Raw genomic sequence first — 56458 nt, forward strand, 5'->3', positions numbered from 1 at the left:
ACGAGAAGAACCTCGCCCAGGAGTCGGCGGGCGGCGAGCTGCGCACCATCGTCAAGGACCACTGGCGGCCGCTGCTGATCTGCATGGGCCTCGTGCTGCTCTACAACGTGACCAACTACATGGTCACCGGGTTCCTGCCCACCTATCAGACGGAGACGCTGCACCGCTCCAGCGGCTCCGCCGACGTCCTGGTGCTGATCGGCATGGTGTGGATCGTGCTGCTGATCACCTTCATCGGGCGGTTCAGCGACCGCGTCGGCCGACGGCCCGTCTACGCCGTCGCGGCCGCCGCGATGATCGTCCTCGCCGTCCCGTCCTTCCTCCTCATCAAGGCGGACGGAACCTGGCCGCCGATCCTCGGCGTACTGATCCTCTCCACCCTGCTGGCCTGCTTCGCCGCTCCGAGCGCCGCCACCCTGCCCGCCCTGTTCCCGACCGCCGTCCGCTACGCCGCCATGGGCATCGGCTTCAACTTCGCCGTCGCCGCCTTCGGCGGAACCACCCCGCTGGTGACCGAGGCGCTGGTCAGCGTCACCGGCAATGACCTCGTCCCGGCCTACTACCTGATGGTGGCCGGTGTCATCGGCCTGGTGACGGTGAAGTTCCTGCCGGAGAGCGCCCAGGTCCCCCTCAACGGCTCACAGCCGATGGTCGGTTCGCGGGAGGAGCAGCGGGAACTGATCAGCACCTCCACGGACCTGTACCGCGTCGAAGGCCGGCACACCGGGGTCCGCTGACGACACGGTGGGTGCGGGGCCGGTCGCGGCGGGCATGATGTGCACTGCATTTGAGACAACCTGACGTGAGAAGAGATGCAGACTTCTTCCGGGTCGGTCGCAGAATGCGAACACCGGACATTTACGAAGACTTCGAGGTCCGCACCCTCGTCGGAGCGGACCAGAGGTTTTCGAGACGTTCGGACCGAGAAGTCGTGGAAGAGTGGGCCGACTTGCGGTCGGCTCATTCCCTTCCGTTTCTTTGCAGCCTGATGGTGAATGTGTGGAGTTTTCGTTCGCCGGACATGCCGAGAAGGTGCGCAGATGGTGCGGTAAGGCTCCGAAAAGCTCCGGCGCCCGATGCGGGCTTGCGACAACATCCCTTGTGCAGTACTTAGGTGAATCATGAATTTGTTCAGCCGTGGCACCTCGTTCCGCCGCCCGGAGTCCGCTGCGGCTCCCCAGCACTCCACCGCGTCACAGGCCGCCGCCTCCGCGGTTCTTCCGGATCCCGCCCTGGCGCATCTCACCGGGGAATGGGTCATCGACCCCGCGCACAGCAGGATCGGCTTCTCCGTCCGGCATGCGATGGTGACCACGGTGCGCGGAGCCTTCACGGAATACCAGAGCCGCCTGTACTTCGACGGCCGTGACCCGGCCCGCTCGCAGGCCGAAATCATCCTGAACACCGCCAGCGTCGACACGGGTGTGGAACAACGGGACGCCCACCTGGTCGGTCGCGACTTCCTGGACGCCAGGAACCATCCGCGCATGCGCTTCACCAGTACCGCCGTGCACCTCGCGCGCCCCGACGTCTACCGCATGACCGGCGACCTCACCATCAAGAACAGCACCCGCCCCGTCGTCCTGGAACTCACCTACATAGGCCACGTCATCGACCCCTTCGGATACGAGCGGGTCGGCTTCGACGGCACCACCACCATCAACCGCTCCGAATGGGGCCTGACCTACAGCACGAAACTGGCCGAAGGCGGGGCCATGGTGAGTGAGAAGGTGCGTCTCCAGTTCGACATCGCCGCGATCCGTACGCCACCTGTCGGCTGACGCACCGTTGCGCCGTCCGGTCACCAGCGCAGCGGGAGGCCGGCGAGGTGGTCGTCGAGCAGACCGGAGACGATCCGGTGGTCCGCGACGGAGGGGTGCCAGTCGCAGCCGAGGAAGTCCAGGCCGGGATCGTCGTAGTACCAGTGGCGGACCCGGCCGTCGCCCCGCCGGTTGCGTTCCTGGACGATGTGCCGGGTGGCCTGCGCGAACGCGGTGGTGCGGGAGAGGCGGGTGGCGCTGACCACGATGAAGGTCCTGGGGCCGTACCGGGCGCGCAGCTTGTCGAGGAAGCCCTGGTAGGCGGCCTTGTAGGCGGCGACCAGACCGTCCTCCGTGGTCCAGCGCTCGCCTGGATTGAGGGGCGTGGAGAAGTCGTTGATGCCCAGACCGACCACCACGACCTGGGGCCGCCAGGTGCCGGGAGGCGACCAGACGTCGCCCTCGACGTTCAGCAGGGCCCGGTCGTAGTACGTGCGGAAGTCGGAGTCGGGGCTGCTGCCGTTGTAGTTGCGGACCATGCCTCGGCCGGAGAACGCGTTGATCTGGTAGTCGGCGTCGAGGCCCCGGGCGGTGAGGGCGCCGAAGGCGAGGTCGGCGTTGCTGTTCCGGTTCACTCCTCCGTTGCTCGAACAGTCGCGCGTGCCCGAGACGTTGCCGTAGCCGACGGTGAAGGAGTCACCGATGAACTCGATCTGTCGGCTGCGCGCCCGGGGTCTGGGGAGGATCGCGCCGCCGGAAGCGGCGATGAACCCGCCGAACCGGCCCACGGCCCACGGGCTTTCGGTGCGCTTGACGAGCCGCACCCGGTGCTCGGTGTCCAAGAGGCCGTCGACCCAGGAGACGGTCCGGCCCGGGGTCACCAGCGTGCCGTGGGTGCGTCCGTCGATCTGGACGTCGTAGTCGTTGTCCGAGTCGTCGAGGACGATGCCGACACCGGTGCCGCGGAACCGGCCCTCGAAGGAGATGCCGGGCCAGGTGTACTGCACGAATCCGTCGGCGGCGCTCTTGACCCGGCCCGCAGTGTGGTATCGGGTCCGCGCGCCGGTTGCCCGCGCGGGAGCCGCGACGGCGGTGACGACGCCCGCGGCGGCGGCCGTGACCAACGTCCTCCGGGATAAGCGACCAGGCGTGTGCATGGGGCCTCCTTGACCGAGTCGAGACGATCCGCGCTTCATGGGAGCGCTCCCACTTTTCGGGTGCTATCGAAGGTGGCCGTCACACACGCCACCGTCAACCCCTCGCGAACACATCTTCACCGTCCCGGACGAGCGGCCCGGAGCCCGGCGGCCGGCGGCCTCCGTGAGATCGTTGGCCCGCCGACCGAGGAGATGCCGGCTCACCCGCTCGCGCGGACGCCGGTGTCGCTGTGCCGGGATGCGGCGCTGGTCGGCCGTGACGACCATGGAGGGAGAGTCAGGGCAGGGCACCGAAGCAGGCAGGGAGACCGATGACACCGCGCACGCGGGAGACGGGAACCCGAGGGCCCGCCCGACGCATCATGAACGCGACCCGAACGACGAGCGAGGCGGAGCCGGACGGCTCCGACAGACACGAGGGGCCGGCGCGAGCCCTGGCCCGGCTCGCCCTGCTGTGCGTTGCCGGTGCCGTCGCGGCCGTGGTGGCCGGCGCCGGCCAGTGGTTGATCCTGCTGGTCGGCCTGGCCGGACTCGCCCTGGCCGGCGCCGGCGTGTGGTGGGCCCTCGCACACCGGGGAGTCGCGCGCCTGCTCGGCGCCCTGCTGGCCCTGGCCGCTCCGCTGGGCGTCCTGGCCCTGTACGCCGTGTCCGGCCTGTGGGTGGTGGCGGTGGCCGCGCTCGGCTCGTGGGTGGCGGCGCTGGCCTGCGCGAGGAGCGCGCTGCGCCGCCTGCGGACGCCGCACGGCATGCGCTCCCGTTCGGCCCGGCCGCCCCGGCGACCCGTACTGATCATGAACCCGCGGTCCGGGGGCGGGAAGGTCGGACAGCACGGGCTGGTGGAGCGTGCCGAGGCACTGGGCGCCCGGGTGATACTGCTCGACCTCGACGCCGACCCGGATCCGGTGGCTGTGGCCCGACGGGCCGTGGCCGAGGGCGCGGATCTGCTCGGCGTGGCCGGCGGTGACGGTACGCAGGCCCTGGTGGCGGGAGTGGCGGCCGAGCACGGGCTGCCGTTCGTGGTCCTGGCCGCCGGGACCCGCAACCACCTCGCCATGGACCTGGGCCTGGACCGCGAGGATCCGGCGAGCGGGCTGTACGCCCTCTCGGACGGCGTGGAACTCAGCGTCGACCTGGGTGACGTGGCCGGACGGCCGTTCGTCAACACGGTCTCGTTCGGCGCGTACGCGGAGATCGTGCAGAGCCCCGACTACCGGGACGCCAAGGCGGCCACCGCGCTCGAACAGTTGCCGGACCTGCTGGTCGGCGACGCCGGCACGACCCTGGACGTCCAGGCCGACGACGCCCGTCTGCACGCCCCGCAGACCCTGCTGGTGAGCAACAACCCCTATGGACGGGCCGATCCCCTCGGCGGCGGACGAAGACCGCGGCTCGACGGCGGCATGCTGGGTGTGATCGCGATCCGGGTGGACAGCGCCGCGCAGGCCGCCGAACTGGCGCTGCGCGGCGAACGGGCCAGCAGCATCACAGCGCTGACGTCGTGTCGCGTGGTCGTCGAGGCCGACGAGGACCTCATCCCCGTGGCCGTCGACGGCGAAGCGCTCACCCTGCGCCCTCCGGTGGTCTGCACGGTGCGTCCCGGCGCACTGCGCGTCCGCGTGCCCAGGCAGCGTCCCGGCGCCGCGTACGTCGCCCCGTCCGTCGACTGGCGGCGCGTGGTCCACCTCGCGCTCGGCCACACCCCCCTTCCGTCCCGCAAGAACCAGGAGCAGAGCGATGCTTGACCGCCCGCTGCCGGAACATCGCGCCCAGCGAGGCCTGATGCGTGATCTCGCCGCCCTCGACCAGGCGCTCTACGAGGCCGTGACGGTCACCCAGACGCCCACGCTCGACTCCGCCCTGCGGCGGCTGTCCGCGGCGGCGGACCACTCCAAGATCTCCTTCGTGGTCGCCGGGTTCCTCGCGCTGCGTCCCGGCCGGTCGCGCCGCGCCGCTGCCCTCGGCGTCGCCGCCGTCGGCGTCGCCTCGACGACCGCCAACCTGCTCGGCAAGCGTCTGGTCCGTCGGCCACGGCCCCACCGCGCCGAGGACTCGCCGTTTCCCGGCAGGCACGTGCCCATGCCGGAGTCCGCGTCCTTCCCCTCGGGCCACACGGCCTCGGCCGTCGCCTTCGCGGCGGCCGTCGGGCCCGCGTTCCCGGCCGCCACGGTTCCCCTCGGCCTGCTGGCCTGCGCGGTCGGCTACTCGCGGATCCACACCGGCGTGCACTACCCGGGCGACGTCGTCGCCGGCGCCGTCCTGGGAACCGGGGCGGCGGCCGCGGTCCTCGCCGCCGCCCGCTGGGACGACTGAGCGAAGACGCGCCGCGGGCCACTGTGCCGAGGGGCGGACCGCTCGACGGCCCGAGGGCGAGGCAGTGAGCGCGCCGTTCGCGTGGAGGCACGGATGCCTAGTGTGCGGAGCGCAACCTCCGGGCGGTTCGTGAGTCTTCCTTTCCGGGGGTTGCCATGCCGGCTGAGCACCAGATCGCTTATTTTCTCCGTGAGTTGGCGGCGGCGGAAGCGGACCCGCAGCGGCGCGCCGCGGCGGCCAAGGGGTTGGGCAGGCTCGGCCGGACCGAGCACGCCGTCCACCTCGCCCGGGCCGCCGGGGATGGGGAGCCCGCGGTGCGGGCCGCCGCGGCCCAGGCACTCGGTCGGCTCGGGGCGGGGGAGACCGGCGCCGAGGTGCTGCCGGGGCTGCTGGCCGACGAGGACCCGGACGTACGGCGCAGGGCATCGCTCGCGGCGATCCGGCTGGGGCTGCGCGGCCCCGCCGTGACCGAGGCGTTCACACGGCTGTTGCGGGACCCGGACCGCCATGTGCGGATCAACGCCCTGGTAGGGCTGGATGCGTTGGACGCCCCGCACGACGTTCCGGCTCTGGTCGAACTGCTCGGTGATCCCGACGAGGCGGTGTGGAAACGCGCCCGAACCCTGGTGTACCGCTGGGCCGGTGATCCCGCTGTCAGGGCGCAGGTGGTCCGCATGGCCAGGGAGGGCGTGGGCGCCGCCCGTGCCCGGGCCCTGGACATGCTGCCGGCGCGCTGCACCGAACCGCTTCTCGACTCCCTCCTCGCGGGGCTGCGCGACACGTCCCCGCAGGTACGGACCGCGGTGGCGAGGCGGCTGGTGCACACCGAATCGGGCACGTCGGGCGACGCGCTGGCCGCCGCCGTCGAGGACGAGCGGGAGCCGGAGGTGGCGGCGCTGCTGCTCGAAGGCCTCGCACAGAGGGGCGACGAGCGGGCGACCGGCCCGGCGGTGCGATGGCTGCGCGATCCGCTGGCGGGCCCGGCTGCCGCGCGCACCCTGGGCGACCTCGACACCCCGGACGCCGCCGAACACCTGCGCACGGCCCTCGACGACCCGGCCCTGCCCGGCGCAAGCCGAGCGGCAGCCGCCGTGGCCATCGGGAAATCGGGGGCGTGGGACGCCGTTTGGCAGCTGCTCCCGCTCCTGGACGATCCCGACGCCACCCTGCGCGCCGGTGTCGTCGACGGCCTGGGCGCGTCGGTCGACGGCGGGCTGCGGCTGTGGGAGCGCCACCCGGTGGCCTGGGCGCTCGCCGATCACCTGACGTCCGACGGGGCCGACGTCTGGCGGACACGCAATGCGCTCGACGGCCTGGCCCAGGCCCTGCCCTCGCTACGGCGCCTGGCCGACGACGCCCCCTCCGGCGAGGTCCGGGCCGCCGCGCTGTCGCTCCTGGACCCGGACGACGCCACCGACGCCAACTCCCGCAAGGACGTACGCCGCTTCGTGCGGGGTCTCGACGACCCGCACGAAGCCGTCCGCTACCACGCCGCGCTCGGCCTCACGCGCTGGACGGCGGCCACGGGGACGCCGCCACCGGACACCGGCAGGCTGCGCGAGCGCCTGCACGCCCTCACCGCGGACACCTCCCCTCGGCTCCGCCGGGCCGCCGCCGACGCGCTCGCGGCCCTGGCCCCCGACCCGGGCGAGTGACCCGCCACGAGAGCCGACGCGCCGACGCTGACGGCCAGGGGCGGGCCTGTCCCGGGCGGTCATGAGCAACCGGGGCGTGGCCGGAACGACGGGACAGCCCGTACGGCTGTCCCTGTCGTCCGGGAGCGCCTGCCGACGGCCCCGCGACCCGTGGCTGCCGGTGGCGCTAGCTCCGCGTGACGTCCTTGACGAACACGATGCCGTCGCTGTCCGCCAGGTGGGCCGGGTCCATCGGGGCGTAGCCGAACCAGGGGGACACGCGGGGCGCGGGCCGCGTGTCGCCGAGGGCGGTGGCCAGCCGCTGGGCGTCGATGATGTGGCGGTCGTCCGGGAGCGCGTACAGGAGTCCTTCGACGGTGTCCGGCGGCGGCGTGTCCACTCCCCGGTGCCGGATCGTGCCGAGCGCCGTGGCCACGAAGGCGTACTGCTCGCCGAGCCGGGCGCTCACCAGCGCACCGGCGCTCCACCACTCCAGCGGCATCCCGCCCATCCGCATCGTGCTCTTCTCCCTTTGGAGATGGCCGTTGTGGGCGTGGACCAGTGCCGGGCCCCGTTCGGCGAGGGCGAGGAGGTTGTGGGCCATCATCTGGTCCCGCACGCCCACCAGCCGGGTCAGGCGGGCCGGTGAGGCGTCGGCCATCCAGTGGTGGTAGCGCAGCAGGCCGGTGACGGTACGTCCGTACAGGCGCGCCCGGTCCCAGTCGTCCCGCGAGGTCGCCGTGATCAGGTGCGGCGTCTGCGCGTCGAGCAGCGCCACCAAGTCGTCGGCGAGCAGCCTGAGTTCCCGGGCCTCGCCCGACTGCCCCACGGATTCGGCCGGGTCCGTCATCGCGGCGGGATTCGTCCACCGGTCGTCGGCGCCGAGCAGGCGGTCGAGGGTGTCCGAGCCGCAGGGGAGGAGGTCCGCGTCCACGTGGGCCGCGAGGTGGCCGTGCAGTGCGGTGAGGGCCTGGCGCGGGCTCGCGGCGCCGGTGATCTCCAGCGGGCCGTCGACACCGGCGAAGCGGAGCCGCTCGGAGGCGGGCCGGCCGTCGTTGAATTCCCGCATCCCGCGCACGAGTTCGCGATTGGCCGCGGACGCCCCCCACCCGTGGCTGAATCCGCGCTCCATGACCTCGTCGAGGGTGCCCGTGCCCGAGGTGACGTAGTCGTCGACGACCAGGCCCATCATGCAGTCGCTCTCGATCGCGATCGTCCGGTAGCCCTCGTGCTCTACGAGCTGCCGGAAGAGGCCGTTGCGCAGGTCGAGCAGAGTGTCCTCGCCGTGGGTGGGCTCGCCCAGGGCGAGCAGCCGTGGCCGGGCCCGAAGCAGCTTCATGACGGCGGCGGCCTCGACGGCATGAGCGGTGTCCCTGATGTCAGTAGGCATACCTTGAACGCTATCGTTGAACCTTCGGTGGAGACCTGGCCGCGATATCGTCGTGGCCGTGGGACGAAACCTTCAAAGCAGCGGGCAGCTCAGGCCGATCGATCTGGCACGCGGGCACGGACTGTCCACACAGGCGATCAGGAACTACGAGGCTGCCGGCATCCTTCCAGCAGCCGATCGCACACCCCACGGCTACCGCACCTACACCCGGCTCCACGGGCGGGCCCTGAGCGCGTTCCTCGCCCTGGTGCCCGGCCACGGGCACCAGACGGCGACGTCGATCATGCGGGCCGTGAACCAGGGCGCGGTCGACGAGGCGTTCCGCCTCATCGACTGCAGCCACGCCCAGCTGCTCGACGACCGGCACACGCTCCGGGCCGTGGAGAGCGCCCTGCGTGACCTGGCGCCCACCGCGGCGTCCGAACCCGGCACCGTGTCCCGGCCGGCCGCGGTGCCGGGGCCCGGCGGTACGTTCATCGGGCCGCTGGCGAGGCAGCTGGGTATCCGGCCCGCGACGCTGCGCAAATGGGAGCGCGCCGGGCTGGTGCGCCCGCGCCGCGACCCGCTGACCGGGTACCGCGTCTACGACGAGGCCGACATACGGGACGCCCGACTGGCCCACCAACTCCGGCGCGGCGGGTACCTGTTGGGGCAGATCGCCCCGCTGATCGCCCAGGTGCGGGCGGCCGGCGGGGTGGAGCCGCTGGAGACCGCGCTGAGCGACTGGCACGGCAGGCTGTCCGCACGCGCGCGCGCGATGCTGGCCGGAGCCGCCGAGTTGGAGGCGTACCTCCGCGAGCGCGGCTGAGACCCGGCCGCCTGCCGAGGAGAATCAGGGGCACAACGGGCTTGTCGCGTGCGGGAGGCGCCACCGCCTCATCAGGTCAACCGTCCCGGACTCTTGACTCGGAAACCGGGAGTCGCGATCCTCGTCGCATATCTTGCGCCGGTCATGACAATCCAGCCTTCGGCTCTCCGGACGGACTGGCTCCTCGACCGCGCCATCCCGCAGACCGAGGGACGTGGGCAGTGACCATGGCTGAACGCCCGTACCACCGACGCAAAGACGTCACCGTCGTGTCGCTGCTCCTCCTCGTGCTGGCCATGACCCTCGGCCCCACGCCGAGTTCGGCCGCCGGAACCGACTGGTGGGTCCCGACCGCGCGACCCGCGCCGGACTCCCAGATCAACGTCACCGGCGAGCCGTTCAAGGGCACCAACGCCCAGGGCGAGGTGCGCGGTTTCGTCGACGCGCACAACCACCTCATGTCGAACGAGGCCTTCGGCGGCCGGCTCATCTGCGGCAAGACGTTCTCCGCGGCCGGTGTCGCCGACGCGCTCAAGGACTGTCCCGAGCACTACCCCGACGGCACGCTCGCGCTCTTCGACTACATCACCCACGGCGGTGACGGCAAGCACGACCCGGTCGGCTGGCCGACCTTCAAGGACTGGCCGGCCTACGACTCGATGACCCATCAGGCGAACTACTACGCCTGGGTGGAGCGCGCCTGGCGCGGCGGACAGCGGGTACTCGTCAACGACCTCGTCACCAACGGCATGATCTGCTCCATCTACCCCTTCAAGGACCGTAGTTGTGACGAGATGACGTCGATCCGCCTCCAGGCGAAGCTGACGTACGACCTGCAGGCCTACATCGACAAGATGTACGGCGGCACCGGCAAGGGCTGGTTCCGGATCGTGCTCGACAGCGCGCAGGCGCGTGAGGTCATCAAGCAGGGCAAGCTGGCGGTCGTCCTGGGCGTCGAGACCTCGGAGCCGTTCGGCTGCAAGCAGGTCCTGGACATCGGGCAGTGCAGCAAAGCCGACATCGACGCGGGACTGGACGAGCTGTACGGGCTCGGCGTGCGCAGCATGTTCCTGTGCCACAAGTTCGACAACGCGCTGTGCGGGGTCCGCTTCGACGAGCACGGCCTCGGAACGGCTATCAACGTCGGCCAGTTCCTGTCGACCGGCACCTTCTGGAAGACGGAGAAGTGCACCGGCCCCCAGCACGACAACCCCATCGGGACAGCCGCGGCGCCCGAGGCCGAGGCGGACCTCCCGGCGGGCGTGGAGGTTCCCTCGTACGAGGCGGACGCGCAGTGCAACGTCCGCGGGCTCACCGAACTCGGTGAGCACGCGGTGCGCGGCATGATGAAGCGCAAGATGATGCTCGAGATCGACCACATGAGCGTCAAGGCCACCGGCCAGGCGCTCGACATCTTCGAGGCCGCGAACTACCCGGGTGTGCTGTCCTCGCACAGCTGGATGGACCTCAACTGGACCGAGCGGGTCTACTCCCTCGGCGGCTTCGTCGCCCAGTACATGCACGGCTCCGAGGAGTTCGGCGAGGAGGCCGAGCGCACCGACGCGCTGCGTGACAAGTACGGCGTCGGCTACGGCTACGGCACCGACTTCAACGGCATCGGCGACCACCCCGCCCCGCGCGGGGCAGACGCCGCGAACAAGGTCACGTACCCCTTCAAGAGCGTCGACGGCGGCTCGCTGATCGACAGGCAGACCGTCGGCACACGCACCTTCGACTACAACACCGACGGCGCCGCGAACGTCGGCCTGGTCCCCGACTGGATCGAGGACATCCGGCTCGTCGCGGGCCAGGACGTGGTGGACGACCTCTTCCGGGGCGCCGAGTCCTACCTCGGCACCTGGGGCGCCTCCGAGCAGCACCAGGCCGGGATCAACCTCGCCAAGGGTGCCCGGGCCACGGCCAGTTCGGCGGAGTCGAACCCGTTCACGAGTTACGCGCCCAGCCAGGCGGTGGACGGCGACGGGGGCACCCGTTGGGCGAGTGACTGGAGCGACGACCAGTGGCTGCAGATCGACCTGGGCGCCACGAACCGGGTCGGACGCGTCACCCTCGACTGGGAGCGCGCGTACGGGAAGTCGTACCGCGTCGAGCTGTCCACCGACGGCGTGAGGTGGCAGACCGCCTGGTCCACGGCCTCCGGCGACGGCGGCCTGGACACGGCCCGCTTCACCGGCACCCCGGCCCGCTACGTCCGGGTCCTGGGCCTCGACCGCGGCACCGACTGGGGATACTCACTCCAGGAGGTGGGCGTCCACAGCAGCTGACGCCCCACCGGTCACGAGCACCAGGACAGGACGCGCACATGGCTCGGATGCCGCTGGCCGAACGGCGCCGGCAGCTGACGGAGGCGGCGATCAAGGCGATGGCCCGGGACGGCGTCGCGAAAACGACGACCCGGTCCATCGCCGCCGAGGCAGACGTGTCCCTGAGCGTCTTCCACTACTGCTTCGACTCCAAGCAGGCCCTGATCGAGTCGGTCATCACCACCATCACCGACCACTACGTGACCCTGGTGAAGGAGGCCCTGCGCCCCAGGGCCACGCTGGAGGAGACCGTCCGGGCCGGCTTCCAGGCGTACTGGGACCACGTCCGCGCCCACCCCGACGAGCACATGCTCACCTACGAACTCACCCAGTACGCCCTGCGCCAGCCGGGATTCGAGCATCTGGCGCGACGCCAGTACGAGCTGTACGCCGACGCGTACACCGAGCTCATCGAGCAGCTGCGCCGGGACATGGACGTGCGACTCCGCGTGCCCGTTCCCGTACTGGCCCGCTACCTGGCCGCCATGACCGACGGCCTGACCCTCAACTACCTCGTGCTCGGCGACGCGACCACGTGGACCGACATCCTCGACACGGTCACCGCCCACATCGCCGGCCTGGTCCAGGACGACCCGTAGGTGCCGGGGAATCCCACGTCCGCTACTGACGCAGTTCGAGCGAAAGGTGCTCGGACAGCGCGCGGAGGACGTCGGGCGCGTCGAAGATCTCTCCGGCGGACGCCACACCGACCGCCCTGGTCTGCCCCGTGAGGATGCGGTGGACCGCTTCCACCGCGAGCGGCGCGCTGACCGCGTAGATGTCCCGGCCCCGCGCCACGGCCCGCCGTTCGACACCGCCGGAGCGTACGACGACGTCGACGACGAAGGTCTGCGAGGAGCGCCCCCGCTCGTCGACCGCGGTCGGCGTCGGGGTGTCCGGTGCCGACAGGTCCCTGGCCGCCTCGCTCGTCATGTAGGTGCGCACCTCGGGGATGGAGAGGTGGCGGGGAACGGTGACGACGTCGGCCATCGTGAACTCCCCGATGACGGCCCGGGTGCCCATCGGCTCGGGAAACGACCACTTCAGGAGGGGCGGGGCGTCATCGCGGTACTCCAGCTGCCCGTTCGTGTAGACGACGCGCCTGCCGTCCCGCCGCTGTCTGGAGACCTTGCCGGCGGCGCGGGTGCCGGCGGTGGGCAGCCAGCTGTTCAGTCCGTACGCGATGTGCGCCTCGTCGGCCGCCGTCCAGTCGCCCATCGCCGCGGTGGCCAGGAGGTCGCCCAGGCCGCCGAAGAAGGCCATCGCGGGCACGATCACCGCTCCCGCTGCGCGGGCACGGTCCGTGAAGTGCGCGAACGTGTCGACGTTGGCCTCGATCTCGGCCGCCACGTCCACGTACGGGATCCCGGCGCGCAGGGCCGCCTCGATCACGGGACCGGCGGTCGTGGCGAACGGCCCGGCAGTGTTGATCACGGCCGCCGCGCCGTCCAGCGCGCGGTCGAGCGAGGCCGCGTCGTCGACCGACGCCGGCCGGACGTCGAGTCCGGGTTCGGACGCCGCGAGTGCGCGCAGCTTGTCGGCGTCGCGGCCGGAGAGCACCGGGACGAACCCGCGAGCCCGCAGCTCTGCCACCACGAACCGCCCGGTGTGCCCGTACGCGCCGAACACGGCCACCTTGTGTCCCGACTCCATGACTTCTTCTCCCCGCGCTCGAATTGATCAGCCACGGACATCGTGCCGAGGGCGGGTGCGGCACCGTGAGTGGCCGGAACGCCATGCTGCGTACAATTACGGACATGGTTACTGTCGCGCTGGTCGTCACCGACGGGATGCTGCACTTCGAACTGGCCGTGGCCTCCGAGGTGTTCGGCCCCGCCCCGGCCGCCGTGACCGGCCCCTGGTACGACCTGGCCGTCTGCGGGTCGGGCGCCGTGCGCGTCGGCCGGTTCCGGCTGGAGCCCGACCACGGTCTGGACCGGCTGCGGCACGCCGACACCGTGATCGTCCCCGCCTGGGGGGACGTCGACGAGGAACCGCCCGCCGACCTGGTCGGCGCGGTGCGTGCGGCCCACGAGGCGGGCGCGCGGGTGGCCTCCCTCTGCACGGGCGCGTTCGTGCTGGCCGCAGCCGGTCTGCTGGACGGCAAGCGTGCCACCACGCACTGGGCGCACACCGACGTCCTGGCCGCCCGCTACCCCCGGGTGGCGGTCGACCCGGACGTGCTCTACGTGGACAACGGCACCGTACTCACCTCCGCCGGCAAGGCCGCCGCGCTGGACCTGTGCCTGCACCTCGTCCGCCTCGACCACGGCTCGTCCATCGCCAACGCCGTCGCCCGCCGCCTGGTCGTGCCGCCGCACCGGGCCGGCGGTCAGGCCCAGTTCGTCGCCGTCCCGGTGCCCGCCCGGGACGACCATCCGCTCGCGGCGCTGTTCCCCTGGGTGATCGAACGCCTGGAGCACCCGCTGACCGTGGCGGACCTGGCACGCCAGGCACGGATGAGCTCACGCAACCTGGGCCGCCACTTCAGGGCGGCGACCGGCACCACTCCGCTGCAGTGGATGCTGACGCAACGGATCCGTCGCGCCCAGGAGCTGCTGGAAACCACCGACGACAGCGTCGAAGCCATCGCGACAGCGACCGGTATGGGCACCGCCACGACGCTGCGCCGCCATTTCCACCGCACCGTCGGCGTGCCCCCCGACACCTACCGCCGCACTTTCCGCGACACCAAGGGCCCTGAGCCGGCGTACGCGTGAGGCACCCTCACCGTGGACAGCCCCTCGCCGGTCCGGCGGCTGCCGTGTCCACGCCGGCGCCGCAGCGACTCAGGGCGCGTCAGCCACGCCGACGACTCTGCGGCCGGCGGGTCGTCAGCCACATGCTCGCGCCCATCGCGACGACGACCTCGCGCGGCAGGCGGAACCCGTGCGGCCGCAACTGCTCCACGTGGCCGGCGGAGATCGTGACCGCGACGGCGGCGGCGTCCTCGTCGTCGACGGCGCGTAGCCCCGGCGCCAGCAACTCGGAGACCACGGTGCGGTCCCAGGCTTCCGTGGCGTCCAGCGCGCAGACGGTCACCACCGTCCAGTGCGGCTCGTCGAGCCCGGCCGCCTTCAGCGCCGTCGAGAGGACCGGGCTTTTCGGCAGACAGATGTCGAGCTCACGGGAGACCAGGCTGATGTGGCGAGGGTCGGGAGGCCCGGTCCCGGTGCCGGGCGGCAGCCAGATCGCTGCCGCGAGGAGCGTGCCGTCCGCACGCTCGGCCACCCACACCTGGCCCTCATCGAGAGCATGATGAGCCAGCATCAACCGCATGGTGCGCTGTGCCTGCTCCCAGTCCACGGCGGGGCTGCCCGCACCCGAAACCGACGGCGGGGGCAGGGGAGGCGGGGCGAACAGCCGCACCACGGCGGGTACGTCCACCAGTCCCGCCGCGCGGACGGCTGTGCGGGGGCGCAGCTGAAGAGTCGTCATGTTCGGGTTCCCTCTTTCAGATGGCCCGGCTCGTGCCGGACATGTCGACGCTGACCGGGCGCAGCAGCCCGGCGGACGGCGCCCCGGAACGCAGGAGCCGGACGGGTCGCGGGCCTGGCGCGGACTCGGGTGCCGGCCGGTGCGGCAGGCGCCGGTGATCGCGGTCGCCGCGCTGAGGATCACGACGGCCGTGGACGGGCTGGGGACGGCTGAGCAGGGTCACGCCGTGCATGGCCGCCCCGGCACCGGCGAGCGCGAGCACGGTGCCCGTTCCGCCGTACCGGAAGCCCTCACCGAGCAGGCCGATGCCGATGGCGGACGCGGTCACGGGGTTGACGAGGGTGAGCAGGGCGAGGGGACCGCCGAGGCCGCTGCGGTAGGCCTTCTGGGAGAGCAGCAGTCCGGCCACGGCGAACGGGACGGTCAGGGCCGCCACCAGCGCCACGCTCCAGGAGAGCGTCGGCCCGACCACGAGCTTCTGCGCCAGCGTGGATCCGACCCCCGAGGAGATGCCGGAGGCCGCCGCGAGCGCGAGGCCTGCCGAGGAGGAGCGGTCCGAGGCGAAGCGGACGAGTGCCGCGACGACAGCGGCGGCGGCGAGCGAGACCAGGAGGATCTCGCCGCCTCCCAGGCTGTCTTGCGGAGCGCTGCCCGAGGCGGTGACAGTCAGCAGTGCGGTCAGCCCGACGAGGGTGAGAGCCATGCCCTGCCACTGGGTGACCGAGGTCCGGCGGCCGGCGGCCATCGAGCCCAGCGGCACCGCCACCACGAGACTGAGCGCGCCGAGCGGCTGCACCAGGGTCAACGGTCCGTACCGCAGGGCGACCACGTGCAGCAACGCGCCGGTGGCGTTGAGGGCCACGGCCCACCACCACGAACTGCGCAGCAGCGCGCCGCGCACGCTCGCCGTGTTCGCGGCGGTCCGTTCCTGCACCACGGCGGCCGTCGCGTAGCAGATCGCGGAGATCAGGGAGAGGGCGACGGCAAGGAACACCGGGGAGGCCGCCATCACGAGGCCCGGACGGTGTTCGAGACCGGCCTGCTGGTGCGGTGGCTGGACACAGCCCGGGCTCCCATCGATACGAAACGGTTTCGTACGGGTACGCTACGGGGGGCCTGAGCGAAACGCAAGCGTTTCTCTAACGGAAAGGTTCTGGAGGGGGACTCCCGGCTCAGCCGAAGAAGATCTGCTGCAGCAGGTAGACGTTGATCCCGGAGATGAGCAGTGCCGCCACCCACCCCAGGAAGGTGGTCACGGGCCGGTTGACCAGGTCGCCCATCAGGTCCCTGCGGCGGCTGATCAGAACCAGCGGGATCAGCGCGAAGGGGATGCCGAACGAGAGCACCACCTGTGACATCACCAGCACCTTGTCCGGCGACACTCCGAGCGCGAGGACGACCAGCGAGGGCGCCATGGTGATGGCCCGTCGCAGGAAGAGGGGGATCCGCGTCCGCAGGAATCCCTCCATGATGACCTGGCCGGAGTAGGTGCCCACGCCGGACGAGGAGAGGCCGGATGCCAGGAGCGCGGCGGCGAAGGCCAGCGCGGCGCCACCGCCGACGAGCTGGGTGAACCCCTGGTGGGCGCCGCCCAGGCTGCCGTCGAAGCCTCCGGCGCCGTGGAAGACGGCGGCCGCGACGCAGAGCATCGAGAGATTGATGAGTCCTGCCATGGTCAGGCCCAGCGTGGTGTCGACGCGCAGCGTGCGCAGGGCGCGCTTGCGCTCGGCAGGTCCTTCCGGCGCCTGCCGTTGCGCGGTCAGGGCCGAGTGCAGGTAGATGACGTGGGGCATCACCGTTGCACCGATGATGCCGATGGCCAGGACGACCGAGTCGGTGCCGTGGAAGAGGGGCAGCATCCCCGATGCCAGCTCCGAGGGGGACTGACGGCCGGCGACGACGAGGGTGTACGCGAAGCCCAGGGCGATCACACCGAGCAGGAACACGATCGCCAGCTCGAAGGGGCGGTAGCCGCGCCGCTGGAGGGCCAGGATCGCGAAGCTCACCACCGCGGTGATCAGCGCGGCGGGCAGCATGGGGATGCCGAAGAGCAGATAGAGGCCGATCGCGGCACCCACGAACTCCGCCAGGTCGGTGGCCATGGCCACGACCTCGGCCTGTGCCCACAGCCCGACGACGACCGGTCGGCGGAAGGTGTCCCGGCACAGAGTGGGCAGGTCGCGGCCGGTGGCCAGGCCCGTCTTGGCGGAGAGGTACTGGATGAACATCGCCACCGCACAGGCGGAGACGAGCACCCAGACGAGCAGGTAGCCGTGTCGGGCTCCGGCCTGGAAGTTGGTGGCGAAGTTGCCGGGGTCGACGTAGGCGACGGCGGCGACGAAGGCCGGGCCGTAGAAGGCGAGCCGACGACGCCGGACGGACCGGCGGAGCACGGCTTCTTGTACGAGGGCGGGGGCCGCCGCGGAGGTACCGGTGCTCATCAGTGGGGCTCCTGTGAGTCGGGAAACGGCCAGGGATCGACCGACGCACTCCGTCGGACGAGGATCTGTATGATCGTCATACAATATCGAGTGCTGTGGGTGCAGGGCAATGGGTGAGGCCGTATCTGATGACCGGAGCGGGCGGTGGAGGAGCGCCTTCTGCGCGGGGCCCGGCTTCACGAACCGTGGGATCGCCCAGGTCGCCCCGAGGGCCGGGGTGTGCCGGTGGCGGTGTTCAGTCCCGCGCTTCGCCGGGGCGCGGTCCGCCGACGGTCTTCAGTGCCCGGAAGCCCGCCTCGTAGGAACGGTCCACGTGGGCGCAGCAGGCCAGGACGGCCCGCTCGGCATCCCGGTCGGCCAGTGCCGCGTAGATCTCGCGCAGCTCGGCCCCCGCGAGGCGGGCGCGGCCCGGCGCGCACAGGGAGGCGCACATCAGCACGATGATCCGCGCCCGCAGCTTGACCAGGGCGTCCAGGGTGGCCATCACGCCGGCGGCGCGCAGCAGCAGGCCGTAGAAGTTGTCCCTGGCCTGCAGCAGGGCGGCAGGATCCGGTGGGAGCAGCGCGAGGTCCTCGAACTCCAGCAGCGTCGCGTGCAGCGCCCGGAGCTGGGAGTCGGAAGCCTGTGCGACGAAGCGGCGCACCGTGACCTCCTCCAGCGCGCGCCGGACCTCGTCGATCTCCAAGGCCTCTTCCGGCGAGGGCACGCGCACGACGCAGCCCCCGTCCCCGGTGGTCAGCCAGCCCTGCTCGGAGAGGTCACGGAGAGCCTGCTGCACGACCCGGCGCGAGACGCCGGTCTGCGTCACCACCAGGTTCTCGTCGAGGCGCTGCCCCGGCGCGAGCCGGGACGAGCAGATGTCCTCGCGCACTGTCCGCAGGACGCGCTGCCGCAGGTCGGCCATCACCACGGCCGATTCCATGCGCGAGTCGGGCTTCTTTGCCCACGAGCCTTCTTGCTCCACGCCAGTGAGGCTACGGCCGGCTCGTCATACAATCAATGGATTCGCCGGCACGATTTCGCCGCATCCGCCGACCTTCGCCTCCTGCCGCTGTCACTGCTCGGTCCGTTCGAGCAGACGCGAGCGCAGCATCCGGCGCAGCCGCACGACCGAGTCCTCGTTGAGATGGTGCAGCGGATCGTCGTACGTGGTCAGCTCGATTCTCGCGCCCAGTGCGGCCAGGGTGCCGGCCGTCTTCTCGACCCGGACCAGCGGAACGAACTCGTCCTCCTCCGCGCACAGGAGCACGATCTCGGTGCCGGACAGGGCTCCTCCCGGGGCGGCTGACGAGGGACGGGCCCCCGGACCGAGGTAGCCGCCGGTGTGCAGGAACGCGCTCGCGCACGCCGGCTGGTCCCTCAGCAGGTACTCGGCGAGCAGACAGGCTCCCTGGGAGAAGCCGAACAGGACCACCTCCCGCGGCGCCCGGCCCAGGCGGACGAGGTCGGCGAGGTGCGTCCGCACCGCGTCGAGCGCGTGGTCCAGGTGCGGCTGGTTCTCCGCCGGGGGCGCCAGGAAGCTTTGCGGATACCAGGTGTCGGCCGCGGCCCGCGGTGCCACCCACGCCACTCCGGGGAGACCGACGCGGTCCGCCTGCTCGACCATGAAGGCCGGGCCCTGGCCCCGCCCGTGCACCGCGTACACCACCAGTCCCGCCTCGGCCAGTGGTGCGCCGTGCAACACCGGCGGGCGGGACAGGTGCGGGTTGTCGGAGGCGGTGGTGAAGTCCGTCGTGTCCGTGCCATCCATGTCAGGCCGCCTTTCGGTCCCGGGCGGGCTCGCCCGACCAGGCACGTGTGAGCAGTTCGGTGAGTGCTTCGACACCGACCGGGGCAGGGTTCTGCGCAGGCACGTACGGCAGGACCAGCCGGGCCGCCTCGGTGATGTCCTCGCGCCGCATGCCGTAGTCGGCCAGCGCGCGCGGGGCGTCGAGTTCCTCGCGGAACGCGTTCAGTCCGGCCACCGGTGCGGCACTGCCCAGAGCGGCGGCGATGCGCTGTGCCGCGTCAGGCGCCCCCGGGGCGTTGAGCTCCAGAACGTAGGGCAGCACGGTGGCATGGGTCTGCGCGTGCGGGAGGTCGTACGCGCCGCCCAGCACATGACAGATCTTGTGATGGAGCCCCGAGCCCGCGGAGGCGAAGGCCACCCCGGCCAGGTAGCAGCCGTACAGCGTGGCGTCCCGCCCCGCGATGTCGCCCGGCTCGCGGACGACGCGCCGCAGCCCCTCGGCGACGGCCCGCAGGCCCTCCATCGCGAAGGCCTGGTTGACGGGGTTGGCACGCGGGGCCCACATGGAGTCGACGCAGTGGGCGACGGCGTTGAGCCCCGAGGCCACCGAGAGGCCGACGGGCAGCGACAGGGTGAGTTCGGAGTCGTACACCACGGTGGCAGGGAGGACGGTGTCGTCGACGCCGGTGGTCTTGCGGGAGGCCTCCGTGAGCCCCCAGACGTTGGTGGCCTCCGACCCGGCGTAGGTCGTCGGTACGGCGACGATCGGCAGCCGCGTGGTGAGCGCCACCGCCTTGGCCAGTCCGGTCGTGGATCCGCCGCCCACACAGACCAGGAGGTCGGCGCGGCATTCGGCGGCCGCGGTCCGCGCGGCCTCGGCCTGTGCGACCGGCACGTGGGGGCGTACGTCGCTGTGCCGGAGCACCACCGGAAGGCCGGCGGTGACACGGTCGGCGATCCCGGCCTCGGAGGGCGCGGCGATCACCATGACCCGGCGGGCGCGCAGGCGGTCGACCTCCGCGGTGAGGTTCCGGGCGGCGCGGCCGTACCCGAAGAGGACGCGCTGGCCGAGCGTGATGTTCTCGAAGGTGAGGCTCACTGTCTCGTTCCTGGTGCGGATGGGGGACGGGGACAGCACGTGTGCTGTACGTCGTGGCTGCATGCCGGTGCCGGTGACGGCTTGGGCGGGAGTCGTCGCGGAGTCCGGTCCTGGTAGGGCCCGGGCGCAGGTGAAGCGCCCGGGCCGAACCGCCGTTGTCGCAGCCGGAGTCGGCCGGAGTCAGTCGGAGTCGGTGGTGACCGGCTCCAGGCGCGCGAGGATGCTCTCCCGCTCGCTCTCGAACTGCGGCGGCAGCATGAAGTTCTTGCCGAGCTCCTCGGGAGACTCGTCGCAGTCCCAGCCGCCCTCGTCGTCGGTGACCGCGAGCTCGAACAGGGCGCCGCCCGGGGTGCGCACGTAGTGGGACTTGAAGTAGGTGCGGTTCTTCAGCTCGGAGATGTCGGTGTAGCCGGCGCCCTCGATGTCGAACCGCACCGCGGCCTGGTTCTCCAGGGTGTCGAGGTTCCACGCGAAGTGGTGGTAGGTGCCGGCGCCGTAGCGCCAGGTGCCCTGCTCGTCGCTCCGGTTCCCGCGCAGCTCGATGAAGTTGCCGAACTCCTGCGTCCCGACCTGGAAGGAGGCGAGGTCGCCTTCCTCCTGGACCTTGCCCTGGGAGAAGAACGCCTCGTTCCCGAAGTCGACCATGCGGTCCTGGTCGTAGACGTGGATGCCCATGCCGTGGATGCCGTGGATCGCGGCTTCGGGGGCCACGCCGTTGCCGGAGTAGCCCTCGCGCGGGTCGCCCTCGTTCCCGACCAGGACGTACTCGATGCCGGACGGGTGGAGGAAGGCGACCCGGCCGCGGCCGAGGGCCTCGAAGCGCCGGGACTTGATGTCGTGCTGCGCCAGTCGCTTGACCCAGTAGTCGAGCGAGCCGGCCGGGACCGACAGGAGGACCTCACGCGCCTGGTTGGTGCCCCGCTTGCCGTACACCCCTGCCTGGGCCCACGGGAAGGTGGTCACCACCGACGACGGATCGCCGTTCGCGTTGGAGTAGTAGAAGTGGTAGATCGGCGAGGAACCGTCGTACAGCACGGTCTTCTTGATGAAGCGCATGCCCAGGACTCGCGTGTGGAAGTCCACGTCCTCCTGCGCACCACCCACGGACAGGGTCACGTGGTGGGAGCCGACGAGATACGTCATTGCTCGGTTCTCCTTGTCTGGTCGTGCCGGAGCGGAGCTCGGCAAGCCGTATGATTGTCATACGATATGATGCTCAGGTCAATACGGAGTCCCGCCCGAGCTTGCCCGCAGGGTTCCGGATCGGCCATTGCGAGGGCTTCTGGTCTGCGGTAACGTGCTCTCGCGATTGATTGTATGACAATCATACGGAGTGACCGTGAGTCAAACACCCGCCGACGACACCTACGAAGTCCTCATCGTGCGCTACGCGTCCCGCACGACCACGCGCGGCCAGGTCTTCCTCAACCACCACCTGTACGGCGAACCGGACGGCCCGATCGGGATGGACTACTACGTCTGGGTCGTGCGCAACGAACGGCGCACGATCGTCGTCGACACCGGCTACAGCGAGCTCGGCGGACGCAACCGCGCGCGTGGTCACCTCATCCACCCCGGGGAGGCGTTCAGCCGCCTGGGGATCGAGCGGGCGGGGACCACCCTGGTCCTCACCCACGCCCACTACGACCACGTGGGCAACGTGGACCTGTTCGGGGACTCGAAGGTGATCGTGCCGCGCACCGAGTTCGACTTCTGGACCGGCGACTGCGGCCGACGGTTCCAGTTCCACCACTCGGTCGAGGACAGCGAGATCGACCACCTGCGGGACGTCCACCAGCAGGGCCGCATGGTGTTCCACCGCGGTCACGAGGAGATCGCACCGGGCGTCGAGATGATCGAACTCGGCGGCCACTCGCCGGGCCAGGCGGTGCTCACCGTCAACACCAGCGAGGGCCTGGTGCTCCTCGCCTCCGACGCGACGCACTACTACGAGGAACTGGAACGCGATCTGCCGTTCCTCGTCGTCGCCGATCTGGAGGCGATGTACCGGGGCTTCGACTACATGAACCAGCTCATCGCGGACCGTGACGCGATCCTCGTCCCCGGCCACGATCCGGCCGTCCTCGACCGCCACCGGCGGCTCGACGGCCCGATGGGGGAGTTCGTCGCGGTGATCGGCGGCCCGCAAGGCCCCCGACGGCCCCAACGTGGAGGAACAGCATGACCAGTACGACGTCGCCGGTGGGCTTCATAGGCCTCGGCAACATGGGCGGGCGGATCGCCCGGCGCCTGGTGGACGCCGGGTACACCGTCCTCGGCCACGACACCCGCCCCGAGAACGTCACCGCGTGCGGCGCCTCCGCGGCCTCCTCCGTCGCCGAGGTGACGCGCAGCTGCGAGGTCGTCCTGCTCTCCCTGCCGGAGAGCAAGGTCGTCGAGGCGGTCGTCCTGGGCGAGGACGGAGTGCTCGCCCACGCCCGGGACGGACAGACGGTGATCGACCTCAGCACCTCGGCCCCCGCCTCCACGCTGCGCCTGCACGCCCAACTCGCCGAAAAGGGCGCCACCTTGCTCGACGCGGGCATCTCCGGAGGCGCGGCGGCGGCCGAGCAGGGGACGCTGACCCTCATGGTCGGCGGGGACACCGGAACCCTCGACCAGGTACGTCCGTTGCTCGCCGCCTTCTCCGCCCACGTCTTCCCCTGCGGATCCACCGGGGCCGGACACACGGCCAAGCTGCTCAACAACTTCCTCAACGCCGTCGCGCTGTCGGCGACCGCCGAGGTGATGGTCGCCGGGCGCAAGGCCGGCCTCGACCTCCAGGTGCTCCTCGACGTGCTCAACACCAGCTCGGGCGTGAACTTCGCGACGCGGAACAGGTTCCCGAAGATCATCCACGGCGACTACCTCAAGGGCGGTCTCACCAACGCGCTGATGACGAAGGACGTCCTCGCCTACGTCGACCTCCTCGCGGGCCTCGGCGTCGCCAGCCCCAACTCCTCCGCCCCGCTGGCCTCCTTCGGTCTCGCCCTGCAACTGGGCTACGCGGACGACATCAGCAACACCGTCGTCGACGCGATCGGAGACGTCTCGGGGCGGGTCCGCATCCACGACGGCGCGTACGACGCCGGGAAGGACAAGTCGTGAAGCTCATCCACGGAACGAACCAGCACGGCGTCGGCACCAAGACCGGCTCGCGGTTCACCGGCACGGTGCACGCCTACCTCACCATGCCCGCCACCGACGGCGTGACCATCAACACCGTCAACTTCGCGCCCGGCGCCCGCACTTACTGGCACACCCACGAGCACGGTCAGATCCTCCAGGTGCTGGGCGGCAGCGGTTACGTCGCCACCGAGCAGGACGGCCCGCGCCACCTGCGTGCCGGGGACGTCGTGTGGTGCCCGCCGGGCGAACGGCACTGGCACGGCGCCGCCCCCGACTCCTTCATGACCCACACGGCCATCTCGCTCGGGGCGACCGCCTGGGCCGAGGAGGTCGGCCCCGAGCAGTACACCGCGCCCGTCAACGAAGAGGACCGAACCCCATGACAACCGAGCCCCTGACCACAGAGACCACCCCCGACGCGCCAGGCACCACGCACCGCGACACCTATGAGGCCGGCCTCGCCGTGCGCAAGGCAGTCCTGGGCGCCGAGCACGTCGAACGTTCACTCGCCCAGGTCAGCGAGTTCTCGCGGCCGATCCAGGAACTCGTCACCGAGTACTGCTGGGGCGCGGTGTGGACCCGTCCCGGGCTCGAGCGGCGCACGCGCAGCCTGGTCAACCTCGCCATGCTGACCGCACTGGGCCGCAACCACGAGCTCGGGGTGCACGTCAAGGGAGCCCTCACCAACGGGGTGACCGTCGAGGAGATCCAGGAAGTCCTCCTCCAGTGCGCCGTCTACGTCGGCGTCCCGGCCGCGCTGGAGTCCTTCCGCGTCGCCGAGCGCGTGATCGAGGAGGTCAAGGGCGATGCCTGACACCTCCGCACCGCTTTCCCCGCTGCCGTCGGTCGCCTTCGTCGGGCTGGGGAACATGGGGGCGCCGATGTCGGTGCGCCTGGTCCGGGCCGGATACGCCGTGACCGGATTCGACCTGAGTGAGGACGCCCGGGCGGCGCTGGCCGCCACCGGCGCTCGTACCGCCGAGACCGCGGCCGGGGCCGTCCGCGGCGCCGACGTCGTCGTCCTCATGCTTCCCAGCAGCGCGGTCGTCGAGGCCGTACTCGGCGATCCGGCGGTCCGCGAGGCCCTTGCCGTGGGCAGCACGGTCGTCGACATGAGTTCCTCCGACCCGATGTCCACCAGGCGACTGGCCGCCGACCTCGACAGCCGGGGTGTCACCCTGGTCGACGCGCCGGTCTCCGGAGGAGTCAAGGGCGCCGAGAACGGCACGCTCACGATCATGGCGGGTGGCGCAGAGGACGCCGTGGAGCGGCTGTCCGCGCTGTTCACGGCCATGGGCACGGCCCGCCGCGCGGGCGGCGTGGGAGCCGGGCACGCGCTCAAGGCCATCAACAACCTGCTCTCCGCCACACATCTGCTGGCCACAGCCGAGGGATTGCTCGCCGGCGAGCGGTTCGGGCTCGACCCCGCCGTCATGGTGGAGCTGATCAACACCTCCAGCGGCCGCAGCGGATCGACGGACAACAAGTTCCCGAACTTCGTGCTGCCGGGCGGCTACGACTCCGGCTTCGGCATGCGGCTGATGGTCAAGGACATGCGCATCGCCGTCGACCTGGCCCGCCGGCTCGGCGTCACGAGCCCGCTCACGGAGAGCGCCGTGGCCCTCTGGGAGCGCGCGCTCGAGGAACTGCCCGACACCGCCGACCACACCGAGATCGCCCGGTGGACGTTCGAGCGGGCGGCCGACCGAGAGCTGGTGACGGGATGAGCGCGCAGCCGCCTTCGGCACAGGAACTGAGAGACGCTGTCGTCGCCGTGCACGGCGCCTGGGACGAGCAGTGGGAGGCGGTGCTCGAACTCGCCCCGCAGCTCCTCGCGGCCTACGCACGGCTGGCCGGCGTGCCCCAGCGCAAGGGCCATCTCGACGCCAAGACACGCGAGTTGGTGTACCTGGCCGTCGACGCGGCAGCCACGCACCTGTACGCCCCCGGAGTGCGCCGGCACATCCGCCGGGCCCTCGAACTCGGCGCCACCCCCGGCGAGATCACCGAGGTCATCGAACTCACGACGACCGTCGGGATCCACGCGATGAACATCGGCGTGCCCCTGCTCGCCGAGATCCTCGCGGAGCGCGGCCTGCGCGACGGGCCCGGCGAGCTCGACGCGTACCAGAAGGAGCTGAAGGAGCGGTTCACCGCCAACCGCGGCTACTGGCACGAGTTCTGGGACGAGATCCTCGAACTCGACCCGGAGATGTTCGAGGCCTACACCGACTTCTCGTCGGTGTCCTGGCAGCACGGCGGTCTGGAACCCAAGGTCAAGGAGTTCGTCTACACGGCGTTCGACTGCGCCTCCACCCACCTGTACGTGAAGGGGTGGAAGGCGCACATGGACAACGCGCTGGGCCACGGCGCCACCGTCGGCGAACTGCTGGAGGTCATGGAGATCGCCGCCACGATGGGCATGCAGAGCGCGCTCCAGGCCCTGCCCGTGCTGCGGGAGGAACTTCTCGCGAGGACGGCCCCGGTGAGCCGGTGACCGTGCACCGCACCCCTACGACAGACGTGAGGCGATCAGGATGACACTGCGTGGACTGGCCGGAAAGGTGGCCGTCGTCACCGGGGCCGCGGGTGGCCTCGGACGAGCAACGGTGGAACGGCTCGCCGCGGAGGGGACGAAGGTCGTCGCCGTGGACCTCGACGCCCACGCGGCGAAGGAGGTCGCCGCGGCGCTGGGCGCGGACGCCGTCGGAGTCGGCGCGGACGTGACCACCGAGGACGGTGTCGACGCGTACATGCGGGCGGCCGTCGACGCGTTCGGACGGGTGGACCTTCACCACCTCAACGCGGGAATCGCGGGCTCCCTGGCCGACCTCGTCGACGTGAGCGTCGAGGAGTGGGAGCAGGTCATGGCCGTCAACCTGCGCGGCCCGTTCCTCGGCGTACGGGCCGCCTTCCGGCACTACCTGGAGCGCGGCAGCGTGGGCTCCGTCGTCGTCACCTCCTCCATCGCCGGCCTGCGCGGGAGCAACGACCTGCTGGCGTACACCACCTCCAAGCACGGCACGGTGGGCCTGGTCCACGGCGCCGCCGTCTACGGCGGGCCCCTCGGCGTGCGGGTGAACGCGGTGGCCCCGGGCATCGTGCCCACGCCGATCTTCGGGGAGGCCGGGATGGCCGACATGCGCCGGCGTGCGGGGACCTCGCCACTGCGCCGCGCCGGCCGGCCGGACGAGGTGGCCGCGACGGTGGCGTTCCTGCTCAGCGACGAGTCGAGCTACGTCACCGGCGAGATCTTCTCCGTAGACGGCGGTGCCAGCGTGCAGAACACCAACCGCCGTGGCGGGGGAGCGGGGCTGTGGGACGTCTCGGTGACGGACCGGGCGATCCTCGAACGGCACCGGGCCGGGTCGGCCGGTTCGGACTCCGCCCAGGGAACCCTGTGATGGCGACGATGCGAGCGGCCCTGCTCCGCGGCTTCGAGCAGCCCCTGACCGTCGAGGAGGTCGACCTGCTCGACCTCGCCCCGACCCGGGTCCTGGTCCGCACCAAGGCGACACCGTTCTGCTCGACCGACGTGACCAGCTTCCACGGCCGGCTCGGGAAGGTCCCGCCCACGATCCTCGGGCACGCCTCGGCCGGTGAGGTCGTCGAGGTCGGCAGCCAGGTCCGCGGCATCGAGGTGGGGCAACGCGTGGTCGTGCCCGGAACACCCGAGTGCGGCCAGTGCTTCTACTGCGGCATCGGCCGCCCGGACCAGTGCTCGGAGCTGTTCGACCTCGGCGGGGTCTACCCCGACGTGGCGCGCACCTCGGACGGCCTGGTCGTCAACGCGGCCGGGTGCGTGGGCGGGTACGCCGAGTTCATGAACGTCTCGCACAACCAGGTCTTCCCGGTCGAGACCGACCTGCCGTGGGAGGTCCTCTCCCTCCTGGGGTGCGGCGTCACCACGGGGGTGGGTGCCGTGATCAACGTGGCACGTGTGCGGCCCGACGAGGTCGTCGCCGTCGTCGGCGCGGGACACCTGGGTCTCTGGGCGATCCAGGCGGCGCTCCTGGCCGGGGCCAGTGAGGTGATCGCGGTCGAGCCGGACGAGGAGCGCCGCCGGGTGGCGGAGTCGGCGGGGGCCACCCGGGCGGTCGTCCCGGAGGACGCCCTGGAGGCCGTACGAGCCGTCACCGGGGGGCGGGGAGCCGACAAGGTCATCGAGGCGGCCGGGCCGCCCGCCGCCCAGCGGCTGGCGCTGGAGATCTCCCGGCGGGCCGGCACCGTCGTCCTGTCGGGTCTCAAGGACGTGGCCGGAGAGGTCACGTTCGGACAGATCCCGCTCGCGGTCCAGAGCCGCCAGGTGCTCAGCACGCAGAACGGCAACGTCCGCATGCGGCGCGACCTGCCGGCGTACATCCGCCTGCTCGAACGCGGCGCGCTGGACCCGAAGCCGATCGTGACCCGCACCTACCGGCTCGACGACATCAACACCGCGCTGAAGCGGTCCGAACGGCTTGAGGACCTCTCAGGCGTGTTCGTCTTCTGACCACCGACCGGACGAGGAAGCCCACATGAGAGCAGCCGTGCTGGAGGCGTTCGGCGCCCCCATGCCGATCCGGGAGCTGACCCTGCGTGCTCCCGCCGCGCACGAGGTGCTGGTGCGGACGGTCGCCGCGCCGTTCTGCTCCACCGACTGGCTGGGCTGGCGCGCGATGCGCGGCAAGACCCCGCCGGTCGTGCTCGGACACACCGCGCTGGGCGTGGTGGAGCGGTGCGACGGCCGCGGCTACGAGCACGGCGCCCGCGGGTACGACTACGGCGTCGGTGACCTCGTGGTGGTCGCCGGGACTCCGCAGTGCGACGAGTGTTTCTACTGCGGCGTCGGCCGCCCCGACCAGTGCGCCCTGCTCTTCGAGAGCCCCGAACCGGTCCTGGCGACCGACCACGCGGGCCGGCCGGTGCGCGCCGCGGGCCGCGTCGGCGCGTACGCGGAGTTCGTCGTCGCCGACCGGAGCCAGGTGTGGCGCGTCGACAGCTCGCTGCCCGCCACCCAACTGAGCCTGCTGGGCTGCGGGATCACCACCGGTCACGGCGCGATCGTCAACGTGGCGGAGGTCGGGCCCGGCTCGTCCGTCGCGGTGGTCGGCCTGGGGCATCTGGGCCAGTGGTGCGTTCAGGCGGCGCGGGTCGCCGGTGCCGGCCGGATCATCGGCGTCGACCCGCTGGCCGAGCGCCGTGCGACGGCCGCCGCGCTCGGGGCGACCGATGTCGTGGATCCGACGGAGCACGACCCGATCGAGCAGGTGCGTTCCCTCACCGGGGGGCGTGGCGCCGATGCGGTCGTCGAAGCCGCGGGACCCGAGCAGGCGGTGCAGCAGGCCGTCGCCATGTCCCGGCGCGCGGGCACCGTCGTACTGACGGGGGTGCAGTGGGCTCAGGGGACCGTCTCCCTGCCGCAGAACGCCATCGCGATCCACGGCCGGCGCATCCTGTCGTGCCAGAACGGCCAGAGCGTCATGTCCCGGGACCTGGCCCGGTGCGTGGCCCTGATGGAGAGCGGGGAGTACGACGCCCGGCCGGTCGTCACGGCCGAGTACACCCTCGACCAGGTCAACGAAGCCCTCTACGCCTCCGGCGAGTTCCGCGACCTCAGCGGAGTCATCACCGCCTTCCGGTGAGCGGGGTCCCCGAGCCTTATCCAGGGGTACATTAAAGTTGTATGACGCTCATACCGTCATTCAAAAACCTCTCAAGCTGTCCCATGCAAGGCAGGGAGACCATGTCCACGACCTCGAACTCGCTCGCCTCGGCCTGGGCCACGAGCCCGGTCGGCCGTGTCGCCGCGCCCTTGCGCGAGCAGGTCGTCACGGCTCTGCGGGAGGCGATCTGGGACTTCCGTCTGGAGCCCGGGCAGCGTCTCGTCGAGCGGGAGCTGGTCGAGCAGCTCAACGTCTCCCGGACCACCGTGCGCGAGGCGCTCAGGGAGCTGACCTCCGAGGGGCTGATCACGGTCGTGCCCCAGAAGGGCGCCGTGGTCGCGGCGCCCACCCTGGAGGAGGCCCGCGACCTCTACGAGGTGCGGGCGGCGCTGGAGAGCCTGGTGGTGCGGCGGTTCGTCGAGAAGGCGCCCCGCTCCCAGGTGTACGCCCTGGAGGCGGCGGCGGAGCGGTTCGCCGAGGTCGCCTCGGAGGAGTCCGTCGAGCCGCGCCAGGTCCTCATGGCGCGCCGGCACTTCAACGACGTCCTCATCGACGGGGCCGGCAGCGAGGTGCTGCGTCAGCTCGTGGAGAGCGTCCAGGCGAAGGTGCGGGTGCTGCAGCTCAAGGGCATGTCGACCAGCCACGCCGAGGTCATCCAGGAGCTGCGCGCCATCGTCGCGGCCATCCGCGAGCGGGACGCGGACACGGCGGCCGGCGTCACCATCACGCACATCCGACGCGTCGCGGGCAACGCCCTCGACAGCCTCAAGGAGATGCAGGACCGGTAGGTCACCGGTCCCACCTCCGTGCGGGGTGGGACGCCCGTGGAGCGGGCGCCTCAGAAGGTCAGCGGCTGCCCGAAGTGATAGCGCGACACCGACCCGTACGTGACGTCCCACTTGGCGGCGATGTGTGTCTTGAACATCGCCACGTCCCGGTAGTACTTCTCCATCGGCGACCCGAGCCGTGCCGCGCTGGATCCGGCCGTGGAGAAGGCCAGGTCGACGGCCTGGTTGGCGAGTTGGGCGCCCTGCAGGATCACGCCGCGCAGCCTCGCGTCCTCCTCGGGTGTGAACTCCTGGCGCGTGCGCTCCCAGCGCCGCCCCAGCTCGGTGTACTGGCGCATGGCGCCGAGCAGCAGGGTCTCGGCGGCGTCGATCTGGCCGAGCATCTTGCCGTACCAGCGGTGGTACTCCGCGGAATCGGTGCGCGCCATGATCGGCGGGAAGCTCGTGGGGCGCCCGGCCATCAGCTCGTCGAACAGGTCGAAGGCCGCCCAGGCGGCGCCGACCTGGGTGGCGACGAGCTCGCAGTTGAAGAAGGCGATGGTCCGGCCCAGGTACACGGGATTGCCGTGCAGCCGGTAGCCGGGCGTTCCCTCCTCGCCCAGGGTGTGGTCCTTGAAGTCGTAGACCACGCTGAGGTGTTCGGGGACCAGCGCGTCCTCCACCCGGATGGAGTTGGAGCTGGACGCCCGCATGCCGAGGACGAGGTCGCCGCCCCAGTCGTCGAGGATCTCGTACCGGTCCCGCGGGACGACGAACGCGCGCGGCCCGAGCGGTTCGTCCGCCTCGGTGAAGGCCGGGGCCACCAGCATCGCGTGGGTGCTCCACATCGAGCCGGAGCAGTAGTCCCAGGTGCCGGTGAGCCGGTAACCGCCGGCGGTGCGGACCGCCCGCCCGCGGGGGATGGTGCGGCCGGGCGCGATGAGGTCGCCGGCGAACAGCTCCGCCTGCGCCTCCTCGGGGAAGAAGGACGCGATGTGCCACGCGTGGCCGGCCCCGAGGACGAACGACCAGCCGACTCCCGGGTCGCCGCGTGAGATCTCGACGCCCACCCGGAGGAAGTCCTCCAGGGGCAGCTCCAGACCGCCGTACTTCTTCGGCTGGAGCATCCGGTAGAAACCGGCGTCGAGCAGTTGCTTGTGAATGGCCTCGGAGTAGCCACCGAGCGCCTCGTGCTCCGCCTGCGCGGCCCTGAGGACGGGGCGAAGCCTGGCCGCCACCCGCAAGAGGTGATCGGCCGTGCCCTCCGCCGCAGGGTGGGGCGCGGAGTCTGCGGCGTACAGGCTTGCGCTCATCGAGCTCTCCTCTCGACAGGGAACTTTGTATGACGATAATATAGGCAGGCAGAGTACGACGCTAGTCACGGCCGCCTCCCAGTCCATCGGTTCTGGTGGTCGGCCCCTCGCACCCTCTTTACGTCATTGTGCGATCGTCATACAATTCAGCGGCGAGTTCGTGCAGAGTTCACCCGGAGCCCACGGCCTGGCACGGGTCTCCAGAGGAGTTGGTTGTGATGTCCACGCCGTCCCCCGTCACCCCGTCCGGCCCCCGCCCGGTCACCGCGCGCGAGTTCCGCGACGTCATCGGGCGGTTCGCCACCGGCGTCACCGTGATCACGACGGAGTACGACGGCATCCGGTACGGCAGCACCGCGAGCGCGGTCAGTTCCCTGACCGACGATCCGCCGATGCTCCTCATCTGTCTGAACCGGAACTCGGCCACCGCGGCGGCGGTACGGGACAGCCGGGCCTTCGCGGTGAACGTCCTCGCCGAGGACCACGTGGACCTGGCCACGCGCTTCGCCTCCCGCGTCCCGGACAAGTACGAGGGAGTGCCCACCGAGACCGCGTCGAACGGCTCGCCCCTGCTGGTCGGCGCCATCGCACACCTCATCTGCCGGGTCGCCGAACAGGTGGAGGCGGGCACCCACGACGTGTTCCTCGCCCACGTCGAGGAGGCGACCTCGTCCTCCGGCCATCCGCTCGCCTACTTCCGCGGCCGCTTCGGGCGGATGCAGACGGCCCCGGAGGCCTCCGTGCTGCGCGAGGTACGCACCCGGGTGCTCGACGCGGGCAGCGACGTCGAGGAGGTCATCGACACAGCCCTCTGGGCCGAGGAACTGGGAGTGGACGCCAACCGTATCCACCGCGCCCTGGTGGCCCTGGCCGACGAAGGGCTCATCCGGCGCCAGAGCGGCGACTACCTCATCACGCCCGTGCCCGACTCCATCATCGACGAGGTCTACAAGGCGAAGCTGGCCATCGAGACCGGCGTCGCCGAGCTGACCGTCGGCAAGGCGAAGCCCGCCGAACTGGCGCGGCTGCGCGAGCTCATGGAGGACACCCTCGGCTTCGTCCAGGACGGCCGCTTCACCGACCCCGAGGGCTGGGTGCGCGCCAACGAGCGCTTCCACGAGTACATGGTCGAACTCGCGGGATCGACGATCCTGCTGGACACCTACCGCCGCCTGTGCCTGCCCGGCCTCAACCTGCGGGCGCTGGACCGGGCAAGCTACGCCTCCGGCTCCCTCCTCGACGACCACCGCGAACTCGTCGAGGCCTACGAGGCCGGCGACGTGGTCAGGGCCGCCGCCGTACTGCGAGCGCACGCGCAGCGCCCGCTGGAGATGCGCCGGCAGGACCAGCTGCGCCGGGCTGCTCCCGCCGGCGCGGTCGACCGAACCGCCTGACCCCCGACCCCCGCAAGAACCGCCTGCCGCAGCGCCGGCAGCCGAACGTGATGTGTCCCCCGGGCGCTTAGGAGAAGCGATGACCACAGCACACGCCGCCGCGCGGCCCGACCTGACCGAGCCCTCGCACGAGGAGCTGGTCTCGCGGGCGAGGGCGATGCGGGAGGAACTTCTCGCCCGCCAGGAGGAAGCGGAACAGCTCACCCACATCCCCGCGGACATCCACGAGAAGTTCCTCGCGAACCGCTTCTACGACATGTTCGTCCCGAAGACGTACGGCGGCCTCGAGGTCCCGCCCGGCACGTTCTTCGAGGTGTGCAAGGAGCTCGCCCGAGGCGACATGGGCAGCGCCTGGTGCTTCGCCCTGGCGGCCAACCACGCCCTCCACGTCGCCTCCTGGTACCCGAAGGAGGTCCAGGACCGTGCGTTCGCGGGCGGCGACTTCCGGGCGGCCTCGGTGTCCGCGCCGACGGTCAGGGCGAAGAGGACCGACGGCGGTTACGTCCTCGACGGGACCGTGGACTACTGCTCCGGCATCCCCTACTCCACCTGGTACCTCGGCCAGTGCATGGTCGAGCAGGAGGACGGCTCCGCCCCCGTGATGGGCATGTTCCTGGCCCCGGAGAAGACCTTCGAACGCCTGCACAACTGGGGCGAGTCGACGGGCCTGAAGGCCACGGGCTCGGAGAGCATCCGCTTCACCGACGCCTTCGTGGAGGCGGACCTCGTCATCGAGGACGCCAACATGATCGACATTTCGGTGAAGGACGGCACGGTCGGCTCACAGCTGCACGCCAACCCCATGTACGCCGGCCGCGGACTGCTCACCTTCACGGTGTCCCTGGCCAGCCTGGCCGTCGGCGGGCTCTACCACGCCCTCGACGAGTTCGAGCGGCTCATGCGCACCCGCAAGACCCCGCTGCCTCCGGTCCAGCTGCGGCTGTACGACGTGGACTACCAGCGTCACTACGGAGCCGCCTGGACGAAGATCAAGACCGCCGAGCTGGCCCTCGACGGAGTCATCGCCAAGCACATGGAGCACTGCCGCGCAACGGTCGACGGCAGCCGTGAGTACACCTTCGTCGACGACTGGAGCCTGGCCTGCGCGGTCCGCGAGATCATCGTCCAGCTCTGGGAGACGCTCGAACACGACCTGCTCCGAGTCGTCGGTTCGGGATCCATGCGGCAGGGCGAGCGGTTCGACCGGATCTTCCGCGACATGAGCTCGCTGCTCACCCACCGCAACGCGATGCTGCGCGAGCAGGCGTTCCGCAACACCGCCTGTCTCTTGCTGGAGATCCCGCCGCCCGAGGCCCGGTGACTCGCTTGATCCCCGCCGGCCGTGCCGCCCTGAGACAGGACCGCCCATGAACAGGACACCGCCCCACCTCGACGAAGCGGTGGAGCCGATCACGATCCGCACCGGTTTCTTCTGGATCCCGGGGGAGCGGATCTCCACCCCGCACGGCACCCTCCCGCGCGGCCCGCTCCACGTCGCGTGGCTGGCGCCGGTCGAGGTCACCCGCCCCCACCCGCTCGTCCTCGTCCACGGCGGCGGCGGACAGGGCACCGACTGGCTCGGTACCCCGGACGGCCGCCAGGGCTGGGCCTACGACCTGGTCCGGGCCGGCTACGCCGTGTACGTCGTCGACCGGCCCGGCCACGGACGTTCCCCGCACCACCCGGACGTGCTGGGGCCGGTGGCCCCGCCGCTGCCGCTGGAGTTCGCGAGCTTCCTGTTCGCCCCGGCCGACGCCGCCGGCACGCACACCCAGTGGCCCTGGGACCGCGGCTTCGACGGGGAGGAGTTCCAGCAGCTCACCTCGGCGATGGGTTTCTTCCTGGCCGACTTCGCCGAGGGGCAGCGGCTGGACGGCGACCGGCTCGCCGCACTGCTCGACCGGATCGGTCCGGCGGTGCTGGTCACGCACTCCGCGGGCAGCCCGGGCGGCTGGCTGGCCGCGAACCGGCGGCCCGACCTGGTCAGGGGGATCGTCGCGGTGGAACCGATGGGCCCGCCCTACGCCGACTTCCCCGGGCTGGGGGAGATCACCTACGGCCTCACCTACGCCGAACTGGCGACCGAGCCGGCCATCGAGTCTCCGGACCAGCTCAAGGCGGACCCCGCCCGCTACCGCGTCCCCGGCCTCAGCGGCACCCCCGTCGCCGTCGTGACGGGCAGCGCGTCCGGCAGTGCTGCGCAGTCCCCGCCCGTGGTCGAGTTCCTCAACTCCGTGGGCGCGCACGCCGAGCTGATCGCCCTGGAGGACGCGGGCATCGTCGGCAACGGCCACGGACTGATCCTGGAGGCCAACTCCGCCGACACCGTCAAGCCGGTCATCGCGTGGCTGGAGCAGCTGACCGGTGCCGAGGAGGAAACACGATGACGACCACCAGCGAGCCCCCGGGCCCCGCCGCCGAGCCCCTGGGCCAGGAGGCGGTGCGCCGGCTGGTCGAGATCGTCGGCGCCGACGCGGTGCTGTTGTCCGACGACGAACGGGACACCTACCGGGACCCCTACTGGTTCCAGGGCGACCGCACCTACGACTCCTCCGCCGTGGTCTTCCCCACCTCCACCGAGCAGGTGCAGGCGGTCCTGCGGGTCGCGAACGAGTACCGCATCCCGGTGTGGACGTCCTCCCAGGGCCGCAACAACGGCTACGGCGGCCCGTCCCCGCGGGTCCGGGGCTCCGTCCTGATCAGCTTCCGCCGGATGAACCGGGTGCTGGAGATCAACCGCGAGCTGGCGTACGCCGTCGTCGAGCCCGGGGTGAGGTGGTTCGACCTCTACGACGCGCTCAAGGACTCCGGCAACGAGGACCTGTGGTGCTCCATCCCCGACATCGGCTGGGGCAGCGTGATCGGCAACTCCCTCGACAACGGGGTCACTTACGGCCCCAACGGGTCCGACTTCCAGAAGATCTGCGGGATGGAGGTCGTCCTCGCCGACGGCGAGCTGCTGCGCACCGGCATGGGGGCCGTACCGGGCAACCCGTCCTGGCACGTCTACCCGCGCGGTCTCGGGCCGGTGCTCGACCCGCTGTTCACGCAGTCCAACTACGGCGTCGTCACGCGCGCGGGCGTGTGGCTGCAGCGCCGTCCGCAGGCGTACGCCCCGGTCTACCTCACCGTCCCCCGGGACGACCAGCTCGCGCAGGCCGTCGACATCATCCGCGAACTGCGCCTGGACGGCGTGATCGAGGGCGTGCCGAACCTGCAGAACACGATCACGATGTCCGCCCAGTTCCCCGAGCTCCTCGGTGAGTTCATGGGGGCCGAGGGTCCGATGAGCGAGGACGCGCTCGAAGAGCTCGCCGCGCGTGCCGGCGTCGGGCGCTGGGGGCTGCGTACCGCGCTGTGGGGAGACCTGCCCGTCGTCGAGCACCGGCTGCGGCGCATCCGTGAGGCGTGGGCGGCCGTCGAAGGCTCGCGGGTCGACCACCCCCGCACGTTCCTGCGGGACGAGTGGGGCGAGTTGAGCACGTTCATGGAGAAGGTCCAGGCCGGGATCCCGAGCATGGACATGATGGATGTGCTCCCGGACTTCGTCGGACACATCGGCTTCTCGCCCGTCGTACCGCTCACCGGCGGCGAGGTGCGCCGCGTCGTCGACGTGATCGAACGGCTGGTCACCGAGCGGGCCGGCACGAACTTCGTGTGCGCGATCTTTCCCATCAACGACCGCAGCGCCATCGTGGTGAGCAGCCTCAGCTTCGACACCCGCGACGAGAAACAGGTCCGCGCGGCGGTGGACACCGCGAAGATGCTGGTGAGCGAGGTGGGGGCGCTCGGGTACGGCGAGTACCGCGCCCACCTGGAGTTCATGGATCTCGCGGCCGACCAGTACTCCTTCAACGACCACGCCTACCGGCGCTTCGTGGAGCGCATCAAGGACGCGGTCGACCCCAACGGGATCCTCTCGCCGGGACGGCACGGCGTGTGGCCCAGCGCCCACAGAACCCTGGGCTTGACCAACGGAGAGACACGCTCATGACTGCGATATCGGACGTCAGCGGCCTGGTCGCCGTGGTGACCGGCGGTGCGTCGGGCATCGGCAGGGGCATCGCGCAACGGCTGGTGGAGCGGGGCGCGCACGTGGTGATCGCCGACATCGAGAAGGGCCCGCTCGACGCGGTGGCCGAGGAGATCGGGGCCGTCGGCCTGCGCACGGACGTCTCGGACGCCGCGAGTGTGCAGGCGCTCGCCGAACAGGTCGTCGACCGCTTCGGCAAGGTGCATCTGCTGTTCAACAACGCCGGCGTGGCCCCTGAGGCCGGCCTCGCGGAGATGACCCTCGCGGACTGGAGGTGGATCCTCGACGTCAACCTGCACGGCGTCATCCACGGCGTCCACGCGTTCCTGCCGCTGCTGAAGGAGCACGGCGAGCCGGCGTACCTGGTGAACACGTCGTCCATGGGCGGCTTCGTCGCCGACATGCCCGGCCTCGGGGCGTACGCCACCACCAAGTTCGCCGTCATGGGCCTCACCGAGGCGCTGGCACAGGAGCTGCGGCGCGAGGACTCGAACGTGACGGCCGCGGTCCTCGCACCGGGAACGGTCCGCAGCAACATCGCGCGGAGCCTGCGCACCAGGCCCGCCGACGCGGACACCAGCAGCTTCGTGCAGAACGACATCTCGCAGAACGCGGAACTCGCCGCGCTGCGCTGGCTGGACCCGGCCGAGGTGGGTGACATCGTACTGGCGGCCCTCGCCCGCGGTGAGAGCCACATCGTGACCCATCCGGAGTGGTATCCGATGGTCGCCGAGCACTCGGCCGCGATCGAGGCGGCGTTCGGCCGGGCCGCGGGCACGCACAAGGGGGAACTCTGATGGCCACCGATGCCAAGGACGTGGTCCGGGCCTTCGTCGACGCGCTCAACCGTCATGACTGGGAGCGCGTCGCACAGCTGATCACACCGGATTTCCGCTACACGATCCAGGCGTACGACCTGCCGGGCGCGGAGAAGCCGATGGACGGCGCGACCATGCTGGAAGTGCTCCCGAAGATGCTTGCCCTCTTCGACGGGGCCGGTCCTCAGCTGGAGATCACGCGCCTGGTCGCGGAAGGGACCTGGGTCGTCGCCGAGGCGCGGGGAAGCGGATCCTTCCGCGACAAAAGCCCGTACGACAACCGCTACGCCAACGTGTACGAGATCGTCGACGACCGGATCAGGACGCTTCGCGAGTACATGGACACCCAGCACATGGCGCTGTCCTTCGCGGCGGCGACATCCCCGGCGTGAATCGGCCGAGACGTGGGGCCCCGGCTCATTCGAGCCGGGGCCCCACGTCTGTCTGTCGCCCACCTCACCCGCGGTCGGCGAGATGCCTCAGCTTCTTTGGCCAGATGCCGTGGCGGCCCGGTGACAGGATGCCGTTCGGGTCGACCGCGTCCTTGATCGTCTCGCAGAAGCGCCGGTAGGCGTGGTCGTTGAAGGAGTACTGCGCCGAGGCCAGGTCCATGAAGTCCAGGTGGGCGCGGTACTCGCCGTATCCACGCTTGCCCGCCTCGGCCACGAGCACCTTCACCGCGTCGTAGGCCTTCCGGCACTGCTCCGCGTCGCGGTAGTCGTAGTTGAGGCCGGTGACGTAGAGCGCCGTGCGCTCATTGATGATCAGCAGGCCTCCAGCGACGTTGACGCCGACCTTCTCCCTGACGATCCGGTCGAAGAGGTCGACGACCTCGCGCACGTCGGTTCCGACCAGCGGGACGGCGGGGGAGAAGCCGATGTGGGCGATCCCTTCCGGCATGGCCTCGATCAGATCGAGGCCGGGCAGGCCCGCCTGGCACTTGTCGGGGATGGAGCGGATCTGGTCGTACTCGTCCGGGCCGTAGGTCCGCTCGAAGAGGACCTTGCCGCCGGGAATCGCGCTCCATGCCTTGCGGATCTTGTCCAGCTGGTGGTCGACGACAGGGGTGTCGCCCCACAGGGCTCCGCGCAGGGCCCACCGGCCCAGGCCGGTCGCGTCGGCCATCTTGTCGAGGGTTTCCTCGCTGAAGGCGCCCTCGGCGCCGGCGAACCGCCCCATCACTTCGGGGAACTGGGCCGCCAGCGTCACGGTGTTGTACATGCTCGGTACGCCGCGCAGGGTGCCGTCGAGGCGGAGTCTGCGGATGATGTCGACGGCCTGGTCGAGGTGCTCGTCCCGCGGCACCGTGAGGAAGAACGGCGCGTAGGCCTCCGGCCGGGGCATGAGCCAGTAGCCCATCCTCGTGACGATGCCGTAGTTGCTCTGCATGAACAGGCCGTCGAGGACCGGGCCGAGGCCGCGCTTGTAGGTGTGCCAGGACTTGTTGTCCGGGATGGCGCCCATGCCGGTGCGCAGCAGTTCGCCGTTGGCCAGGACGACCTCCATACCGCACGGTGCCATGAAGTCCGCGCCGTACGGCTGGTAGGTGATCCCGCAGTCGAGGGAGTTGCCGATGACGCTTCCCCAGCCGATGTCGGGGACGGTCACCATCAGGTCCTCGTTGCCGGACTCCTTCAGGGCGTCGTGCAGGTCGAACCACCGCACGCCCGGCTCGACCACCGCGTAGGCGAGGTCGCGGTTGATCTCGAGGACGCGGTTCATCCGGGTCAGGCTGACCACGACGGTCGCCTTCAGGCGCGGGGAGGAACCGCCGTATCCGTAGTTGCGGCCCTGCGAGGACGTCCAGATCGGTACGCCGAACTCGCCTGCGATCCGGACGACGGCCTGGACCTCCTCGGTGCTGCGGGGCAGCAGGACCGCGGCCGGGTCGTAGGTGTCGTCGTCGCGGTGCCAGTACTTGTCGCGGTACTGCTCGTGGAAGCGGCCCTCGCCGAGGACGACACCGTCCTCGCCGAGCACGTCGACAAAGCGCCGCAGTGCCTTCTCGGTGAGGTACACCGGGTCCCCGGCGGCGGGTGAGGCGGTCACAGCGCGGCCTCGGCGACGCTGTCGGCAGCGGCCGCCTGCAGTGCGGCGCCCGCGGGCGGCCAGGTCGCGGCGGCCTCCTCCAGCACCGAGCGCATCGAACGCGGGGTCCGGCCGGCGAGTGTCAGGACGGTGTCGCTGAGGGACGACATGTGCCCCACACGGATCGCGCGGCTGAAGGACACCATGTCGTCGCTGTTCCACGGGATGGGGGAGGAGGACATGTCGTTCTGGTACTCCCGGGGGACCCCCATGGCGTCGAAGGCGGCGTACTGCTCCTCGTCGCTGATGGGGACGTACCCGACGTCGGCGCCGCTGATCTCGCTGACCATGGCACAGACTTGACGGTACGTCAGTTCTTCCGGGCCGGTGACCTCGTAGGCGCGGTTGTCCTCGCCCCGGCCCAGCAGTGCCCCCACCGCGGTCGCCGCGCAGTCCTCCCGGGCGACGAAGCCGACCGTGCCCTCACCCCAGGCGCCGACCATCTGTCCCATGGCGACCGCGCCCGGGGCGACGAAGTAGGCCACCGCCTCCGCGTACTGGGAGTCGCGCAGCGCGTTCCAGCGCAGTCCCGACTCGCGAAGCATCGCCTCGGTCGCGCGGTGTTCGACGCACACGACGGCGTCGTTGCCCTCGGTGCCGGCGCCGACGATCGAGGTGTAGGCGAGGTACTGGACCCCGGCACGTCGGGCCGCCTCGATCGCGTTGCGGTGGAAGCCGATCCGCGAGCCGACCTGGGCGGTGGACACGAGCAGCATGCGCTGGGCCCCCGCGAAGGCCGACTCCAGGCTGTCCGGTGCGGCGAAGTCGGCGTACCGGACGTGCACGCCGCGGTCGGCGAACGCCTGAAGCTTCCCGGGCGCCCGCGTCGTCAGGATGACCTGGTCGGCGGGAACCGACTCGAGCAGCAGCTCTGCTGCGGTCTGGGCCAGACCTCCGCTGGCACCGGTGATGAGGTACACGCGCGCTCCTTCTTTCGTCGCCGGCCCGGCCCGCCCGGGCGGTGTGGACGACGCGGGCCTGCGGCATCCGACGTCGGCTCCCGCAACGCTACTCTTTGTATGACGAGACGACAATCCCGGAACTCCCGGTGTTTCCGCCTATGGACGTGGCTTCAAGGGCGCGCTACGGTCTCCTCGCTCCCCCCACTTTGTATGACGGAACGACAATCACACGTTCTGACGAACAGTCCCAAAGTCAGGAGGGGTCAGTGTCGACCCACCCGCTCACCGACCAACCGGACGCCGTCCTGGCGGTCGACGGCCTGCGGAAGCACTTCGGCCCGACGGTCGCCCTCCGGGATGCCGCGCTTCGCCTCCTTCCGGGTGAGGTGCACGCCCTCGTGGGGGAGAACGGCTCGGGGAAGAGCACCCTGGTCAAGATCCTCAGCGGTGTGCACCGGCCCGGTGCCGGCTCCATGCGGGTCGGCGGCCGTCCCTTCGCCCCGCGCACGCCGGCCCAGGCGTTGCGGGCAGGCATCGACACGGTGTTCCAGGAAGTGCTCGGCGTCGAGAACCGGAGCGTCCTCGACAACCTCTGGCTCGGCGCCGACGGCCTGCTGCGCCCCGTGTCCCGTGAGAGAAGCCGACGCGAGAAGGCGCAAGAGGTCCTGTCCGCGCTACTCGACACACCGCCGCCGCTGGACGTCCCCTTCGGCGCACTGCAGCTCAGCGACCGCCAGGCCTGCGGCATCGCCCGGTCCCTGCTGCGCGATCCCAAGGTGCTGATCCTCGACGAGGCGACCTCCGCGCTCGACCACGACACCCGTACCCGTCTGTTCGCCCTGCTCAAGCGCCGAGCGGCGCTGGGCATGAGCGTCGTCCTCATCACCCACCGGATGGACGAGATCCGCGAGATCGGCGACCGCGTCACCGTGCTGCGGTCGGGGGAGACGGTGGGAACCCTGGGCGCGGACTGGGACCCCGACGAGATGATCCGGCTGATGACGGGCGGCACGCACCTCGTCCCGGAGCCGGTCCTCGCGGCCGCGGACGACACCGCCGCCCTCGGCGACACCGCCGAGCGCCCGGTCGTCCAGCGCGTGCGCGGCTCCCGTCTGCGTCCCGGCGCCGCGCCGTGCGACGCGGAGTTCCGCCGCGGCGAGATCGTGGGCCTCGCCGGGCTCGAGGGCCACGGCCAGGACGAATTCCTCCGCCTCCTCCTCGGACACGGCGACACCGAAGGCGTCGTACGGATCGAGGGCGACCGGGAGCACCGGGTGACCGGCCCCGGGCGAGCGCGGGAGCTCGGCATCGCGTACGTGGCGCGGGACCGGCGCGGGGAGTCGGTTCTGCCGTGGATGTCCATCCTGGACAACTTCGCGATCGCCACCGCCCGCCAGGACGTCACCAAGGGGCTGCTGTCCGCGGACTCGGCGCAGAAGCGGTTCGGCCACTACGCCGGGCGGCTCAACATCAAGTACGGCCGCTCCTCGGACGCGATCACCACGCTGAGCGGCGGCAACCAGCAGAAGGTCGTCATCGCCCGGTGGCTGGCCGCCGGCCCCGAGGTCCTGCTGCTCAACGACCCGACGAGGGGCATCGACGTGGGCGCGAAACACGATCTCTACCGGCTGCTGCGCGAGCTGTCCGAGGCCGGACTGACCATCGTCATGCTCTCCTCGGAGGTCGACGAGCACGTCGAACTGATGGACCGCGTCCTGGTCTTCCGCGAGGGCTCGCTCGCCGCGGAACTCGGACGCTCGGAACTGAGCAGGGAACGGCTCGTCGACGCCTTCTTCGGCGGAGTGGCGGTGACGGCATGAGCACCACCGACCGGACCGCCCCTGCCTCCGCCCCACGGCGCAGCCGGACGACGGGCACACCATCCCGACGCGGCAGCCTCAGGGCCCTGTTCGCACGGCACACCTACCTGTTCGCGCTGATCCTGGCGGCGGTCCTGCTGATCGCCAACCTCGCGAAGCAGCCCGGCTTCGGCAGCACCTCACAGCTGGCCGCCCTGGCCCCGCTCGGCATCGCCGCGATGGCGAGCGTGCCCTCGATCATGAGCGGCCGCGGGGGCATCGACCTGTCGATCAGCCCGCTGATGACCCTCAGCGGCCTGCTCTACGCGACCCAGCTCCAGCCCAACGGCCTCGGCGGCTACGTCGCCCTGCCCGTCCTCATGGTCGCGGGCGCGCTGGTCGGCACCCTCACCGGCCTCCTCATCGTCGTCGGCCGGCTCCAGCCGATCGTCGTCACCCTCGCGATGTTCTTCGTCCTCACCGGGCTCGACCTCAAACTCGCTCCCAGCCCGACCACCGTCGCCGGCACCTGGATGGCGGGCTTCGCCGGGTCCATGGGCCCGGTCCCCGGCGGGCTGGTCGCCCTGGCCGTCCCGGCGGCCCTGTGGCTGCTGGTCACCAAACTCACGACGTACGGCAGCCTCCTGCGCTCGGTCGGCGGCAACGACGTCACGGCCTTCACCAGCGGCGTGCCCGTCGGAGCCGTCCGCGTGCTCGCCTACGCCCTGGGCGGCGCGATGGCGGCCGTGGGCGGCCTGGTGCTCATCGGGCTGGCATCGACGGCCGAGTCCGGCACGAGCTCCGCGTACACCCTGATCGCGATCGCGGCGGTCGCCCTGGGCGGCATCCCGCTCCAGGGCGGGGGCGGCGGAATCGCCAACGCGCTCGCCGGCGCCGCCGCGATCTACCTGCTGCAGAGCCTGCTCGGGGTGCTGCAGGTCTCGCAGACCTGGCTCCAGGTGATCTACGGGGCCCTGCTCATCGGTGCGGTGCTCTTCGGGGCGATCGCGGCACGAGAACTGAAGGAAGGCCGATGACGACCACCCAGCAAGGCTCCCTCGACACGGTGCCCGTCGCCCCCGGCGACGACGCGGCGACACCGGGCGCCGAGCGCCGGGCCCCCTCGGCCGGACAGGTGCTGCTCTCCTGGCAGCGGCGGTTCCCGCTCGTGCAGATCCTGCTCACCGTGGCCGTCCTCGCCTGGGGCGCGGCCGCCATGCCGGGCTTCCTCGAGCCGACGAGCATCCGCTCCGTCCTCGTGCTGTGCGCGCTGACCGGCCTGGCCTCGATCGGGCAGACCCTGGTCGTGCTGATCCGCGGCATCGACCTGTCCCTCGCCGGATTCATCGTCGCGGGAGCGGTCACCGTGACGCAGTTCAGCGACGTCGGGGGCGTGCCGCTGCCCGTCATGCTGGCCGTCGCGGTCGCCTGCGCCGCCACGATGGGCGGCCTCGTGGGGTACGTGTGCCACCGCTTCGCCGTCCACCCGATCATCGTCACCCTCGCCGCGGGCTCGATCGCCGTCGGAGTGACCGCAGTCCTCAGCCAAGGCGGCACCGGCGTCGGCGCACCCGGCTGGGTGGCCCGCCTGAGCGCGCCCACGTCGTCCACCTTCGGCCTCCCGGTGCCGCCGGTCGTGGTGATCTGGGCGCTGGTGATCGCCGTGGTCTCCGTCGTGCTGCACCGGACCCTGCCCGGCCGCAAGCTCCTCGCCACCGGGGCGAGCCCGGTGGCCGCGGACCTCGCGCACATCAGTACCCGCCGGGTCTGGATCACCGTCTACGCCGTCTCCGCGGCCCTCGCGGTCCTCGCGGGTGTGGTGCTGGCCGGCTTCGCCGGGAGCGTCGACAACCGGCTCGGCAACCCCTACCTCTTCCAGAGCATCGCCGCGGTGGTCCTCGGCGGCACCGCGTTCGGCGGGCCGGGGAGCTACACCCGCACCACCGTCGGATTGCTGCTGCTCACCGTCGTCTCCACCGTCCTCGTCGGCCTGGGCTTCCAGGAAGCCGACCAGCAGATCCTCAACGGCGTCGTCATCCTCGCCGCGATGGCCGTCTACGGCCGGGAGCGCAGGCTCCGCGACCAGGTCTGAGCCTTCTCCGCAACCCTCCGGTCCTCACCGGCGCGGCACCGGGCGGGACGCCCGGCCGCGCAGGCACCAACCCCAGAAAGGCACTCCATGAACAGATCCACCTCCCGGCGCGCCCGCACGCGCGTCGCGGCGTCCTCCACCGGCATCGTCCTCACGGTCGTACTCGCCGGCTGCGGCGGAGCGAGCGGCGCGGTCGGCAGCGGCACGGCCGGCACGACGGACACGAAGGGGAAGGCGGCGGCCGACTGCGGTCAGGTGCCCACCGTCGCGCCCAAGGACCCCGACGGCGCCGTCAAGGCACTGCCCGCGGACGTCCAGAAGGCCTACAACGCGTACGGCGAGGAGGTCTTCGCGAGCGCCTGGCGCGACAAGAAGGCGCTCGGCCGCCCGGCCAAGGTGGGCTTCTCGTACCTGCCCGCCTCCAACCCGTACGCCGCGGCCGTCGTCAAGCAGGTCGAGGCGAGCTTCGCCGACGCCAAGGCCCAGGGCCTGGTCCAGGGCAAGCTGGTCAAGCGGATCATGACGGACCCCGCGACCATGACGCCGGCCGAGCAGATCCGCGGCTACAACGAACTGGTCGACTCCGGCGTCGACATCATCTACGTCACGCCCCTGTCCGGGGAGGCGATGGTCACCGCGGTCGACGCCGCGGGCAAGAAGGGTGTCGTGACGGTCGCCCTCTCCTCGACCATCCGCTCCAAGTACGCCGTCAACGTCGCCGAGAACGCCTACCTGAACGTCGCCGAGCCCACGGCCCTGGTCGCCAAGCAGCTCGACGGCAAGGGCGACGTCGTCATCGTCCGCGGCTTCCAGGGACTGTCCGCGGAGACGATCGGCTACCAGGCCGTCAAGGACATCCTCGCCGCCTGCCCCGACATGAAGGCGATCGGCGAGGTCAACGGCGCCTACGTCGCGCCCGTGGCCAAGTCCGAGCTGCTGAAGTTCCTCTCCAGCCACCCCCAGAAGATCGCCATGGTGGCCCAGCTCGGCGTGATGGGCTCCGGGGTCTACGCCGCCTTCGAGTCGACCGGGCGGGACGTCCCCAAGGTGGTCGACGCCGGTGCCTCCGCCTCCTCCCTGGCCTCCTGGAAGAAGCTGGCGGCCGACGGCTACGACAGCGCCGGCACGGGCGGCAACGGCACCCAGCAGGCGAAGGCCTGGTTCACCGTCGGGATGATGGTGATGCAGGGAGCCGGCCCCAAGGCCGGCACCCTCACCCGCACGCCGTCGGTGATCACCGAGGCGAACCTGGACGACTACCTGCCCACGGGCGCCACCCCGAGCGATCTGGGAGAGGTCAACGACGGCGAGGCGTGGATGCCGCGGGACTACCTCGACAAGTTCTTCGACGACCCCACGGCCGCGAAGTAGGGACCGGCGTGCACGTCACGTCGGGAGGCGGCCGCGGCGAGTCCGCCGGCCGCCTCCGCGGGAAAGCAGCTCTCGTCACCGGCGCCGCCTCGGGCATCGGCCTGGCCACCGTCCGCCGGTTCGTCGCGGAGGGAGCCCGGGTCGTGGCGGTGGACCTCGACGCCGGGCGGACCGCCGAGGCCGTGGCCGGGTGCGACGGCGTGGTCCCCGTCGGGGCCGACATACGGGACAGCGGTCAGGTGGACGCCGCCTACGAACGCGCTCTCGCCGAGTTCGGACGGCTGGACGTCGCGGTGAACGCCGCGGGCATCTCGGGCGCGCAGGCCGACATCTGCGACCTCACCGACGAGGACTTCGCGGACGTCATCGCGGTGAACCTGGCCGGAACCTTCTACTCGGTGCGAGCCGCCGTCCGCCTGATGCGGCGCAACTCCCCGTCGGGCGGCTGCGTCGTCAACGTCTCCAGTGTGGGAGCGCTGGCCAACTTCCCGCTGCCGGCGATGTACCCGGCGTCCAAGGCGGGCGTACTGGGGATGACGCGGGCGGTGGCCGCGCTCGTGGCGACGGACGGGATTCGCGTCAACGCGGTCGCACCCGGGGCTACGGACACCGGCATGCTGCCCCAGGACCAGCAGCTCCGGCGTGCCGTCGTCGAACTGGGGGTGCTGCGCCGGGCGGCCTCCCCGGAGGAGATCGCGCACACGATCCTGTTCCTCGCCGGCGACGAGTCCGCGTTCTACACCGGGCAGACGCTCTCACCGAACGGCGGATACGTCATGCAGTGAACGCGACACGCCGTGCTCTGGGCCGCCGCAGGGCGGCCCCGGGCGCGGCTCAGAGCGAGGCGCCGCTGAACGGCAGTCCGCTGGTGGCGGACAGGCCCTCGAGGCCGGCCCGCTTCGCCTGCTCGATGTGGTGGTTGCAGGCCCGCACGGCGGCCTCGGCGTTGCGGGCCTCGACGGCCTCGACCATGGTGCGCAACTCCTGGATGCTGCGCGCGGTGCGCCCGGGCTGTGCCAACGACGTGGCCCGCAGCAGGCTCAGCCGGGCCTGGACGCCGCCGAGCGTGGAGTGGACCGAGCGGTTGCCGCAGCCGCGCAGCAGGACGTCGTAGAAGTGGTCCTTCGCCTTGAGGATCCGCAGGGTGTCGCCTTCCCCGCTCGCGGCCTCGGCCAGCTGCTCGAACGCCGCACGCAGCTCCGCCACCTGCTCGTCCGACGCGACCTCGGTGAACCGGCGCACCGCCAGAGCCTCCAGGACGGCGCGCAGCTCGTACAGCTCCAGGGCCTCCTGCGGCGAGGGCACCACGACGACGGCGCCCTTCTGCGGAATGGTCTTCACCAGGCCCTCCGCCGCGAGTTCCCGCAGCGCCTCGCGGATGGTGGTGCGCGAGACGCCGATCTCCTCGATCAGCTCCCGCTCGATCAGGCGCTGACCGGGGGCGTAGTGGAAACTGAGAATCGCCTGACGCAGCACATCGAGCACCTGCTGACGCAGAGGCGCGGCGACCCGGCCCACCTGGGAGGCCAGATCGGTGGTGTCGGCGGAGCTGCGGGGTGCTGAGTTGCTCGATACGGTCACGCACTCAGAATACGGTAAGGCGATCGTACAACCCAAGCGGCGTTCCCGCCCGGGTCGGAGAATTTCGGCCGCCGACTCGGAATGTTCAAACGGACGACACATGGTCCGCCACGTAGGCGCCTTGGGTGGCTCGTCGGCAGAGGCGGACGGAGTCAGAGCCGCTGCGCACGAGCCGTCAGCGATTGTATGACAGCCCTACAGAGGCGTGAACCCTTCCCGCCCCCTTTTCTCGTCGAGCACGGCCTTCTGACCGCCTTCCCGGAGGTTCCCGGGGCGTACTCACTTGCCCGTGCCGTGCGCCTGGCGCACGCTGGTCGTATGCGTGCGCACGACGGCCCTACGCTGATCACCTCCGTCCAGCGGGCCTTCCGCCTGCTGGAGGCGGTGAGCGCGCACGGGAACGGTGCGCCTGCGAAGCAGCTGGCCCGCGAGACGGGCCTGCCCCTGGCCACCGCCTACCACCTGCTGCGGACCCTGGTCCACGACGGATACGTGCGCAAGCTGGACGACGGCGGGTTCATCCTGGGTGACAAGCTGCAGGCGCTGCACACCACGGGCCGCGGGCAGGCGCTTCTCAGCCGGGTCCGGCCCACGCTCGCCGCGCTGCGGGACGAACTCGCGACCGCCGCCTACCTCACCTTCTACGAGGAGGGCGAGATCCGGGTCGCGGAGATCGTCGACGGCCCTCGGGCGCCCCGTGTCGACCTCTGGGTGGGATTCGAGGACGCGGGCCACGCCACCGCGCTGGGCAAGTCCGTGCTGCGGGAACTGGACGAGGCGGCCCGCAAGGACTACCTCTCCCGTCACCACCTCGCCGACCTCACACCACGCACGATCACCAGCCGCCCGGAACTGCTCCGACGACTGGACGCCTCGCCCGTGGCCCCCGCCGTCACGGACCTGGAGGAGTACGCCCTCGGCACGGTCTGCGTCGCCGTCCCCGTCTACAGCGGGGACACGCTCGGCTCACTCGGTGTCTCCCTGCCGGTGGACCGGCTCTCCCGGCTCCCCGAGATCCGGGCGCGGCTGCTCCCGACCGCGAGCCGCGTGACCAGGGGCCTGTCGCTCACTATCTGAAAATCCGCTTCTTGTGTCGCACGGATCGAACACGTTTCCTGGATGAAACGGTCATTTCGGGTTTTCGCCCCGCTCACAAGTGAGGATTGCGGACAAACATGAGTCAGGTCCGAGACCATGGTGACGACCACTGGCCGATGCGGCCGTTCAGAAACCGGGTGTCCGGTCCAGGGTCGCCGGTCCGCAGGCGTGCCGTCGCACAGCTGGCCGCCGGTGTGCCCGTCCTGCCGGTGCTGATCGTCTCCCTCGTCGTGTTCGCCGACCTCGCGGACGGGGCGGGAATGATCTGGCTGCCGCTGCTTGCGGCCGGACCCGCCCTGGCCGCCACCACCAACGGGCCGCGCGGGGTCCTCTGTGTCGGTCTCCTCGCCGTCGCGCTCTGCGCGACGCTCGGAATCTGGGAGAGTGTTCCGGGCCGCGAACTGGCGGCCGTACTGTCCGCCCTGGTGGCCGTCACCCTGGCGAGCGGCCTGGCCAGCGCGCTACGAGGGCGCCGCGAACGGGTGCTCGCCGCCGTGCGCTCGGTTGCCGAGACCGCCCAGCACGCGCTGCTCAAGCCCGTGCCGGAGACAGTCGGCCCGTTCCAGGCGGCCGTCCGCTACAGCGCCGCGGCGGCCGAGGCCCGTATCGGCGGGGACCTGTACGCACTGATCCCCACGCCGTACGGAGTGAGGCTGATCGTCGGCGATGTACGCGGCAAGGGACTGCCGGCCGTGGGGACCGCCGCACTGGTACTCGGTGTCTTCCGTGAGGCCGCCTACGACGAGCCCGATCTGATCGCCGTCGTCGACAGGATCGAACGGAGTCTGGCACGCAACCTCGGTCATGACGACTTCGTCACCGCCGTGGTCGCCGGATACCCGCAGGCAGGGCAGCTGGAAGTGGTGAACTGCGGACACGCGCCTCCGCTGCTGGTCCGCGCATCCGGTGCCGTCGCGGCGGTGGAGCCGACGCACCCGGCCCCGCCCCTCGGGCTGCGTGCCCTCGCGGACCACGCTCCCGACCTCCAGGTGCTGCCCTTCGACGACGGGGACCAGCTGCTGCTCTACACCGACGGCGTCACCGAGGCCCGCGACCAAGGCCGTGCGTTCTATCCCCTCGCCGAAGGGCTGGCACGGCACGTGTCCCACGAACCGGCACGCACCCTCGGCGCCCTCCATGACGAACTCCTGGCGCACGTGGGCGGACGACTGCACGACGACGCGGCGCTGCTCCTGATCCGCAAACCGGCCCTGCCGGAAGTGGCCATTCCCGAGCCGGCGTCCGAGGCCGGACGTGGCAGTGCGGCCCCGGCTGCCGAGGCCCTGTGACCGGCGGCGGGGTGGGTGAGCGAGAAGCCGCGCGGTCCGGGTGCCGTCCCGTTCCCTTTCACGGACGCCGTGTTGCGGAATTCGAGGTTGTCGTGGCCTCTTCTGTCCGGAGTGCTGACAGGGCGAAGATGGATATGTACATTGCGGCAGTCAAGAAGCTGCACAACGTCAGGTGTTCATGAGTCGTCACGGGTGGTCCTCGGCCTCCGACACGGGCTCACAGTTGCTTCTGCCAGGAGGGGCCCATGCAAAGGCGCATTCTCGGGCTTGCCGTAGTGATGATCACGGCCGTCGGCGCGGCCGGGTGCGGGTCGTCGGACACGGGGTCGAGCGGTTCGTCGTCCTCGGGCGGGACCACCAAGGTCAAGGTCGGCATCATCCCGATCGTCGACGTGGCGCCGCTCTATCTCGGCGAGGAGAAGGGGTTCTTCCGCAGCCGGGGCATCGAGCTGGAGATGGTGAGTGCCCAGGGCGGCGCGGCGATCGTCCCCGGTGTGGTGAGCGGTCAGTTCCAGTTCGGCTTCAGCAACACGACGTCGCTGATGATCGCCCAGGTCAAGGGCGTGCCGATCAAGTCCGTGGCCAACGGCGCGGCGTCCAACGGCAAGGTCGGCGCCGACGTCACCGGTGTGGCGGTCAGGAAGGACAGCCCGATCAAGTCGGCCAAGGACCTTGCCGGGCACACGGTGGCGGTGAACACCCTGCAGAACATCGGCGACACCACGGTCCGCCACTCGGTCCGGGAGGCCGGCGGCGACCCGTCGAAGGTCAAGTTCGTCGAGATACCGTTCGACCAGATGCCGGCCGCTCTGGACGACGGGCGGGTGGACGCCGCCTGGATGGGCGAGCCCGCCTCGACGATCGCCAAGTCGCAGGGGGCCCGCGTCGTGGCCTCGCCTTTCGCCGAGACGGACCCGAAGCTCACCGTGGCCACGTACTTCACCTCGGCCAAGCTCGCGCAGCAGAACCCCGAGCTGGTGAAGAACTTCACCGCGGCCATGGCCGAGTCACTGCGGTACGCCACCGACCACCCCGACGAGGCACGCCAGGTCCTCACCACCTACACGAAGATCAGCGGCGACGTCCTGAAGAACCTCACGCTGCCCAGTTGGCCGGCGGAGGTCGACATGCCCTCCCTGGAGAAGCTGGCCTCACTGGGGGAGACGGACGGCCTGTTCGGTGACAAGAAGCCTGACCTGGACACGCTGTTCTCATGACCAGCGGCCAGCTGCCGGCGGCGACGAGACAGCGCCGGCCGGTTCGAGCCCTTGGCCGTCCGGCTGTCAGCCGTACTCGGGCTGCCACATGGCGTCCTGGATCTGCTGGATCACGTCGTCGAGGCCGGCCCGGGCGACGCCGTCCGCTTCTGCGCGGCGGACGACGGCCGCGGCGACCACGGCCGACGAGGTGCGCAAATTCTCCACCTCCGGCAGCAGCGCGGAGCCGGGCTGCGACAGGTCGGCGAGGCCTGCGACGGCTTCCGCCGCGGCCTGGAGCATGCCGTCGGTAATCCGCTCGGCGCGGGCCACCACGGCGCCCAGCCCCAGCCCCGGGTAGAGGAGGGCGTTGTTGGCCTGGCCGATGTCGTACGTGGTGCCGTCCAGCTCCACCGGCGGTACCGGGATGCCGACGGCGACCAACGCCCTGCCGCCGGTCCACCGCAGCACGTCCGCGGGCATGGCCTCGATCTTCTCCGTGGGGTTGGACAGCGGCAGCACGACCGGCCGGTCCACGTGGCGGGCCATGGAGCGCACCACGTCCTCGGTGAAGGCACCGTGCTGGGTGGAGGTTCCCACCAGCACGGTCGGCCGCACCTGGTCCACCACGCTCGGCAGGTCGGCCGGCCGGTCGTCGGGCCACTCGTCGTCGGGGCGCGCGTACGGTTCCTGGTAGTCACGCAGACCTTCCGTGGACCGCCGTAGCAGGCCCTGGCGGTCCACGCACCAGATGCGCCGGGTGGCCTCCTTCCGGTCCAGCCCGTCGCGGACCATCGCGTCCCGCAGCTGGTCGGCGATGCCCACGCCCGCCGTCCCGGCGCCGAAGACCACGACCCGCTGCTCCCGCATGGGCGTGCCGGTGACCCGCACCGCGTTCATGACGCAGGCCAGCGTGATCGCACCGGTGCCCTGCATGTCGTCGTTGAACGTGCAGATCTTCTCGCCGTACTGCTGGAGGATGCGGCGGCCGTTTCCGGGGCCGAAGTCCTCCCAGTGCAGCAGCGCCTGCGGGAACAGCTCGCCCACCGCCTCCACGAACGCGGCGACGAACGCGTCGTAATCCTCGCCACGCACCCTGCTGTGCCGGTTGCCGACGTACAGCGGCTCGTTGAGCAGTGCCTGGTTCCCGGTGCCGACGTCGAGCATCACGGGCACGGCCCGCCCCGGGTGGATGCCCGCGGCCGCGGTGTAGACCGCCAGCTTGCCGACCGAGATCTGCATACCGCCCACGCCCCAGTCGCCGATGCCGAGGAGCTGCTCCGCATCGGTGGCCACCACCAGGTCGACGTCGTCGGGGCCCAGGCCCAGCGCCTCGAACGCGGGGCGTACGTCCTGGGGACGGTCGATGGACAGGTACACCCCGCGCGGCCGCCGGTATTCGTGGCTGTACCGCTTGATCGCCTCGCCCACGGTCGGGTCGTACACGATCGGCAGGAGCTCGGTGAGGTGGTCGGTGAGCAGCCGGAAGTAGAGGACCTCGTTGCGGTCGTGGAGCTGCTCCAGGTACACGTTCTTCGCCAAGTCGTCCGGCTGCGACCGCAGTTGCTCCCAGGCGCGGCGCGCCTGGAGTTCCAGGGACAGCACCGCGGGCGGCAGCATCCCGACCAGGCCGTGCCGATCCCGCTCCTCCTGGGTGAAGGCGTTGCCCTTGTTGCCCAGCGGGTCGGCGAGCAGCGCACGGCCGCCCGGGTCCCTCCTGCCGGCGGGACCCTTCCCCCTCCCGTTGTGGCCGTCTGATGCGCGATTCCGGGGCGGGACCATCGGGACTCCTCACGTCGGACGCCCTGCCGTCAGGGCTCTGCTCTGCCAGGCGTCCCGGGTACCCCGTCCGGCGCGGCAGGGGCCCCGTCAGCCCGTCCTTTACCGCCCTTTTGAGGTGGCCGTACGCCGCGCGCCGCCCTGCCCCGGCCCACATCACCTCGTATCGCCCTACCTGGCCCAGCGCACCGCCGCAAGCGGGCGGTGAGCCGCAGTTCCCCGTCCGCCGCCACGACCAGGGGTGCCCGGATCCGGCCGCATCCCGGGGGCCATCCCCATGACCGAGGGCGTGGGCCAGTTCGCCGGGGGCCGGCGCGTCGTGGGATGGGATGGTCCGGTCCGGCGCAGCGCGACTTGGGGCGGCGAGGGCCCGGCGCTGACAGCGCGGGCCGGTGGCAGCCGGTTCAGCGACTCAGCGACCTCGGTTCAGCCACTGCGTGTACCAGTCCCGGAAGTCCGGTCCCGGGCTCAGGGAGTCGCCGCAGCCGAGGTCGTCCGTCCACACCTGCCCCCGGGCGGGGCCGGTGACCACCAGCCGGTGGAAGGAGCCGCACCCGATCTCCGCGACGACCAGCGAGCCGGTGAACCAGCACGGCGAGAAGTCCTCCTCGCCCGGGGCGTGCTCGGCGCAGACGGACCGCTCGGGTGAGGGGGTGAACGGCCCGGTGTGCGGAAAGGGGATGGACAGCAGATCCAGGTCTTCCTGCTGGTCCAGCCAGGCTTGGCCGCCGAATTCGTACAGGCCGTAGGCCGGCCCGGCGCCCCCACCGCTCACCGTGGTGAGGAACGAGCGGTAGGAAGCCGGAAGCGCGAAGCGGTGCTGACGCTCGTAGCGGGCCACGACGGAGTCCGGTACCGGCGGGGCCGCCACCCACCGGTGCCTGCGCGCAGGGAGGACTTGGCACTCGGGATCGGCCTCGGCCATCACCCGGATCCGCTCACGCACCTCGTCGGCATCCCACATGGCCCCGCACGTTACCGCCGTCACCCCGGTGGCCGTGCCACGGCGTTCACTCCGTTGCTCACCCCCGGCGATGAGTTTCTATGCGAAAGGGAGTCTCGTCTCCTCGTCGGCACGGGGCGAAACCACCGGCCCGCTCGGGTGCTCCCGCGGGTCCAGGTCCTCAAGCGCGGCCAGCACCCGCGCGAGGGCGGGATTGCGCGAATGCCGCGGCCACAGCAGATGCAGCTCCACCGGTCGGGGCACATGCGTGGCCAGCGGGATGAACGCGACATGGGGAATGCGGAGCAAGGTGGCGGAGGCGGGCACGAAGGCGACGCCCCGCCCGGCGGAGACCAGCCACAGCATGGTGAGGATCTGGCTCACGCTGTGCACCACCCGTTCCTGGGCCAGCGGGACCATGCTGACCATCAGGTCGTGGAAGTACCGGGCCTTGCGCTGCGAGTGGAAGATCAGCGGTTCGCCGGTCAGGTCGTCGGCGCGAGCGGGCCGGTCCAGGTCGGCCAGCCGATGGCCGGCGGTCACCGCCAGCAACAGCGCCTCCTGCTGGATCAGGCGCGAGTCGAAGAGTTCGGAGTCGAACGGCGGGCGGGCGAGCCCGAGGTCGATGTCCTCGCCGGCGAGGGCGTCGATCTGCTCGCGCGTCACCATCTCGAACAGCTCGATGCGGACCTCCGGCAGGCTCTGCTCCAGCCGGTTGAGGATGCGGCCGAGCGTGCCGAAGGTCGACGCGGCGGTGAAGCCGAGCCGCACCACGCCACGGGAACCCGAGTGGATACGGCGGGCCAGGTCCGGGGCGGCCTCGGCGATCGCCAGGATGCGCCTGGCCTCGACCAGGAACGCCTCACCGGCAGGTGTGAGAGCCACACGCTGCTTGTCCCGGTCGAGGAGCCGCACGTCAACGGCCGCTTCGAGCTTCTGGATCTGACGGCTCAACGGCGGCTGGGTCATGCGCAGTCGTGCCGCCGCCCGGCCGAAGTGAAGTTCCTCGGCAACAGCGACCAATCCACGCAATTGCTCCAAGGTATACGTCATGCAAGAAAGGTATCAGCCCATACGCTAACGGAGTTGGACAGGCATGACAGGCGGCCATAAGCTGCGCGACACCGTGGACCGAGCTCTGTATCACATCTCCACCCAACTCGCTTGAGGGAGACGCTCATGCACACCAGGCTTCGGTTTCAGCGCCGCATAGCCGCGGTCGCTGTGCTCGCCGCCGTGATCGTGCTGCCCGGCTGCGGTGGCAACGTCGGAGATGAGGGATCAAAGGACCAAACCTCGTTCCCGGACCGGGCCATCACCCTGCTCGTCGGGCAGGACCCCGGCGGCAGCACCGACCTCATCGCCCGCGCGGCCGCCGAACCTGCCGGCGCCGACCTCAACGAGACCATCACGGTTGTCAACAAGCCTGGCGCCAATGGCGCGGTCGCCGCAAAGGAGTTGGCCGGCGCCAAGGCCGACGGCCACACTCTCATGCTCTTCGTGGGCTCACTGGCCTACATTACGCCCTTGGCCGTGTCCGCTGACGAAGCCGTCGACATCAACGACTACGAAGTCATCACCGGCCTGTCCCAGGACGACTACGTCCTGGTCGCCAGCCCCAAGTCCGGTTTCAAGACGGTCAAGGACATCGTCGATGCCGACCGCTCGATCAAGTACGGTACGACCGGCGTCGGTACGGGCAGCCACCTCAGCCAGGCGCTGCTGTTCTCCCAGGCGAAGGTGAAGGCGACCGCCGTGCCGTTCGACGGCGGAGCCCCCACACTCACCGCCGTCCTGGGCGGTCAGGTCGACGTCGCCTCGATCCAGCTCGGTGAGGCCCAGCCCCAGATCGAGGCCGGGAAGATCGCCCCTCTCGTCACCTTCGCGGAGAAGCGGCCCACGTACATGGCCGACATCCCCACCGCGGTCGAGGCCGGCTACGACGTCCCGGTGCAGCAGTCGCGTGCCGTCGTCGCCCCGAAGGGCACTCCCAAGGAGGTTGTCGACCGGCTACGGACGGCGTTCGGCAAGGCTTTCGAGGACAAGAAGTACCAGGACTTCAACACACAGCGGCTGCTCACACCCAACGAGGTCGAGGGCGCCGAGCTGCTCAAGCAGTGGACCGGTTCACTGGAGAAGTACCGTGCGCTCGCCGACGAGTACCAGATCGACATGAGCGGAAACTGAGGAGCATGTCCACCGAGACCCCGGCGGCCGCCGACGAACCCTCCGACGACGCCCGGCCGCCGGCAGCGGGCACGGTGACCAACCTGGTCACGGCCACAGTCGTCGTGGTTCTCGGTGGCGCGGCGCTCGCCGGGGCATGGAACCTGGGCCTGGGCAGCCCCTCGAAACCCGGGCCGGGCACCTGGCCGGCCCTGGTGAGCACAGCACTGATCATTCTCGGCGTGTTCCTGGCCGCCGCTGCCCGACGCATGGACGACGCCGAGCAGTTCACCCGCACCAGCCTCCTGGTGATCGTGGCGGTCGGGACCATGGTGGCCTACGTAGCGGTCATCAGCGTGATCGGCTTCGAGATCCCCACAGCCCTCCTGGCCTTCTTCTGGCTGCGGATCCTGGGCCGGGAGAGCTGGCGTACGTCCATCGTCGTCAGCCTCGGCGCCACCTGCGCGTTCTACGCCCTGTTCGTCGGCGCGCTGAAGGTGGCCATCCCGCACCTGTTCTGACCGCACACCACCGCACGTTTGTGAGGAGCGTTGGACGTGTCCCCCGTGCTCGACGGCTTCGCCGTCGTCCTTGAGCCGACCAACCTGTTGTACTGCCTCGTCGGTGTCGTCATCGGCATGCTGGTCGGTGTCCTGCCCGGCCTGGGACCAGCCGCCACCATCGCCATTCTGCTTCCGATCACCCTGGGCCTCGAACCCGTCACCGCGATCATCATGGTGGCGGGCATCTTCTACGGAGCCCAGTACGGCGGCACCATCACCTCCGTACTGCTGCGCCTCCCCGGTGAAGCGTCCTCCGTCGTCACCGTCTTCGACGGCCACGCCCTCGCCCGCCAAGGCAAGGCCGGCACCGCGCTGGGCATCGCCGCCATCGGCTCCTTCGTCGGCGGCACCCTCGCCATCATCGCCCTCAGCGTGGTCGCCCCCCTGGTCGCCGAATTCGCC

53 protein-coding genes (2 of these 53 only partly in view) are annotated in these 56458 nt (G+C 71.0%); 36 read left to right on the forward strand and 17 right to left on the reverse strand.

Features of this window, described 5'->3' with window-relative positions; genetic code table 11:
- Together KUM49_RS18705 and KUM49_RS18710 are read left to right on the forward strand one after the other, a co-directional pair.
- Positions 1-737, forward strand: partial view of an MFS transporter gene (locus KUM49_RS18705; protein WP_217237987.1) — the end only. The gene continues 823 nt to the left of window position 1, outside the view; the window shows 737 of its 1560 coding nt (coding positions 824-1560); its start codon lies off the left edge, out of view; its stop codon occupies positions 735-737.
- A gap of 384 nt (positions 738-1121) precedes the next feature.
- Complete coding sequence (locus KUM49_RS18710; protein WP_217237988.1) at positions 1122-1781, forward strand: YceI family protein; 660 nt, start codon at positions 1122-1124, stop codon at positions 1779-1781.
- 20 nt (positions 1782-1801) lie between these two features.
- On the opposite strand, the gene KUM49_RS18715 is transcribed toward KUM49_RS18710, so the two are convergent.
- Complete coding sequence (locus tag KUM49_RS18715; RefSeq protein WP_217237989.1) at positions 1802-2917, reverse strand: SGNH/GDSL hydrolase family protein; 1116 nt, start codon at positions 2915-2917, stop codon at positions 1802-1804.
- 362 nt (positions 2918-3279) lie between these two features.
- Here KUM49_RS18715 and KUM49_RS18720 point away from each other — a divergent pair, with 362 nt between their 5' ends.
- The 3 genes from KUM49_RS18720 (at position 3280) to KUM49_RS18730 (ending at position 6882) form a co-directional block, all read left to right on the forward strand.
- Positions 3280-4659 carry a diacylglycerol kinase family protein gene (locus tag KUM49_RS18720; RefSeq protein WP_217237990.1) on the forward strand — a complete coding sequence of 460 codons (1380 nt, stop codon included), beginning with the start codon at positions 3280-3282 and terminating at the stop codon, positions 4657-4659.
- Positions 4652-5227, forward strand: a complete 576-nt coding sequence (locus KUM49_RS18725) for a phosphatase PAP2 family protein (protein ID WP_217237991.1) — start codon at positions 4652-4654, stop codon at positions 5225-5227. The genes KUM49_RS18720 and KUM49_RS18725 overlap by 8 nt, the downstream gene beginning before the upstream one ends.
- 155 nt (positions 5228-5382) lie before the next feature.
- On the forward strand, positions 5383-6882 hold the full coding sequence (locus KUM49_RS18730) for a HEAT repeat domain-containing protein (RefSeq protein WP_217237992.1): 1500 nt from the start codon (positions 5383-5385) through the stop codon (positions 6880-6882).
- A gap of 166 nt (positions 6883-7048) precedes the next feature.
- Here the strand turns inward: KUM49_RS18730 and KUM49_RS18735 are convergent, their stop codons facing one another.
- Entirely contained in the window at positions 7049-8251 is a 1203-nt protein-coding gene (locus tag KUM49_RS18735) for an erythromycin esterase family protein (RefSeq protein WP_217237993.1), read from the reverse strand.
- Positions 8252-8309: 58 nt separating this feature from the next.
- Between KUM49_RS18735 and KUM49_RS18740 the strand changes: the two genes are divergently transcribed.
- The 3 genes from KUM49_RS18740 (at position 8310) to KUM49_RS18750 (ending at position 11982) form a co-directional block, all read left to right on the forward strand.
- Entirely contained in the window at positions 8310-9059 is a 750-nt protein-coding gene (locus tag KUM49_RS18740) for a TioE family transcriptional regulator (RefSeq protein WP_217237994.1), read from the forward strand.
- 227 nt (positions 9060-9286) lie between these two features.
- Positions 9287-11344, forward strand: a complete 2058-nt coding sequence (locus KUM49_RS18745) for a discoidin domain-containing protein (RefSeq protein ID WP_217237995.1) — start codon at positions 9287-9289, stop codon at positions 11342-11344.
- A 38-nt stretch (positions 11345-11382) separates the two neighbouring features.
- A complete protein-coding gene (locus KUM49_RS18750) occupies positions 11383-11982 on the forward strand; it encodes a TetR/AcrR family transcriptional regulator (RefSeq protein WP_217237996.1) in 600 nt (199 codons plus the stop codon).
- A gap of 22 nt (positions 11983-12004) precedes the next feature.
- Here the strand turns inward: KUM49_RS18750 and KUM49_RS18755 are convergent, their stop codons facing one another.
- Positions 12005-13036 carry a trans-acting enoyl reductase family protein gene (locus KUM49_RS18755; protein WP_217237997.1) on the reverse strand — a complete coding sequence of 344 codons (1032 nt, stop codon included), beginning with the start codon at positions 13034-13036 and terminating at the stop codon, positions 12005-12007.
- A gap of 104 nt (positions 13037-13140) precedes the next feature.
- Between KUM49_RS18755 and KUM49_RS18760 the strand changes: the two genes are divergently transcribed.
- Positions 13141-14103 (forward strand): helix-turn-helix domain-containing protein, encoded by a 963-nt coding sequence (locus KUM49_RS18760; protein ID WP_217237998.1) that lies wholly within the window; start codon positions 13141-13143, stop codon positions 14101-14103.
- 79 nt (positions 14104-14182) lie between these two features.
- On the opposite strand, the gene KUM49_RS18765 is transcribed toward KUM49_RS18760, so the two are convergent.
- From KUM49_RS18765 to KUM49_RS18795, 7 genes are all read right to left on the reverse strand, one after another.
- Positions 14183-14821: a hypothetical protein gene (locus KUM49_RS18765; protein ID WP_217237999.1), complete on the reverse strand. Its 639-nt coding sequence runs from the start codon at positions 14819-14821 to the stop codon at positions 14183-14185.
- A gap of 16 nt (positions 14822-14837) precedes the next feature.
- Entirely contained in the window at positions 14838-15830 is a 993-nt protein-coding gene (locus KUM49_RS18770; RefSeq protein ID WP_217238000.1) for a DMT family transporter, read from the reverse strand.
- A 163-nt stretch (positions 15831-15993) separates the two neighbouring features.
- Complete coding sequence (locus tag KUM49_RS18775) at positions 15994-17262, reverse strand: Nramp family divalent metal transporter (RefSeq protein ID WP_217238001.1); 1269 nt, start codon at positions 17260-17262, stop codon at positions 15994-15996.
- A gap of 235 nt (positions 17263-17497) precedes the next feature.
- A complete protein-coding gene (locus KUM49_RS18780) occupies positions 17498-18226 on the reverse strand; it encodes a GntR family transcriptional regulator (protein WP_217238002.1) in 729 nt (242 codons plus the stop codon).
- Positions 18227-18316: 90 nt separating this feature from the next.
- Positions 18317-19012: an alpha/beta hydrolase gene (locus KUM49_RS18785; protein WP_217238003.1), complete on the reverse strand. Its 696-nt coding sequence runs from the start codon at positions 19010-19012 to the stop codon at positions 18317-18319.
- Between the two features lies 1 nt (position 19013).
- On the reverse strand, positions 19014-20090 hold the full coding sequence (locus KUM49_RS18790) for a maleylacetate reductase (protein ID WP_308406658.1): 1077 nt from the start codon (positions 20088-20090) through the stop codon (positions 19014-19016).
- A gap of 180 nt (positions 20091-20270) precedes the next feature.
- On the reverse strand, positions 20271-21233 hold the full coding sequence (locus KUM49_RS18795; protein ID WP_217238005.1) for a VOC family protein: 963 nt from the start codon (positions 21231-21233) through the stop codon (positions 20271-20273).
- 196 nt (positions 21234-21429) lie between these two features.
- On the opposite strand from KUM49_RS18795, the gene KUM49_RS18800 reads away from it, so the two are divergent.
- From KUM49_RS18800 to KUM49_RS18845, 10 genes are all read left to right on the forward strand, one after another.
- Positions 21430-22275: an N-acyl homoserine lactonase family protein gene (locus KUM49_RS18800; protein WP_217238006.1), complete on the forward strand. Its 846-nt coding sequence runs from the start codon at positions 21430-21432 to the stop codon at positions 22273-22275.
- Entirely contained in the window at positions 22272-23198 is a 927-nt protein-coding gene (locus KUM49_RS18805) for an NAD(P)-dependent oxidoreductase (protein ID WP_217238007.1), read from the forward strand. Before KUM49_RS18800 ends, KUM49_RS18805 begins: the two co-directional genes overlap by 4 nt.
- Positions 23195-23602: a cupin domain-containing protein gene (locus KUM49_RS18810; protein ID WP_217238008.1), complete on the forward strand. Its 408-nt coding sequence runs from the start codon at positions 23195-23197 to the stop codon at positions 23600-23602. Before KUM49_RS18805 ends, KUM49_RS18810 begins: the two co-directional genes overlap by 4 nt.
- A complete protein-coding gene (locus KUM49_RS18815; protein WP_217238009.1) occupies positions 23599-24033 on the forward strand; it encodes a carboxymuconolactone decarboxylase family protein in 435 nt (144 codons plus the stop codon). Before KUM49_RS18810 ends, KUM49_RS18815 begins: the two co-directional genes overlap by 4 nt.
- A complete protein-coding gene (locus KUM49_RS18820; RefSeq protein ID WP_217238010.1) occupies positions 24026-24946 on the forward strand; it encodes an NAD(P)-dependent oxidoreductase in 921 nt (306 codons plus the stop codon). Before KUM49_RS18815 ends, KUM49_RS18820 begins: the two co-directional genes overlap by 8 nt.
- A complete protein-coding gene (locus tag KUM49_RS18825) occupies positions 24943-25716 on the forward strand; it encodes a carboxymuconolactone decarboxylase family protein (protein WP_217238011.1) in 774 nt (257 codons plus the stop codon). The genes KUM49_RS18820 and KUM49_RS18825 overlap by 4 nt, the downstream gene beginning before the upstream one ends.
- A gap of 40 nt (positions 25717-25756) precedes the next feature.
- The gene (locus KUM49_RS18830) at positions 25757-26623 is read left to right on the forward strand and encodes an SDR family NAD(P)-dependent oxidoreductase (protein ID WP_217238012.1); all 867 of its coding nucleotides are present in this window, start codon (positions 25757-25759) and stop codon (positions 26621-26623) included.
- Positions 26623-27711 carry a zinc-binding dehydrogenase gene (locus KUM49_RS18835; RefSeq protein ID WP_217238013.1) on the forward strand — a complete coding sequence of 363 codons (1089 nt, stop codon included), beginning with the start codon at positions 26623-26625 and terminating at the stop codon, positions 27709-27711. The genes KUM49_RS18830 and KUM49_RS18835 overlap by 1 nt, the downstream gene beginning before the upstream one ends.
- A 25-nt stretch (positions 27712-27736) precedes the next feature.
- Positions 27737-28843: a zinc-binding dehydrogenase gene (locus tag KUM49_RS18840; RefSeq protein WP_217238014.1), complete on the forward strand. Its 1107-nt coding sequence runs from the start codon at positions 27737-27739 to the stop codon at positions 28841-28843.
- A 101-nt stretch (positions 28844-28944) separates the two neighbouring features.
- Positions 28945-29652 carry a GntR family transcriptional regulator gene (locus tag KUM49_RS18845; RefSeq protein WP_217238015.1) on the forward strand — a complete coding sequence of 236 codons (708 nt, stop codon included), beginning with the start codon at positions 28945-28947 and terminating at the stop codon, positions 29650-29652.
- Positions 29653-29702: 50 nt separating this feature from the next.
- Here KUM49_RS18845 and KUM49_RS18850 read toward each other — a convergent pair whose 3' ends face one another.
- On the reverse strand, positions 29703-30944 hold the full coding sequence (locus KUM49_RS18850; protein WP_217238016.1) for an acyl-CoA dehydrogenase family protein: 1242 nt from the start codon (positions 30942-30944) through the stop codon (positions 29703-29705).
- A 218-nt stretch (positions 30945-31162) separates the two neighbouring features.
- On the opposite strand from KUM49_RS18850, the gene KUM49_RS18855 reads away from it, so the two are divergent.
- The 6 genes from KUM49_RS18855 to KUM49_RS18880 all read left to right on the forward strand — a co-directional run bounded on the left by KUM49_RS18855 (position 31163) and on the right by KUM49_RS18880 (position 37581).
- Complete coding sequence (locus KUM49_RS18855; RefSeq protein ID WP_217238017.1) at positions 31163-32338, forward strand: flavin reductase; 1176 nt, start codon at positions 31163-31165, stop codon at positions 32336-32338.
- A 79-nt stretch (positions 32339-32417) separates the two neighbouring features.
- The gene (locus tag KUM49_RS18860) at positions 32418-33659 is read left to right on the forward strand and encodes an acyl-CoA dehydrogenase family protein (protein WP_217238018.1); all 1242 of its coding nucleotides are present in this window, start codon (positions 32418-32420) and stop codon (positions 33657-33659) included.
- Between the two features lie 46 nt (positions 33660-33705).
- Positions 33706-34725, forward strand: coding sequence for an alpha/beta fold hydrolase (locus KUM49_RS18865; RefSeq protein ID WP_217238019.1), 1020 nt, complete (start codon positions 33706-33708; stop codon positions 34723-34725).
- Complete coding sequence (locus tag KUM49_RS18870; RefSeq protein WP_217238020.1) at positions 34722-36332, forward strand: FAD-binding oxidoreductase; 1611 nt, start codon at positions 34722-34724, stop codon at positions 36330-36332. The genes KUM49_RS18865 and KUM49_RS18870 overlap by 4 nt, the downstream gene beginning before the upstream one ends.
- Positions 36329-37168 (forward strand): SDR family NAD(P)-dependent oxidoreductase, encoded by an 840-nt coding sequence (locus KUM49_RS18875; RefSeq protein ID WP_217238021.1) that lies wholly within the window; start codon positions 36329-36331, stop codon positions 37166-37168. Before KUM49_RS18870 ends, KUM49_RS18875 begins: the two co-directional genes overlap by 4 nt.
- Positions 37168-37581, forward strand: a complete 414-nt coding sequence (locus KUM49_RS18880; RefSeq protein WP_217238022.1) for a nuclear transport factor 2 family protein — start codon at positions 37168-37170, stop codon at positions 37579-37581. The genes KUM49_RS18875 and KUM49_RS18880 overlap by 1 nt, the downstream gene beginning before the upstream one ends.
- A gap of 64 nt (positions 37582-37645) precedes the next feature.
- On the opposite strand, the gene KUM49_RS18885 is transcribed toward KUM49_RS18880, so the two are convergent.
- Both KUM49_RS18885 and KUM49_RS18890 read right to left on the reverse strand, forming a co-directional pair.
- Entirely contained in the window at positions 37646-39238 is a 1593-nt protein-coding gene (locus KUM49_RS18885; protein WP_217238023.1) for an FAD-binding oxidoreductase, read from the reverse strand.
- Positions 39235-40197, reverse strand: coding sequence for an SDR family oxidoreductase (locus KUM49_RS18890; RefSeq protein WP_217238024.1), 963 nt, complete (start codon positions 40195-40197; stop codon positions 39235-39237). The genes KUM49_RS18885 and KUM49_RS18890 overlap by 4 nt, the downstream gene beginning before the upstream one ends.
- Positions 40198-40445: 248 nt before the next feature.
- Between KUM49_RS18890 and KUM49_RS18895 the strand changes: the two genes are divergently transcribed.
- From KUM49_RS18895 to KUM49_RS18915, 5 genes are all read left to right on the forward strand, one after another.
- Entirely contained in the window at positions 40446-41999 is a 1554-nt protein-coding gene (locus tag KUM49_RS18895; protein ID WP_217238025.1) for a sugar ABC transporter ATP-binding protein, read from the forward strand.
- Positions 41996-43015 (forward strand): ABC transporter permease, encoded by a 1020-nt coding sequence (locus KUM49_RS18900; protein ID WP_217238026.1) that lies wholly within the window; start codon positions 41996-41998, stop codon positions 43013-43015. The genes KUM49_RS18895 and KUM49_RS18900 overlap by 4 nt, the downstream gene beginning before the upstream one ends.
- Positions 43012-44070 (forward strand): ABC transporter permease, encoded by a 1059-nt coding sequence (locus tag KUM49_RS18905; RefSeq protein WP_217238027.1) that lies wholly within the window; start codon positions 43012-43014, stop codon positions 44068-44070. The genes KUM49_RS18900 and KUM49_RS18905 overlap by 4 nt, the downstream gene beginning before the upstream one ends.
- Positions 44071-44157: 87 nt before the next feature.
- On the forward strand, positions 44158-45441 hold the full coding sequence (locus KUM49_RS18910; protein ID WP_217238028.1) for a substrate-binding domain-containing protein: 1284 nt from the start codon (positions 44158-44160) through the stop codon (positions 45439-45441).
- A gap of 8 nt (positions 45442-45449) precedes the next feature.
- Positions 45450-46226, forward strand: coding sequence for an SDR family NAD(P)-dependent oxidoreductase (locus KUM49_RS18915; RefSeq protein WP_217238029.1), 777 nt, complete (start codon positions 45450-45452; stop codon positions 46224-46226).
- 49 nt (positions 46227-46275) lie between these two features.
- Here the strand turns inward: KUM49_RS18915 and KUM49_RS18920 are convergent, their stop codons facing one another.
- On the reverse strand, positions 46276-47022 hold the full coding sequence (locus KUM49_RS18920; RefSeq protein WP_217238030.1) for a GntR family transcriptional regulator: 747 nt from the start codon (positions 47020-47022) through the stop codon (positions 46276-46278).
- A 318-nt stretch (positions 47023-47340) separates the two neighbouring features.
- On the opposite strand from KUM49_RS18920, the gene KUM49_RS18925 reads away from it, so the two are divergent.
- The 3 genes from KUM49_RS18925 (at position 47341) to KUM49_RS18935 (ending at position 50626) form a co-directional block, all read left to right on the forward strand.
- Entirely contained in the window at positions 47341-48099 is a 759-nt protein-coding gene (locus tag KUM49_RS18925) for an IclR family transcriptional regulator (RefSeq protein ID WP_217238031.1), read from the forward strand.
- 98 nt (positions 48100-48197) lie between these two features.
- Complete coding sequence (locus KUM49_RS18930) at positions 48198-49409, forward strand: PP2C family protein-serine/threonine phosphatase (RefSeq protein ID WP_217238032.1); 1212 nt, start codon at positions 48198-48200, stop codon at positions 49407-49409.
- Positions 49410-49654: 245 nt separating this feature from the next.
- Positions 49655-50626, forward strand: coding sequence for an ABC transporter substrate-binding protein (locus KUM49_RS18935; protein ID WP_217238033.1), 972 nt, complete (start codon positions 49655-49657; stop codon positions 50624-50626).
- Positions 50627-50692: 66 nt separating this feature from the next.
- On the opposite strand, the gene KUM49_RS18940 is transcribed toward KUM49_RS18935, so the two are convergent.
- The 3 genes from KUM49_RS18940 to KUM49_RS18950 all read right to left on the reverse strand — a co-directional run bounded on the left by KUM49_RS18940 (position 50693) and on the right by KUM49_RS18950 (position 54380).
- The gene (locus KUM49_RS18940; RefSeq protein WP_217238034.1) at positions 50693-52387 is read right to left on the reverse strand and encodes an NAD-dependent malic enzyme; all 1695 of its coding nucleotides are present in this window, start codon (positions 52385-52387) and stop codon (positions 50693-50695) included.
- A 409-nt stretch (positions 52388-52796) separates the two neighbouring features.
- Positions 52797-53348 (reverse strand): SMI1/KNR4 family protein, encoded by a 552-nt coding sequence (locus KUM49_RS18945; RefSeq protein ID WP_217238035.1) that lies wholly within the window; start codon positions 53346-53348, stop codon positions 52797-52799.
- A gap of 78 nt (positions 53349-53426) precedes the next feature.
- Complete coding sequence (locus tag KUM49_RS18950; protein ID WP_217238036.1) at positions 53427-54380, reverse strand: LysR family transcriptional regulator; 954 nt, start codon at positions 54378-54380, stop codon at positions 53427-53429.
- A gap of 126 nt (positions 54381-54506) precedes the next feature.
- Here KUM49_RS18950 and KUM49_RS18955 point away from each other — a divergent pair, with 126 nt between their 5' ends.
- The 3 genes in view from KUM49_RS18955 to KUM49_RS18965 are tightly spaced (at most 36 nt apart) and all read left to right on the forward strand, a layout consistent with a single transcriptional unit that may run on beyond the window.
- Positions 54507-55514 carry a tripartite tricarboxylate transporter substrate binding protein gene (locus KUM49_RS18955; protein ID WP_217238037.1) on the forward strand — a complete coding sequence of 336 codons (1008 nt, stop codon included), beginning with the start codon at positions 54507-54509 and terminating at the stop codon, positions 55512-55514.
- Positions 55515-55519: 5 nt separating this feature from the next.
- Positions 55520-56014: a tripartite tricarboxylate transporter TctB family protein gene (locus tag KUM49_RS18960; RefSeq protein ID WP_217238038.1), complete on the forward strand. Its 495-nt coding sequence runs from the start codon at positions 55520-55522 to the stop codon at positions 56012-56014.
- 36 nt (positions 56015-56050) lie between these two features.
- Positions 56051-56458, forward strand: the 5' portion of a protein-coding gene (locus KUM49_RS18965; RefSeq protein ID WP_217238039.1) for a tripartite tricarboxylate transporter permease. The gene runs 1098 nt beyond the window's last position; 408 of the gene's 1506 nt are visible here — the first part of the coding sequence; it begins with the start codon at positions 56051-56053; its stop codon lies off the right edge, out of view.

The sequence above is a fragment of the Streptomyces sp. AC555_RSS877 genome (genome assembly GCF_019049245.1).
Lineage (GTDB): Bacteria > Actinomycetota > Actinomycetes > Streptomycetales > Streptomycetaceae > Streptomyces.

Coding starts and splice junctions, on each gene's coding strand:
- KUM49_RS18710 (WP_217237988.1), top strand. CDS start 1,122: ATGAATTTGTTCAGCCGTGGCACCTCGTTCCGCCGCCCGGAGTCCGCT.
- KUM49_RS18840 (WP_217238014.1), top strand. CDS start 27,737: ATGAGAGCAGCCGTGCTGGAGGCGTTCGGCGCCCCCATGCCGATCCGG.
- KUM49_RS18775 (WP_217238001.1), bottom strand. CDS start 17,262: ATGAGCACCGGTACCTCCGCGGCGGCCCCCGCCCTCGTACAAGAAGCC.
- KUM49_RS18870 (WP_217238020.1), top strand. CDS start 34,722: ATGACGACCACCAGCGAGCCCCCGGGCCCCGCCGCCGAGCCCCTGGGC.
- KUM49_RS18910 (WP_217238028.1), top strand. CDS start 44,158: ATGAACAGATCCACCTCCCGGCGCGCCCGCACGCGCGTCGCGGCGTCC.
- KUM49_RS18795 (WP_217238005.1), bottom strand. CDS start 21,233: ATGACGTATCTCGTCGGCTCCCACCACGTGACCCTGTCCGTGGGTGGT.
- KUM49_RS18865 (WP_217238019.1), top strand. CDS start 33,706: ATGAACAGGACACCGCCCCACCTCGACGAAGCGGTGGAGCCGATCACG.
- KUM49_RS18880 (WP_217238022.1), top strand. CDS start 37,168: ATGGCCACCGATGCCAAGGACGTGGTCCGGGCCTTCGTCGACGCGCTC.
- KUM49_RS18785 (WP_217238003.1), bottom strand. CDS start 19,012: ATGGATGGCACGGACACGACGGACTTCACCACCGCCTCCGACAACCCG.
- KUM49_RS18935 (WP_217238033.1), top strand. CDS start 49,655: ATGCAAAGGCGCATTCTCGGGCTTGCCGTAGTGATGATCACGGCCGTC.
- KUM49_RS18940 (WP_217238034.1), bottom strand. CDS start 52,387: ATGGTCCCGCCCCGGAATCGCGCATCAGACGGCCACAACGGGAGGGGG.
- KUM49_RS18820 (WP_217238010.1), top strand. CDS start 24,026: ATGCCTGACACCTCCGCACCGCTTTCCCCGCTGCCGTCGGTCGCCTTC.
- KUM49_RS18850 (WP_217238016.1), bottom strand. CDS start 30,944: ATGAGCGCAAGCCTGTACGCCGCAGACTCCGCGCCCCACCCTGCGGCG.
- KUM49_RS18945 (WP_217238035.1), bottom strand. CDS start 53,348: ATGTGGGATGCCGACGAGGTGCGTGAGCGGATCCGGGTGATGGCCGAG.
- KUM49_RS18830 (WP_217238012.1), top strand. CDS start 25,757: ATGACACTGCGTGGACTGGCCGGAAAGGTGGCCGTCGTCACCGGGGCC.
- KUM49_RS18860 (WP_217238018.1), top strand. CDS start 32,418: ATGACCACAGCACACGCCGCCGCGCGGCCCGACCTGACCGAGCCCTCG.
- KUM49_RS18875 (WP_217238021.1), top strand. CDS start 36,329: ATGACTGCGATATCGGACGTCAGCGGCCTGGTCGCCGTGGTGACCGGC.
- KUM49_RS18950 (WP_217238036.1), bottom strand. CDS start 54,380: ATGACGTATACCTTGGAGCAATTGCGTGGATTGGTCGCTGTTGCCGAG.
- KUM49_RS18730 (WP_217237992.1), top strand. CDS start 5,383: ATGCCGGCTGAGCACCAGATCGCTTATTTTCTCCGTGAGTTGGCGGCG.
- KUM49_RS18750 (WP_217237996.1), top strand. CDS start 11,383: ATGGCTCGGATGCCGCTGGCCGAACGGCGCCGGCAGCTGACGGAGGCG.
- KUM49_RS18815 (WP_217238009.1), top strand. CDS start 23,599: ATGACAACCGAGCCCCTGACCACAGAGACCACCCCCGACGCGCCAGGC.
- KUM49_RS18720 (WP_217237990.1), top strand. CDS start 3,280: ATGAACGCGACCCGAACGACGAGCGAGGCGGAGCCGGACGGCTCCGAC.
- KUM49_RS18900 (WP_217238026.1), top strand. CDS start 41,996: ATGAGCACCACCGACCGGACCGCCCCTGCCTCCGCCCCACGGCGCAGC.
- KUM49_RS18755 (WP_217237997.1), bottom strand. CDS start 13,036: ATGGAGTCGGGACACAAGGTGGCCGTGTTCGGCGCGTACGGGCACACC.
- KUM49_RS18955 (WP_217238037.1), top strand. CDS start 54,507: ATGCACACCAGGCTTCGGTTTCAGCGCCGCATAGCCGCGGTCGCTGTG.
- KUM49_RS18925 (WP_217238031.1), top strand. CDS start 47,341: ATGCGTGCGCACGACGGCCCTACGCTGATCACCTCCGTCCAGCGGGCC.
- KUM49_RS18770 (WP_217238000.1), bottom strand. CDS start 15,830: ATGGCGGCCTCCCCGGTGTTCCTTGCCGTCGCCCTCTCCCTGATCTCC.
- KUM49_RS18855 (WP_217238017.1), top strand. CDS start 31,163: ATGTCCACGCCGTCCCCCGTCACCCCGTCCGGCCCCCGCCCGGTCACC.
- KUM49_RS18765 (WP_217237999.1), bottom strand. CDS start 14,821: ATGACGACTCTTCAGCTGCGCCCCCGCACAGCCGTCCGCGCGGCGGGA.
- KUM49_RS18960 (WP_217238038.1), top strand. CDS start 55,520: ATGTCCACCGAGACCCCGGCGGCCGCCGACGAACCCTCCGACGACGCC.
- KUM49_RS18745 (WP_217237995.1), top strand. CDS start 9,287: ATGGCTGAACGCCCGTACCACCGACGCAAAGACGTCACCGTCGTGTCG.
- KUM49_RS18835 (WP_217238013.1), top strand. CDS start 26,623: ATGGCGACGATGCGAGCGGCCCTGCTCCGCGGCTTCGAGCAGCCCCTG.
- KUM49_RS18825 (WP_217238011.1), top strand. CDS start 24,943: ATGAGCGCGCAGCCGCCTTCGGCACAGGAACTGAGAGACGCTGTCGTC.
- KUM49_RS18735 (WP_217237993.1), bottom strand. CDS start 8,251: ATGCCTACTGACATCAGGGACACCGCTCATGCCGTCGAGGCCGCCGCC.
- KUM49_RS18905 (WP_217238027.1), top strand. CDS start 43,012: ATGACGACCACCCAGCAAGGCTCCCTCGACACGGTGCCCGTCGCCCCC.
- KUM49_RS18845 (WP_217238015.1), top strand. CDS start 28,945: ATGTCCACGACCTCGAACTCGCTCGCCTCGGCCTGGGCCACGAGCCCG.
- KUM49_RS18805 (WP_217238007.1), top strand. CDS start 22,272: ATGACCAGTACGACGTCGCCGGTGGGCTTCATAGGCCTCGGCAACATG.
- KUM49_RS18930 (WP_217238032.1), top strand. CDS start 48,198: ATGAGTCAGGTCCGAGACCATGGTGACGACCACTGGCCGATGCGGCCG.
- KUM49_RS18715 (WP_217237989.1), bottom strand. CDS start 2,917: ATGCACACGCCTGGTCGCTTATCCCGGAGGACGTTGGTCACGGCCGCC.
- KUM49_RS18760 (WP_217237998.1), top strand. CDS start 13,141: ATGGTTACTGTCGCGCTGGTCGTCACCGACGGGATGCTGCACTTCGAA.
- KUM49_RS18725 (WP_217237991.1), top strand. CDS start 4,652: ATGCTTGACCGCCCGCTGCCGGAACATCGCGCCCAGCGAGGCCTGATG.